Source organism: Neobacillus niacini NBRC 15566, assembly GCF_001591505.1.
In the GTDB taxonomy this organism is placed as follows: Bacteria; Bacillota; Bacilli; order Bacillales; family Cytobacillaceae; genus Neobacillus; species Neobacillus niacini.
The window spans coordinates 1-48757 of the sequence record NZ_BCVA01000045.1 but is presented as its reverse complement, the minus strand read 5'-3'; the positions used below and the strand labels follow the sequence as shown (position 1 = coordinate 48757).

Sequence of the window (48757 nt, the reverse complement as noted above, 5' to 3'; positions counted from 1 at the left end):
TTTGCCGGCTTTGTTTTCAGAGCGACATTTTTGTTCGAAAACTCCCAATCTACCGCATCATTCAATGCTTTAGATAACAATCGATGATGATGTTTGACCGTTTGAGCAGTTAAATTTACTAGTTTTTCCACATAATAATTTTGTAAATGTAAAGGTTTTAAATTAACACTGATGATTTGCTCTTACGCTCTGTAGGTATTGGGTGAAGTATTTGATTTGGCATACGAATTAAGCCAATAATCTAGATAATCACCCAAGGACAGATCCTCTTTAGACTCATCGTTGTTCAATTCCTTTTGAAGTTCTGCTGCAACGAGATCTAAAGCATCTTTAGCCTCTCTTTTCGTTTCTAAATTCTTTTGAACCTTTCGTTTTCTATTGCCTTTGGTAACAACTTCAATTGTTATAAAATAGGTACCTGTCTTTTTGTCTTTCGTTATGGGACCAGCCATAGGTTAACTTCCTCCTTAGAATGACTGGGCACCTAAACTCAAATCACCATTATCAGTATGACTTACTGTTTAATGATTTAACCTTGAAGAAGTGAGTTTAAGTGCCTATAATCTTTAATTTTCTCCCTTTAACCATTTCTGGATATACCTTTTAGGTATGAGTATCCTAGTACCGCTTTTCACTGTATGAAATTCCTCAGAATGAACCAACTCAATGCTTTTGCCCTACTCAGATATGGGGGGATTACCCAGATTGATTGCCGCTGTCTGAAGATTGCGATGATAAAAATTATAATCAATTTGATTCCAGTTCAAAATTAAGTTGTAGAGCCATTTAACAACCTCTTAAGCCTTTCCATTACGCCCCATGTTCTTTCTTTGAGACTTTGCCCTTTCACTCACTTATATAGTACTTACGTCTTTTAATCAAAGGGACAGTCCTTAACATGAGAACTGTCCCTTTGTTATGCATTTCGGGGTATGAGGTCATTCCCCTCAATGGGAAATTTTGAATCGGTGGGAGACTGACCCATTTTCCTAACGGATAGCATCACATTAATAGTCAATTTTATCTTTTATGTTTTTCATATATGTATAGATAGAGAGTAAATTCCTACTTCTGTACCTCCTTTTTATTTGCACGTTTTTAGGGTCTGAATAAAATCGATAGAGATTAAGTTTATGCTATACTTCAATAAAATTTATTGAGTACTTAAAGTTAACTATAAAAATTTATTTTTTGATAATAATTTAGCTTTTTAAAAAAGTGCTTTTAACCACATAAAATAAAAGGGTTTACATCTTATTATGAGGAAAAAGCTCACGCTGGTTGTAAATGTTAAATTTTTCTAAATAGTTTGACAATAAATATTATTCTAATTAATGTAATAAGTATCATAAAACTTATGAAAATATTGAAAATAAAGTGAGGGATCAATGCGTTGGATGAAATTAGTCCTATATTGACGGAATTTTATGATGGTGTATATGTGATTTTTCTAAATAGGCCAAAACAGAAAAATGCATTTAATAAATTAATGATAGATCAATGGGTTGAAGCGTTAGAGCACGCTAAAATGAATGAAGACATTAAAGTCATTTTAATTACCGGAAAAGAAAACGCTTTCTGCTCTGGAGGAGACATCAATGATATGCAGGCCGACTCAGTACCTGCGCAAACGAAAGATTATCTATGGAGAAACGTTCATCGAGTGGCTCTAACTATTCATGATATTGATAAGCCAATCATTTGTGCCATTAATGGGATTGCTGTTGGTGCTGGCCTTGATATGGCCCTTATGGCAGATATTAGAATTATGGCGGAGACGGCTAAAGTCTCTGAGGGCTACATAAATATCGGCTTAATACCGGGAGATGGGGGTGCCTATTATTTGCCAAGAATTGTGGGATACTCTAAAGCCCTTGAACTTTTATGGTCTGGTGATTTTATCTCTGCTAATGAAGCAAAAGAGATGGGCTTAGTGAACATGGTTTATCCATCTGAAGGATTTTTTGAAAAATCACTAGAATATGCGAAGGTTTTAGCTGCTAAACCTCAAATCGCAGTAAGGTTGATAAAAAGAACGGTGAAGCAATCCATTAAATCAGACTTATCCAGTTCCTTAGATTTAGTATCTTCCCATTTTGCTATTGTGAAGTCTACTGAAGATCATAAAGAAGCAGTAAATGCATTTCTACAAAAAAGAAAACCTGTTTTTACTGGTAAATAAAGGAGGATTCACTTGGTAAGCATTGCTGAATTTAATACGAAATCTGACATTCAAGATTTAAGAGTTGCAGTGAGGGAATTTATTAATGAAGAAAAAGAAAATGGAACGTTTACGGTTAAGTGTGATGCAAGTATTTCTGGTTTTTCTCCAGAGTTTAGCAAAAAGTTAGCAAATAAAGGTTGGATTGGGATGACGATTCCAAAAAAATATGGTGGTCAGGAGAAAAGTAATTTAGAAAGATATGTTGTTATAGAAGAATTATTATCGAAAGGCTCTCCGGTGTCGGCCCATTGGGTAGCTGATAGGCAAACAGCTCCCTTGTTGCTTAAGTTTGGAACGGAAGAACAAAAACAGAAATATTTACCCTCCATTTGCAAGGGAGAATTATATTTTGCAATCGGTTTAAGTGAACCAAACTCAGGAAGTGATTTAGCATCAATATCTACAAGAGCCGAAGACAAAGGAGATCATTGGCTTATAAATGGAAGCAAGATTTGGACAACAGGTGCACATCATGCACACTATATCCTTGTTCTCTGTAGGACTTCCCCAAAGAATGAAAAGAATAAATATGAAGGTATGAGTCAAATAATAGTTGATCTAACATCGCCAGGTATAACGATTAGACCAGTTTATCTTATGACTGGGGAGCACGAATTTAATGAAGTGTTTTTTGAAGATGTAAAAGTGCCAAAAGAAAATTTAGTAGGTGTCGAGGGAAATGGCTGGCAGCAAGGACTAACCGAATTGGCATATGAGAGAAGCGGCCCTGAGAGATTCCTCAGTACGTATCCTTTACTAGAAGAATTAATCGATACCATAAAATCTGAAGGTAACGAGCGCTCGGATTTGCGAGACTTAGGCTCTTGTATAGCCAGTTTAGTTACTTTACGGAAAATGTCCTTAGAGGTTGCGTCATTATTGGAACAAAAAAAGACACCAAACACAGAAGCCTCAATGGTAAAAGATCTCGGAACTCAATTGGAAAACCAAATAATTCATGCTGCTAGAAATACAACATCTATCTACCCCTCATTAGATTCAGATAAAAGAATCGAAGTTTACGCAGCACAATCGATTTTACATTCTCCAGGATTTACCCTAAGAGGTGGCACTACAGAAATATTAAGAACGATTATTTCGAAAGGGGTGATGAAGAATGGATGAAATGGAAGTAATACTGAAAGAATCCTTTGAAAAAATCCTAGAAAACTTTTGTGATAAAGATTTACTTGAGGAATCTGAAAGCAAAGGGGTTCCAAAACAATTGTTAGATACGTTAGAGGAATTTGGGATTTATAAGATTGGGATTGATGAAGCTGATGGGGGAAGTGGGTTTGAGAAAAAGCATGGCATGGAATTAGCTGTTATTGCTGGGAAATATGCGCTTCCCATCCCCCTTACCTCTATACTATTTAGTAATTGGGTTTCTTATCAAGAAAAACTATATTCAAAATATCATCTATCATGTGGACCTTTTGACCAAAAAATCACAATCAACTCCGATAAGGAGTATTTGGTAAAAGGCAAGATTGAAAATATATATGGATATACAAAAGGGAACGATATTTTAGTCATAGGAACGAATGAACGAGGGGAAGACTATTTCGTTTTGCTAGATGTGAGTCAATTAGAATTGCAAATAAAGCACAATTTATCTAATGAACCAGTCTATTCGGTTGAGTTAGTCAATCATTCACCTAAACTAGTTAAACCGATTGAATCATCAGTTGTTAACTACTATTTTTCCTTGCAACTTTTACTAAACTTAGCTGTAGCGACTGGTGCATTGAAGAAAATAGTTGAATTAACAATTGAACATGCAAATACTAGAATTCAATTTGGAAAGCAGATTGGCAGCTTTCAAATGATAAAAAATAATATTACAATTATGGCCGAATCCGTAAAACAAGCAGAAATCATGACACGTACTTGCATTGAATCTCTCAAGGACGAAATGGATCATCAATATTATTTAGAGTTGATGGTGGCAAAATTAAAAGTTTGCGAGGCTATAAGTACAGCTGCTGCAATCGCTCACCAGATTCATGCAGCTATGGGGTTTACACAGGAGCATATTCTCCACTATTACACAAGAAAATTATGGTCCCTACGAGAAGAATACCAATCTGAATCTTACTGGTCGCAAGAAATTGGCCGTTTTATCTTGGCTGAAGAAACAGGCCTGTGGGAGCTTGTAACTCAATAAAGGTGGTAAAAGGATGAAGAAGGCATTAGAAGGACTGGTAGTCTTAGATTTAAGCCAAGTATATCAAGGGCCGTACTGTACATTACTACTAGCTTACCATGGGGCAAAAGTAATAAAGGTTGAGAGTCCAAAGGGAGATATACTACGAGAGCGACATGAAAGCAAGGTTCCACATGAATTTTTAATGTTTAACACTAATAAATACGGTGTCACCTTAGATTTGAAGAGTATAGACGGGAAAAATGCATTTTTGAAACTAGTGGAACAAGCAGATATTTTAGTAGAAAACTTTACACCAGGTGTCATGAAGCGGTTGGGGCTTGATTATGACGAAGTATTAAAAAAGAGAAACCCAAGGCTCATTTATGCGACGGCAACGGCTTATGGTCTAACAGGACCCTATCGGGATTTTCCAGGAATGGATTTAACGGTGCAAGCCATTGGAGGAGTGATGAGCTCGACAGGTTATCCGGATATGCCTCCTGTGAAAGCAGGACCTGCCATTGCAGATTTGTTGGGAGGAACGCATTTATTATCTGGTATTGGTTTAGCTCTTTACCAAAGAGAAAGGACCGGGGAAGGACAAAAAGTAGAAGTGTCTATGCATGATGCCCTATATCCAACATTAGCTTCACCTTTAGCAGCATTGTACGATGGAGATCCGGAAAATTATTGTGAAAGAACAGGGAATAAGCATAGTGGTTTAAGGGCAGCACCTTATAATGTCTATCCAGCCAAAGATGGATTTGTTGCCATTATATGTGCAACCGAGCGCCATTGGCAGTTACTTGTGGACATTTTAGAACAACAAACTTTACTTGAAAAGGAAGAGTTTAAAAACACAATCAGCCGGGCGGCGCATATGGATAAGGTTGATCAAGTTGTCTCTGAATGGACAAAGGATATCAATAAATGGGAAATCGTTGAATTATTAACCATAAAAGGGATACCGGCAGCACCAGTTCTGACGGTAAAAGAAGTTGCCAATGATCGACACTTAAAAGAGAGAAACATGATTGTAGAAATCAATCATCCTACAAAAGGTAAGGTGAAAGTTCCAGGCTCACCGATTAGACTTTCAAAATCTATCGTTGACAGCTTTCAACCAGCTCCATTATTAGGGCAACACAACGAAGAAATCTTTGAAAATATGATGAAGAAAGAGGAGGAAAGAATATGAGTACAACCACTTCAACCATTTCAACTCGCTATGTTAATACGGAAAATTTTAAAACCTATGTGAATGAATCAGGGGCTGAACATGAGAATAAAGTAATTTTTATTCACGGTTCTGGTCCAGGAGTTACAGCTCTTGCGAATTGGAGTTATGTGTTAGACAGTTGTCAAGAACAGTTCCATTGCATTGCTCCTGATCTATTTGGCTTTGCCAACAGCAGTCATCCGGTTGAGCCTCCAAAGACTAGGCAAGAATGGCTTGATTTATGGGTGAAGCAAATAATTGAATTAATGGATGAAATGAAAATTGAAAAGGCAAACATTGTCGGGAATTCATTAGGTTGTTCGATTGCCTTGGAATTATTAATTGAGCACCCTGAGCGATTTGATCGAGTGATTTTGATGGGTCCAGGTGGAACCCCAGTAACAAAAATGAGTATTGAATTGGCAAGGGCTCGAAATTTCTATCAAGATCCAACGCCTAAAAAGTTAAGACAAATTATGGAATGGTTTGTCTATGATGTGGAAAAAATGACCCCAATTATTGACTCGTTTATTGATGAGCGATTTGAAATCGCTTTAAAAGAGGAAGTGAAAAGGTCGAATAATGCCTTCTTCAGTACAACACCATTACCTGTGCCACCAACAGCTTTAAAAAGAATCAAACATGAAATTCTCTTAATTCACGGCAAAGAGGACCATGTTTGTTCCATAGATTCTAGCTATTATCTGTTGGATCATTTACCAAATGCCCATTTATTTGTCCTAGGGAAATGCGGACATTGGGCACAGTTGGAACATAAGGAAACATTTAATAGGCTTTTGGCGGAGTATTTTAATAAAACAATTTAATGGGGGTGGAGTTTTAATGAAAAATAAACTGTTGATATTCATGATTGTGCTAGGAATGGTCACGTTGATTGGCTGTAGTTCATCCTCTTCTAATGGTTCGGCGAAAAAAGAAAATGAAACGAACAAAACCTCAGAAGGTAGTGTGGAAAAAGTATCGTTTAAATTTGCACATGGGTATCCAGTGGAACAGCATACCCATAAAGGTTTTGAGAAATTAAAAGAACTAGTAAGCGAAAAAAGCGGTGGGAAAATTGATTTGAGCATTTTCCCCTCTGGGCAGCTTTACAATGATATAGGGGTAGTTGATGCGATCTCAACAGGACAAATCGAAGCTGGTGCAACTACGTTTGAAATGTTAACATCTTTAGTTCCTAGTGCCGAGCTTATTGTATTGCCTGTATTTGATGATTACAAACACCTGCACAAATCATTGGATAACGGAGTTCGTAAAATTTTCGAAGATGAATTTGCTAAAGCCAACCTTTTCCCGATCATCTGGGGAGACTTTGGAATGGCGTATTATGCATCGAAAGAAACTCCACTGAAAACACCTGCTGATTTTAAGGGGAAAATGGTGAGAACAACAAGTCCGCTTATGTCCAAATTTGTAGAAGCAGCTGGCGGTACCCCAATCACGATGCCGGGAGCAGAGGTAGTTCAGGCATTACAAAGAGGAACGATTGATGCTGGTTTGTCAGCACCCGTTGCCTTCATTGCCCAACAATATTATGAAGTAACTGAATATTATACTGGACCACAAAATGCTGGAATTTCTATCTCACTAGTGAATTTAGATTGGTGGAATTCCCTTTCTGAAGAAACACGAAACATCATCTTAGAATCTTCCAAAGAGGTAGAAGGATGGATGTCTGAAGAAGTACAAAAACAACATGAGGCAAATGCGAAGACGCTAAGTGAAAAAGGAATGGAGTTTGTAGAAGTAGATAAAAAATCATTTAAAGAAGTACAAGAAAAGGTTCTCGAAGATTTCTATCAAACGACAGGAGACGTAGGAAAAGAAATCATGAAGATTATAAATTCTTCAAGAGAGTAAAAGGGTGATGATATGAAAATAGTAAAAACCATTACCTATATAATAGGTAAAATTATGGAAGTTGCCGGTATTATTGCCGGCCTCCTAATTTTTTTAATTGCTGCTTTGGTTTTAATTAGTGTAGCAGGTAGAAATATCATGATCCCCATTCATTGGGTTGAACCATTTTCTGTATACTTTTTTATTGCTGCTTCCTACATTGCAGCTGCCTTCGCGATGTATAATGTGGAACATATTAAAATAGATATTCTCACAAATCAGTTTTCTAAGAAAACCAATAGGATTTTAGAATTTTTCCTTATGATGGTTTCATTAGTCTTCTTTATTTTTTTAGCGAAGCACAGTTGGGTTATGATGCATAGTTCATATGTGAAACATGCAAAGGACTTATCGATCATCCAAGTTCCGATTTGGATTCCTCAGAGTTCTTTAGTAATAGGCAGTGTCCTACTATGTTTAGCTATTATCAGACATTTGCTGCTTTTATTTCTTAAAGACCGTCATGAGGCTGAAAATGAAACTTCAGTACTGAGTTAGGGGGGGGTTGTGTTTGGATTACGTAATCATCTTAGGAATATTAATGGTAATTATCCTTTTAGGAATGCCTGTTGCATTCGCATTAATCATTGTGAGTGCTGGAGTTTTAATGGTTTACTTAGACCCTCTTGTAGCAAATTTACAAGTACCGCAACTACTCTTTAACGCTCTTAATAATAGTATTTTAATTGCAATTCCATTATTTATTCTAACTGGCCAAATATTGTTAAAAAGTGGAATAGGAACGAAGGCTTTTGATGCTGCAAATAAATGGTTTGGACATTTGCCGGGAGGGTTGGCAATTGCAAGTGTACTGACATGTGCATTTTTTGCTTCTTTAACGGGATCGAGTATTGCAACGGTTTTAACCATTGGATATATCGCATCGAGTGAAATGATAAAAAATGGCTACCCTAAAAGACTGGCGTATGGGATTATTGCCGCAGCTGGTACATTGGGAATTTTAATCCCTCCAAGCGGACCGATGATCTTATATGGAGCAATGACAAATGTCTCAATAACAGATTTATTTATGGCAGGAATTATCCCTGGTATCCTCCTGGTGATAATCTTTATCGTATATGTGGTCCTTGTATACGGAAAAAAGCTGAAAAGAGGAGAGAAAGCGAGCAAAAAAGAAAGGGTGTCAGCTTTAAAAGATATCAGCTGGCTATTCCTGTTACCAGTGATCATTATTTTTGGGATTTACTCGGGAATCTTTACCGTGACAGAATCTGCAGCGGTTGCCTGTATTGTCTCATTGTTGTTAGCCTTATTTGTTTACAAAGGAATAACCGTAAAAGGATTATTTGAATCTCTTAAAGAGACTGCCTCAAATGTCGGGATGATTGCGTTAATATTAGCTGCAGCATTATTATTTGGATTTGCCATTACCGCGATTGAATTACCGCAAACGATTCAGCTGGGGCTTGAGTCACTGAATATGAATAAGTGGACATTGTTATTATTGATTTTTGTCATCTTTGTTATTTTAGGAATGTTTATGGATGTTATTTCGATTCTGTTAATCATGGTTCCAATCCTGCACCCAATTTTAGTCAACTATGGTGTTGACTTGCTGTGGTTCGGTATTTTTACGATTATCGCGTTAGAAATGTCGGCTATAACACCGCCAATAGGGCTGAACCTGTTTGTTATGATGCAAATCTCAGAGAAACAAGGAACTCCATTAAATCTAATAAAGATGTCCTATGCAGCTGCACCATATTTGTGTTTAATGATTTTACTGATTGCTATCATTACTCTTGTGCCGCAATTTGTTTCTTATCTACCTGATACAATTAAATAGCTTTGTCAGTCTAAAAAGGTGCCATCAAGATTTGGTTTGAATCCAGTCTTGATGACACTTTTTTTCAATATTGAAATACTTCATATACATTTGCTAACTTAAGATTCTATTTTGATTTTATCAATAAGTATCATACTTTCAATTAATAAGAGTAAGTAAGCCGAATTTCGAAAATCTTTTAAACTTTTACCTAATATTTCTTCGATTTTTCTTATCCGATACTGAATCCCTCCAATCGATAGAGATAAATCATGCATGGTTTTTTCTAATTTCCCACTGTTTTTTAAATAGATATATAAAGTATTTAATAATTCTTTACTTTTTTCATCATTAGAGGTAAAAAGAGTTTTCAGTTCATTTTTGGCTAATTCCATTAGCTGTTCATAGTTATACGTATTCACAATTGAACCGATAAAGCCTAAATCATCGTGAAAAATAATATTTTCATGAAATGGAGAACGAACAGAGTTTGTAGCTTGTAATAAGTACGTATCAATGTTGAGTAAATCTTCAAACTTATTGCTAACACCAATCTTGAAGGTATAGTCTGGAAGAGATCTTTGTACCTTTGTGATCATTCTTTTCATAATTTGTTTTAAATTAGAAGTTTTTATTGGTGAGCCAATTAAAATCACACAATATTCATTATACCTTGATACTACAACAATTAAATCCTCACTCTCACACTGCTTAGCTAATTCAAGAGCAATAGGATATAAATCGGTCGTATTCTCCCTTTGACCCTTATGGTCGACTTTAACAAGTGCAACATAAAATGGGCCAACAAGTGGCCGTTTAAGATATTTGAATTTTTGCCGTATATCTTCGATTGAATCATATTGTTTTGTAATTAGGTCATCTAACACAGAAATTTTCATTCTTTCTTGTGCCTCAAACTGAACTTTTTCATTAATAAAACACAAAGTAGAGATAGTAGAGATACGTTCAAGAAAAGTATGGTCATTAGGCTCTTTCTTTAATTGTTCAAAGTAAATAAAAGAACAATAGGCAAACACTTTATTTTCTAAATAAATAGGTGTTTTGAGTTCATTAAATTTATCTGATTCAAAAAACTGTGTTTGATTATACGATTCAACATAAAACATTTTTGATTTTCTAACTAATTTTAATTCCTTTAATTGGGCTTCAGTTAGGCCATATTGAACAATTGTGTTACCGTGTCGATCTTCGATGAGGATTGGTATTTTTATATTGTGGTAGGCCGTTTCAATTACAACGGGAATGCTTTGATTTTTGGAAACGCTTTCTGTTAACTGGTAATGAAAAATAGATATTTTATCTAGAAGGTTTTTTTGTTTCAAAAGTTTATCATACGTTAATTCTAACTCATCATAAATGGTTTGCTCGTTATATAGCAAAATTTCATCCGGGTATTCCTCCTGCCAATCTTCTACTAATCTTATGACAAATTCACAATTTTCATCTCCCTTTGCCTTACATTTTGTCTCCCTTACCATAACAACTGCATTAAATGCTTTAGAAAGATAACCAGTGGCAAAACCACTTAACGTGTAACAAGAGCATTCGTTTGAAACTCCGTGATGGGTCAAATGGAGTTTTGCTTCAAAGGAATCAAACCAGATTCCCTTCGTGTTTATATAGAGTAAATTTCCATGCTTATCATATTCTTGATCTCTTTTTGTAATCACGTCTGATACATGGCCCATCTTTTTATGAATCATGATGGCTTGGTTAGCTACAAATTCCGGAGAATGAGTTTCTAATAATTCAGAGGCCGTTTGTTCTCCTAATTCCTTACCTAATCTTAATAAAAACCCCTTGGTTTTATGGGAACCTATATTATGAAATAATGCTTTACGTAATATTCCAAATGATTGACTAGAAAATGAGATATCAAAACTATTAATTGATAACTCACCAGTATTGTTGGTATTTGACATTGTTTCCTCCTTTTTATTATTAAAAAGCAAGTATTTACCATAATGATAGAACTTTCAATCATAAAAAACAATATATTTTGTCAATTTATTCAGACTTTTCAGTAAAAATAGGTATTTTTTTCACAGTAAACATTTGATTGAATGGATATATAAGGATTTAAGCGTTTTTACCGTGAATAACATTTAAACTTTTCCGTAGTTATTGCTAAAAAAAGGAGGGACGCTGAACATTCTTTTTACTTTTTTATGGTTCGATAGGATTTCTTACTAAAAAATTGTTTGTAAGTTTTTATCAAAAAGGAGTGAGGAACTTGGCGGTTTTACCAGTACAAAATTACGTTTATGAATGTTTAATGGAGAGCGCGAAGAAAATTGGGATGCTGGCAGAATCTGAAAGAATAACAGCAGATGAAGAGAATACGATTTCTGAAAACGTAATTCAATTAATCAAGAAAGAAGGAATAAATAAATTAATTATCCCAAAGGATTATGGAGGTGAACAAATTGATTTTAACACCTTTACCGATCTGATAAGAACGGTTGGTTTCTATAATTTATCAGCGGCATGGCTGACATATTTTTATTCGCTTCATAATTCTTGGGTCGCCTATCTGCCAAAACACCGCAGGGATGAAATCTATCAGGATAGTGGTCTATTAGCGGATATTCTGGCCCCGATTGGAAGCGCAAAAAGGGTTGATGGCGGATTTATCTTATCTGGTACCTACAATTACGTCAGTGGGATTAAACATAGTAAGTGGTGTGCTGTTGGTGCAGTTGTAAAAGAGAAAGAAACGTCAGAACCCATTGTATTGGTGATTGATACTTGCGAAGTAAATATAGTTGAAAATTGGGATTCCCTTGGGTTAAGAGGGTCTGGAAGCCATACATTAGTGATTCGGGACTTATTTATCCCTGATGATTTAACATTCAAGATCCAGGATATACAAAAGAAAAGTCAACCATTAGAAGGTCCTTTTGATAATGATTATTTATATTATAATGTTCATTTTTTACCCGCCTTTTATATCGGTTTCCCAGCGATGGCTATAGGTGGGGCCGAAAGAGCGATTGATGAATTTAAGAAAGGAACAGAAAAAAGAATACGAATTTCTGGTGAGTCGGAAAAAGCTTCTTCAAGAAGCCAAAGAGTAATAGCGGAAATGATGATGAAACTAAAGGCAGCCAAAGGATTAATGAGAACCTATATTGAGATGTTGGAAGAGGATACCGGCGATAAATATGATCCGAGTGAATATAAAGCTATTCGTGCAAGTATCATTCAATCTTGTATCGATATCGCTCAAAAGGCGTTATTAACGTTAGGAGCTGGGGCCTTAATCAAAGGACATCCTTTGGAAATGATTGTTAGAGACTTATTAGCCATTGGTACCCATGTAACTTCTTTATATGAAGATGCGGTGGATGCTTACGGTAAAAAATTATTTGGATACAATAGCGGTGTTCGAGGGTAAGGGAGGAGAAGCAGGATGACAAACTTTATATATGCACCAGAAATTGCAAAACTTGGCCATGTTGCATTAGTTTCTGCGAATATTGAAAAATCACTGTGGTTTTTTAAAGAGATTCTTGGGTTAGAAGAAACCGCAGTGGAAGATGGGACCCACTATTTACGAGGCTGGGGAGATTTTGAACATCATAGTTTATCCATTACCTCTGGTGACACCTCTTATATCGATCATATTGGCTGGAAAGCGAAAAGAAGGGAAGATTTAGAAAAGTTTGCATTGCTTTTAGAAGAGAGTGAAACAAAAGTTGAATGGATTGAGAGTAGGGTCGAAAAAGGTCAAGGCAGAGCCATACGCTTTCAGTTGCCAACAGGACATCAATTTGAAATCTATTATGATATGGAGAAGCCTAAGGGAAATGGAAAAAACAAATCTATCTTGAAAAACCAGAGTCATAGAGCTTGGGCAAAAGGGATATCAGTCCGAAGAATCGACCATGTCAATATTGCGACCAATGTTGAGTTAGAGACAGTAACAAATTTTATCACCGACACATTAGGTTTTAACATGAGGGAATATTTGGTTGATTCAAATAACAAACAGTTAGGGGCGTGGATGAGCGTGACGAATTTAGTCCATGACCTTGCTGTTATGAAGGATCCAAACGCTCCTACGACTCATCAAATGCACCATTTGGCCTTTTGGTTAGATAATGCTCAAGATATGCTACGTGCGGCAGATATTCTATCAGAGCATGAAATAGAGTTTGTCGGTCCTGGTAAACACGGAATATCACAAGCGATTTACCTTTATGTATTAGATCCCGGCAGCGGATTAAGAATCGAGTTATTTTCTAATGGCTATTTAATTTTTGAGCCCGATTGGGAACCGGTTAAATGGACGTTAGAAGACAAAAAAGCCCTTACCTATTGGGGAGAAAATACCTCACAGGCTAATAGAACCACGATAAGAGGGTAATGGGTGGGTGACACCTTCTTGACTGAAGAAACAACAAGAAGTAAGACTAGATGATGAAAGAAAATGGAGGAACAATCTTGAAAATTAAAACAGTTGGGGTAGTTGGCGCAGGAACCATGGGCAGTGGTATTTCAAATGCAATAGCGAGTTGTGGTTATAAAGTCCTTTTGTATGATATAGGTGAAAAGCAGCTACAGCGGGGATTATTACAAATCGAGAAATTTATGGACAAAGGGATACAGAGAGGCAAGATAAGTGAAAAGCAAAAAGTAGATAGCTTAGAAAATATTTATATCACTACAAACTTCGAAGATTTAAAAGAAGCAGATTTTGTGATTGAAGCTGTTGTTGAAGATATCAAGGTGAAAAAGAATGTCTTTTCACGGCTGGACGATCTCCTTCATGAGGAGGCAATAATCGCAACAAATACATCCTCAATGTCTATCACGGAGATTGCCGAAGCTACCAAGCGACAGGACCGAGTGGTGGGGATGCATTTCTTTAACCCAGCTCAAATTATGAAACTGGTCGAAGTCGTTCGAGGGTTTAAAACCAGCGACGAAACAGTTGAGGCAGTTAGGGATTTTTCTGTTCAATTGAATAAGGAACCGATTGTTGTCAATAAAGACATACCTGGATTTATCGTCAATCGGATTTTAATACCGCAATTTATAGAAGCTATAAAGCTATTAGAAGAAGGAGTAGCATCAGCGGAAGATATAGATAAAGCGGTTATGCTTGGGTTGAATTATCCAATGGGGCCATTTGCTTTACAAGATTATGGCGGAGTAGATATTAGCTATTATGTGATGAATTATTTTAAAGAGGAGTTTAATGACAACCGATTTGCACCGCCATTACTGCTGAAACAATTAATGAGAGCGGGAAGATTGGGAACGAAGGTAGGTGCCGGTTTTTATGACTACAACAACCAAAGGGACGATATCAAAATATGAATTTAAGGTGAGGCTGGGTGACACCGATTTAGGAGGAATTGTCTATTATCCTAATTTTCATAAATGGATGGATGAAGCAACACATGAATATTTAGGAGCTATCGGGGTGCCTTCTTCAAAACTCTTTTCACAACAGAATATTGGTGTTCCACTGCTAGAATCGAAATGTAAAATAAATTCACCGCTTTTTTTTGAAGATTGTGTTGAAATCGTGAGTACTGTCCAGGAATTGTTTAACAAAGTCTTTAAAATTAGACATCAATTTTATAAAGATGAGCATGTGGTTGCAGAAGGTTATGAAATTAGAGCCTGGGCAACTTTTGAAGGGAAATTGAAGACCCACCCAATCCCTCAGGATATTCGCGAGAAGATGGTTCCGGAGAAAGAGTGAGTTAAGGTAGGTTAAAAAGAAACCAGAGATCTATCAATAAAATCAGTTCTTTGTTTTTTTATACAAAACATGACTGAATTTAAGTTTTTAACAAAAAGGATGAGAAAAATGAGAGAAGTAGTAATTGTCGATGCAGTAAGAACGCCAATCGGCCGCTATAGGGGAGCGTTAAAAGATGTCCGTCCTGACGATTTAGCTGCAACTGTTATAAAAGCACTAATTGAAAGGAATCCAAACCTCCCCCTAGAGCAAATCGAGGAAGTGGTAATGGGAAATACCAACCAAGCAGGAGAGGATCATTTAAATGTTGCAAGAATGGCTGCTTTGCTTGCTGGATTACCAGTTCAAGTTGGCGGAACGACGGTTAATCGCTTATGTGGTTCAGGTTTAGATGCGGTACTATACGCTTCAAGAGCAATTGCAGTTGGGGAAGGAGATATATTTATTGCGGGTGGAACAGAAAGCATGACGCGTGCCCCCTATGTAATGGCTAAACCTGAACAAAGTTTTCCTAGAGGGACAATGGAACTTCATGATTCAACAATGGGCTGGAGATTTATTAATAAGAAATTGGAAGAGATGTATGGAAAAGATTCCATGCCGGAAACCGCTGAGAATGTAGCCAAACAATATCATGTATCCAGAGAATCACAAGACGAATTTGCACTTGAAAGCCAAAAAAAAGCAAAAAGGGCAATCGAGGAAAATCGTTTTATTAACGAAATCATTCCAGTAGTGATTCGTGATGTTAAAGGAAACGAAACAATTGTTGAAAAAGATGAACATCCACGTTTTGATACAACAATTGAAAAACTTAGAAATTTAAAGCCAATCATTCTCAATGGAACGGTAACTGCTGGGAACGCTTCTGGGATAAATGATGGGGCATCCGCACTGCTATTAATGAGTGCTGAAAAAGCAAAGGAATTAGGGGTAAAACCAATGGCAAGGTATATTGTAGGAGCAACTGCAGGTTTAGAGCCTTCGATTATGGGAGTAGGGCCCATTTTTGCAACAAGAAAAGCACTGGATCGTTGCGGTCTAACAATAAATGATATTGGTCTAGTTGAAATTAATGAAGCATTTGCTTCTCAAGCTTTGGCATGCATTCGGGAATTAGGATTTAACGAAGCCATCGTCAATGTAAATGGTGGAGCTATTGCCTTCGGTCATCCTTTAGGAGCTAGTGGAGCGAGGATACTAACCACCTTAATTCATGAAATGGCTCGGAATAATGTTAGGTATGGGCTTGCCACCATGTGTGTGGGTATGGGGCAGGGGATTGCCATAATTGTTGAAAATAATCCATAGAGGTATTAAGCAATTGGAATTACATGGATTTTCAACCTATTAATAGATTGTTCGGAATATTCAGGTAGACGGAATATAAAAATAGGGGGTGTTTTGATGGCCATTCATACAATAAATGAAAAAAATGCTATAGCTGAACGGCTATTATTGGCGGCAGAGAAAGTTGGGAAATTGGCGGAACAAGAAGCAAAGTCTGCAGAGGAGAATGCGACCATTTCTGTGAATGTCATAAACCTGATGAAGGAAACTGAAATCACCAAAATGATGCTTCCAAAAAAATATGGCGGCCCGCAGGCGGATTTAAGGACATTTGCAAACGTCGTTCGCAAAGTAGCAAACTACAATATTTCAGCTGCATGGCTGACCTATCTTTATCCACTTCACAATATTCTTCCAGCCTTTCTTCCCGAAAAGGGAGCGGACGAAATTGTTCATCAGGGAGGGTTAATCTGCGATATCTTTGCTGCATTAGGGACAGCAGAAAGGGATGGCGATGGTTATCGTATTAGCGGTAAGTGGAGTTTTGTCAGCGGCGTCAATTTTAGTGACTGGGTCGGTGTAGGGGTCATGATCCATTTCCCTGACAGTCCAAAACCAGTATATTGCTTGCCAATGTTAAAAGTTTCAGAAGTAGAAGTGGTAAACAATTGGGATACATTTGGGCTGAGAGGGACTGGAAGTAACCAAATTATTGCCAAAGATGTATATGTCCCAATGGAACGGATTTTACGACTAGATCAGGCAGAACTTACAAGAAGACCGCCAGTAGAAGAATATGACACAGATTACCCATTTTATCATGTGCCGTTTTTTCCTTCCTTCTATCTTGGATTTGGTTACATGGCACTTGGCGGGGCAGAGCGGATACTCAAGGAATTTAAAGACCAAACTGAAAAGCGTGTGCGCTTAATGGATGGAGTAAGGGAAAGTGAATCGCCAAGAAGTCAGCGTGTATTATCGGAAATGACCACTGATTTCCACATTGCTGAAGCTTTACTCGACAAATATATTGGTCTCCTCGAAAACTATGAAAAAGACGGTTGTGTGACACCGCCATCTGAATTCTTTTCAATTCGGACGAAAGCAATCAAAATTTGTACTGATATCGCTGTTAGGTCGCTCCTTACACTAGGTGGCGGGGCTCTTTATAAAGGCGGTGCAATGGAATTATTCTTACGGGATATTATTTCTGTAGCTACACACAAAACCTCTTTATATGAAGATGCAGTTGCGGCATATGGTAAAGAATTGTTTGGTTTTAATGGAGGCGTCAGGGGATAGCCTCATTCTAAAGAGCTTGAAGAGTTGATAGAAAGAACTTAAAACAGGAGGATTATAGAATGGATGACCGTAAATTTCGTACTGCAATGGGTAAATTTGCAACTGGTGTGACTGTAATAGCAACAGAGGTTGAGGGAGACGTTCTTGGAATGACAGCCAATGCGTTCATGTCCGTTTCACTTAATCCAAAGCTTGTAGTCGTTTCAATAGGGAAAAATGCAAAAATTTTGAACAAAATTAAAGAAAGCAAGATTTTTACCGTAAATATTTTAGCTGCTGACCAGCAGGAACTTTCAATGATTTTCGCAGGACAATTGAAGGAACATAAAAAAGTTACCTTCGACCGCTTGGATGGAAAACCAGTATTAGCAGGTGCGCTCGCACAAATTGCCTGTGAAGTATCAGCTGAGCATGTAGAAGGGGATCATACCTTGTTCATTGGAAAAGTAACCGATATTCATCTTGAAGACGTGGAACCACTTCTTTTTTATAGCGGAAAGTATCGTTCATTAACGGAAGAAAAACTAGTGACACTCTAAATACAATGTGAGGAGACTGTTATGGAAACCATTCATATAAATCGTAGTAATTTGGCAGAATGGCAGAAAAGGGCGAAGCCAAATGTGATGGCACTTGGATGTTTCGACGGTCTCCATCATGGCCATTGTACCGTCATTCATACTGCTTACCAGAAAGCACAAGAGAAGAAGTCAGAATTAGCAGTAATGAGTTTTTTTCCTCATCCGAAAACCGTCATCTCAAATGGTAAAGTTCACGTTCACACATTAATGCCGCTAGCTGAAAAAGAAGAGAGACTTCGAAAAATGGGTGTCGATACGTTTTATATTATTACATTTGACATAGAGTTTGCAGCCCTTTCGCCTGAACAGTTTGTTTCTCAATACTTGAATGGACTGGGTGCTGTTCATGTAGTTGCTGGGTTTGACTTTTCCTATGGAAGCCGAGGGGCTGGAAATCTTGACCGCCTGAATCAGGACTCTGGCTGCCGAATTGATGTGACAAAGGTTGAAAAAGTTGAGCTGGGGGGTGAGAAAATCAGTTCCACTTGTATTCGTGAACGCCTGTTAAATGGCAAGGTGGCAGAGCTGCCTGATTTACTTGGACGCTTTTATGAAACAGAGTGCAAATGGAATGGAGAGGCATTTATGCTGTACCCGTATTATACTCTCCCTGGTCCTGGAAGATATGCAGTAACACTAAGAAATGGGGGCTTTTCTATTCAAACGGAAGTAACCGTTTTCAAGGAGGAAGTCCAATGTACAAAGGAAATTCCTTCTTCGTTAAAGGGGAAAATTTCGATTGTATGGCAAAAGCAAATTCAAAATGCACCTAAGAAACTACTAATTTCTTAATAATTCTAAAGGGAGTGGAACCGATGGCAAAAATTATCGCAGGAGTCGCGATGTCACATAGCCCGATGATCATGACAAATGAAGCTGGAGGTGGAGAGAAAGGACAACGCTTCCTCCAGACAGCCGTTGAAATGAAGAAATATCTCGAAGATTCTGGAGCAGATGTGATTGTACTCATTTCTGATGATCATTTTAATAGTTACTTCTATGACCATATGCCTTCCTTTACGATAGGCATTGGTGAATGTGAAGGTTGGGGAGACTGGCAGATTCCAAAATACAATATTCCAGTCCAGCAGGATTTAGCGAAACACATCCTTAACACAGGCATAGAAAACAATGTGGATTTTGCTTTCACCTTAAAAATGAAAGTCGATCACGGCCATACACAAGGAATTTACTTTTTAAATCCTGATCTTAAAATTCCTGTTGTGCCGATTGCGGTAAATACATCCGCACCGCCGCTTCCTACGATGGACCGTTGTTTCCAAATTGGTGAAATAGTCAGGAAGGCTATCGAGTCTTGGGATAAAGATCTCAAGGTGGCAATTGTTGCATCAGGCGGTCTCTCGCACTGGGTGCCAATTCCGAAGATTGATAGTGATAAGCCAGAAGATCAATCATTAATTAAAGTGTTAAAAAATGGCCGTCAGGAAATTGAGCAGCTTGATGAGTATTTGCATACGAGGGAAACACGCGTTACACGGATTAAATCAGGACCTGTGAATGAACAAGTGGACAGGGAGTTTTTACGATTGGTTACGGAAAGGGATTATGCTGCACTTAGAAATTGGAGTGCGGAGTTTATCGAGGAAAACTTAGGAAACGGAGGACAGGAGATCCATAACTGGCTTGTGTTGCTTGGTGCGCTTCAAAACTTTGAAGCAAGTGTAGCATGCTATGAGCCGATTCCGGAATGGGTGACGGGTATGGCCATCGTTCAGTTCAATCCGCCAGTCAATCAAAAGAATGATAAAAATACGATTAAAGAAGAAGTTCGAAATTAATTTGTAAGAATGGGGGAAATTGAGATGACAATATGGACAGACTTAGCTGATCTTGAATTTAAACTTTATTATTTAAACGCAAATGGAATTAAAACGAGAGTGCTAGAAGCTGGAACAGGAGAACCATTAATTTTGCTCCATGGCACTGGCGGTCATATTGAGGCATATGCGAAAAATATCAAAGGATTAAGTAAGCATTTTCGTGTCATTACAATTGATATGGTTGGTCATGGCTATACAGCGAAACCAGATCGACAGTACGGAATCGATTATTATAGTGAACATTTATTAGGGGTTATTCAGGCATTAAATTTAACTAAAGTGTTCTTGTCAGGTGAGTCTTTAGGCGGCTGGGTGGCAGCATGGTTTGCTGCTCGACATCCTGAATATGTGAAAGCAATGGTACTGAATACACCAGGAAATGTAAATAACAAGCCCGAGGTCATGAAAAAGCTGAAGGATTCAACATTAAAGGCAGTTCTTGAAGCGAATTATGAAAATGTAAAAACGCGCTTAGAGTGGTTAATGTATGATAAGAGCCAAGTAACTGAAGAGTTAATCGAAGCCCGCTATAATATTTATACACAGCCTTCCTATCAAGAAGCGGTTCATCATATTGTCTGTCTGCAGGACCTTGAAATCAGAAAGCTTTACAGCTGGGATCCATCCTGGTGCGGGAAAATTAATGTTCCTACATTGTTAGCATGGACGGACCATGATCCTACTTCAACTGTTGAGGAAGCTAAACCGATTCAAGACATGATCCCTAGTAGTGAATTAGTGGTCATTAAAGATGCAGGTCACTGGCCGCAATGGGAAAAACCAGAAGAATTTAACACTGTTTTAATCGAATTCTTATTGAAGCATGGGAATAAAACAACAAATAGAGAATCAGCACTGTTAACAAAATAATAGTTTACCTCTGAAAAGCACTATTTAGATGATTCATAGATTGTAAATCGTGAGTAAATGATTAATGCTTTATTTTAAATAGAAAGAGAATATTAGCTTAGACCCTCTTTTTCAGCCAAAGATAAAGGCGAGATTGCCTTTTTTCTTCGAAAGGACTTAGTGGACAATCTATTACAGTCGAAGAAATAATCGCTGCAACAGATTATATAGCACCTGCCTTAGAAAATTGACGAGATCTGGATTTCAGATTGGAAGATTGCACTAGCAGATACGGTACCCGATAATGCCTCAAGCGGATTATTTGTCATCGGGGAGGAACGATTCTCTTTAAAGGATATCGACTTACCTTCGATTAACATGAACCTGTTTAAAAACGGAGAACGGATTAACAAAGGGTATGGTTTAGATGTATTAAGCCATTCTGCTAAATGTGTACATGCTTGCAAATAAATTATCGAGTAAAATGTAGTGTTAAAAGGGAACAAAGTTATTCTCTCGGGGGCACTTTCAACAGCAGTAGCAGCCGATAAAAGTTCACTGCTGAATTCTCACATATTGAAAAAGTAGAAGTTAGCTTTACGTAAAGGTGCTAATGCCTTACTTTTATCAGGGGAGAGTCATTAGCAAGCTTTTAATATTGATTATAAAAATATGGATGGCGTTCCGCTTAATTGCAACGGGATTGGTAGGAAATCAAATAATAATGAAACTGAAGTGTGCCGAAGTCCATGAAAGGTATCTTTTTTAGATAATAATTCTATTCCAGCATTAACTCTTGTCGTATAGTGCCTCCAAATGAATTTTAAAGGTAGTAAAAACAAAATCTCTTTCTGTTTTATCCCAGTATTTGAACGGTTATCATCTGCTTGAAGAGTAAAGTATTCTTTACCTTATTTAAATATTTAAGTAATTTCATTACAGATGAAGGTATACTGAGTGTCCTAGTTCTGATTATTTAAGTTTATTTAACTATAACGCCTTTACCTTTTTTAAAGGTCAAGGATTGCTCAATTTCCATTTTGCTATTTCCAAAGTCGACATATTTTCCATTCTAAAGCAACCAGTGATCTCCACATAAGGGATTCATTGTTGAGTGTGTCCATTAATACCACTATATCTAGTTTTTCTAACGTTTTTTCACTTTTGCTAACTTACTTAACTTTTATACTTTTTGAAAATTGTAGGAAATTGCTGATTGCGTATTTTATCAAAAATATAAAGCCTTGAAAAATCAAGGCTTTTTGACGTACCGAAAAGGATTCGATCCTCCTACCAACAGTTTAGGAAACTGTTAGATAACAAGTTATTTTTACTAACTTTGTAGGGCTTTTAGGTGCCATGCTTGGTGCCCAAATTTTTAAAATTATAAATCACGAGAAAACACTAGGAAGCAAGAAAGCTTGATTTATCAGTACTTGAGGGTACATAAAGATATTAGAAAAACAGATGCTAGCAAACTTCAAAACTGCTTGAGACCTGCGTGCCAGGTCTGGTGGGTTCGATTCCCACACAGTCCCGTCAACCTTGATATATAAGGGTTTATGAGTTTTTTTGATGAAGGTGATTGAAAGGTAAAGTTGTTGGCCAACAACGAAAATATTAACTTTGGTCACATTTTGGTAACATGGATATTTTTAAAATTTACATAGTTTATTTGATGAGCTGCTCAAATTGATGGGCAGCTTCTTTTTGCATAATTTGGTAACACATGAGTGTATGTGTCCATCGTGATCCTGATAGTCGAGCGTCCTAATCGTTCCGAAACCACTTTTGGATGTACTCCTTGTTGAAGCAATAATGTCGCATGTATATGCCTTAAATTATGAAAAAGAATATACGGTAATCCACTTTTATCAACCATCTTTCGATAATTTCTTGCCATTTCGGTAGGTTGAAGTGGTTTACCATTTCTTTGAGCAAAAAGTCTAAGTCCTGATATTCTCTTCTTAGTACTGCAGGATATTTTCTACCACTTCTATTTTGCAATACAGACCACATTTTAAATAACAATTCACAATCTTTTAATGGCCCAGAATTTTTTTGTCATTTGGCTCAGTTTTCACGTGCCATATATTTGATTAAAAAAATCATGATATACGGCTATTTGTGATGCGTACCGGAGAGGTGCGTTTATTTTTTATAGTTCGGGCTTACGTTTTTTTATTAATAAGCAGTTTAATCGTCTTTTTTGTGAAAATAGCATTTGAATCCTCCTCATATTTTGATCTAAGAATAAACAGCCCTAACTTATCCGTTTTCAAGTTCTAATTCTTTCGATTACCTCTAACAAAATAAAAAGTAGAAAACTATACATATTTTACAGCCTGAATAAGGTAGTAAAAACAAAAAATTCCAACCGAATCGGTAATTGATTCAGAAGTATGTTTAAACTATAATTCAAAACAGGACAGAAAATAAAGAAGATTGTAAAGATTCTATTAATTGAGACAAAAAAGAAAGATCAATTCAATTTTAGGAGGATGAAAGAATATGAAATTAGTAATCTATGCCGAAATGCAAAACCCAGAATAATACAAGAAACCACCTCAGCCAATCCAATGCTCTTTTTTTTAGAAATACGCTTAGTCAATTTTCAACAGGTGTGACAGTCTTAACCACACAAAGTAAGGGAAAGCTAATTTTCCTTCTCTTATAGATAAAAAACATAAAACAATTTACATGGAGGTGTGAGAATGGATAGGGATCAATCAATTCCAGTCATAGATAATCAGGCAAGAGTGACTGTATATGATCAAACTATTAAAAAGACAAAATCAAAAACTATCAATCTATTTTTTACCATGATCGATAAGATGAATGAGGCTTTGGCATGGATTGCAGGTGCAGCAGTTGTCTTATTAATGCTATTAATTGTTTTTAATGCCATCAAACGGATGTTTTCAGATCCTTTTGCTGGAACCGTGGAGATAGCCACTTGGCTTGGAGCGATTTCAGGTATTTTTGCACTTGGGTATGCACAATTGCATAAAAGTCATGTATTTATTGATCTGCTGATTAACAAATTCCCCGTAATGGTCAGTAAGATCATTCACACCCTTGTGAATATCGTGAGTGCCCTATTTTTTCTCGTAGCTGGATGGCTTATATTCCAGCATGGGTTGAATATGATGGGGAGCGGAGTGGTATCTGAAACCTTGCGAATTCCATTTTATCCTATTGTCCAACTATGTTCATTAGGATTCATTGGGATAGTTCTTGCCATCATTAAAGAAACGTTCTTCATTTGGAAGGAGTGACAGAATGGATCCAATATTATTATCCATCATCGGAATTATCATTATGTTTGTGCTGATGTTTCTTCGCATGCCGATTAGTTTTGCGATGTTTATTGTCGGGTATGTTGGGTTAATCTTGGCAGCTTCTCCTAAGGCAGCCAACAATGTACTAAGTGCTGATTTATGGAGTCAGTTTACGAGTTATTCCTTAAGCGTTATTCCTTTGTTCATCTTAATGGGTGAAGTGGTATACCGAACAGGAATTGCAGAAAAGCTCTTTTATTCGGCCTATACATGGGTAGGTCATCACAGAGGCGGGATGGCAAGTACTACGATGTTAGCGAGTGCTGTCTTTGGTTCTATTAGTGGTTCTAACTCTGCAACAGCCGCTACGATTGGAACGATGGCGTTACCAGAATTGAACAAATATAACTATAATAAAGCCCTAAGTACTGGTAGTATCGCTACAGGAGGAACGTTAGGCGTTATTATCCCACCTAGTACGGTGTTAATCGTATTAGCGTTACAGATGGAGCAATCGGTACGAGATTTATTTTTAACGAGTATTGTTCCGGGAATTCTATTAACCGTTTTATTGATTTTGACGATTGTGTTTATTTGTTGGAAAGATCCGAATCTTGGCCCTGCTGGGGAAAAGACGAATATGGAAGAACGGATTCGTTCATTAAAAGGAGTCATTCCAATTGGCATTTTATTTGTATTTGTTATTGGCGGTCTGTTCTTAGGTTGGTTTACACCAACAGAATCAGCTGCCTTTGGTGCCTTTGGTTCCATTGTTCTTGCTCTTATTATGCGTAAATTAACGTGGAAGAACTTTAAGGAATCAATCGCAAGTACGTTACGTTCATCGATTATGGTATGGATGCTCATTGTTGGGGCGATGGTGTTTGGACGGTTCTTAGCGATTACGAGAATGCCTTTTGATGTGGCGGAATGGGTGAGTGAATTGGCCGTGCCTCCTGTCGTTATACTCCTTGCCATTCTTTTCATCTTTATCATTGGTGGAGCGCTTATGGATGCAATGGGCTTCTTAACCATTGCCTTACCGATATTCTATCCTACAGTGCTAGCTTTAGGATACGATCCGATTTGGTTTGCCATCGTCCTTTGTGTCGTAACGAGTCTCGGCGCGATCACTCCACCAGTAGGAGTAAATGTATTTGTCGTCCAAGGGTTAACACCTACTACACCGATTACGACTATTTTTAGAGGTACATCCTATTTTCTTATCCCATATTTTGTGTTTATTGCGTTGCTCATTCTTTTTCCAAGCATTGTAACGTTTGTTTTGTAGAAGGAAGTGTCTGATCTGCTAGATTGATTTAGGACTAAGAAAGCTAGTTTTTTAGATATCTATAATATAAAGCGTTTTCAAAGTGAAAACTGGTAAACTATTTACTTGAAGTGACAAAGAAAATAAATGAAAAAGGAGATGAAAGTATGAGATCCAAAAAAAAGTTTGGAATGAAATTAGCTTTAATGTTACTAAGTGTGGCAATGGTTGCCTTTTTAGGGGCATGTAGTTCGAGTAGCTCATCTGGGAGCGGGGATGAAAAAAAGATTACTCTATCTTATGCTTTTTTTGCACCAGATAATACATTTCCAGCTGTTCAAATGAAGAAATGGGCTGAGGAATTAGAGAAGAGAACAGATGGTAAAGTAGAAGTCGATATGTTTTTTGGTGGAACACTTCTTGAAGCAGATAATATGTTTGATGGAGTAGCCAATGGTACAGCTGATATCGGTTTAACGGCAACCACATATGAACCAGGACGTTTTCCATTATTAGAAATTTCAGATTTACCAAATGGTTACCCGAGCGCTGAAGTAGCTAGCCAAGTGGTAGCGGATTTATTGAGTGAGTACCCAGCAGATGCACTGAAGGACTTTAAAATTGTGACTACTTTCGCAACAGAGCCTGCTTATATCCAAAGTACAAAGAGTATTTCCAATTTAAAAGAGCTTTCTGGGACTCAATTACGTATTGCAGGTGCGTTAACGCCAGTAATGAAAGCTTTAGGAGCAGCACCAGTCGGGATGGCTCAATCAGAAGTACCAGAAGCACTGCAAACTGGAGTAGTGAAAGGGAATGTTTCTTCGCGTGAAGTTTTAAAGGATTTAAAACTTGCTGAATATGTTAAATATGTTTCGGATTATCCTTTAACGATCAATACTTTTGTGGCTGTTATGAACAAGGATAAATGGGAAAGCCTTCCTGATGATGTAAAGAAAGTGATAGATGAATTAAATAGAGAAATGACTATTTTCACAGGGAAATATTTAGATGAACACACGCAAGAAGCTATTAAATGGAGTCAAGAAACCAAAGGGTTAGAAATTGTTCCATTATCAGAAGAGGAAACAAAACTGTGGAGTGAAACCATTGCGCCAATTAATGAAAATGCAGTGAAGAATGCAGAAGAAAAAGGGTTGCCAGGAAAGGAATACCATGAACGACTTAAAGAATTAGTTGAACAATACAAGAAGTAACAAAGAATTCGCTTTTATTAATATTATTATGAATGGAGGAATACCGATGAGAATTGCGGTTCTTGGTGGAGGAAATGGATCCTACGCAGCAGCAGTTGATTTGACGGAACAAGGACATGAGGTTGCTCTATGGAGACGTAACGCTGAAGCCTTTCAAAAAGTGCTAGAAACAAAAACAATCAAAGTAAAAGACTATAAGGGAAATAGATTGGTTACGTTAGCGAATGCTACGACTAATCTGAAAGAGGCGATTCAAGGGGTACAGCTCATTATCATTCCTCTACCCGCTGTCACGCAAAGCTCACTTGCCAAACAGTTGGCACCGATTTTAGAAGATGGCCAAGTTATTTTCTTACCACCTGGAACATTCGGCAGCTACCTAATGTCCAAGGTTCTTGTAGAGGAAGGCTGTAGAGCAAATGTGATGTTTGCTGAAACAGGAACTCTGCCTTATTTAGCAAGAAAACACGATGAAGAAACCGTTTCAATTTCAGGACGTGGGACAAGGCTTCCAACAGGGGTCTTCCCTAGTAACCAAGCAGAATATGCCTTTCGGATTTTAAAAGAAGCCTTTCCTGCAATTGAAGAGAATCAAGATGCTCTTGATGGAGCTTTAATGAATGCTGGACCGATTATTCACCCGCCACTTATCTTAATGAATGCAGGACCCATTGAACATTTTGATAAATGGGATATTCATGATGAAGGCACACAGCCTGCAATTCGAAATGTTCATCGAGCACTTGATGCAGAACGGATCAGCATTCGTGAAGCATTAGGATATACGGCCCCTCACTTTCCGCTCGAGGATCACTATATTCATGACGGAGACGAGTGGATGTATGGAAACGGTGCACACGAGAAGCTCGTAGATGGAAATGATTGGCATGAACCTCTTAATCTCACTCATCACCGCTATATGAGAGAAGATGTGGCATGCGGACTTGCTTTCCTTGTTTCCTTAGGTGAATGGCTAAAGGTTCCTGTACCAGTTGCGTCCGGTCTATTGGCTATTGCATCCAGTGTGATAGGGGAAGATTTGCGCAAGACAGGCAGAACGATGGAGAACTTAGGACTTTCTATTAAAACAAAAGAACAAGTGAAAGAGATTTTGGAAAAAGGCGTGATCCAATATGAAATTAACTAATGGGTCCATTGCGGTAGCGGGAGCAGGAAGGATGGGGAGAGGAATCTCCCTTTCTTTCGCTTATCAAGGTTATCCTGTCACACTTATTGATATTAAGGAACGAACAAGAGAAGAATTTCTCCAGTTAAAAGAACAAGTTTTTAACGAATTAAGGAATCAATTAGAGATCCTAGTCGTGACAAATGTAATAGCAAGAGAGTCCGTTGAGACCATTTTAAGTCAAGTTGAAGTCTGTTCGATGAAAGACCACAATCTTTCCTGGCAAGACTCAGATGTACTATTTGAAGCAGTACCAGAAATTTTAGAGGTGAAAAAATCCGTATTTGCTTCAATCTGTGAGATTCTGTCAGAGAATACAATCATTGCCTCTACCACTTCATCTTTTTCAGCCAATGATTTAGTTGAATATATTCAAGGGAAAGAAAGATTTATGAATACCCATTGGTTGAATCCTGCTTATTTAATGCCGTTAGTAGAAGTAAGTCCATCGAAATCAACTAGTTCTGAATACTTGCAAAAAATGATCAGCTTACTTGAAGGCATAGGGAAAGTTCCTGTAATTTGTGCCCCTTCACCAGGCTTTATCGTACCAAGAATACAAGCGCTAGCCATGAATGAAGCATCTCGTCTTGTGGAAGAGGGAGTCGCTACCGTTGAAGATATTGATAAGGCATCTACGGTAGGGCTCGGTCTCCGTTTTGCTATTCTAGGACTCTTAGAATTTATCGATTGGGGCGGTGCCGAGACGCTCTACCATGCCAGTCACTATTTAAAAGATTCGATGGGTGAAGAACGATTTGCTCCTCCAGAGATTATTGAAAATAAAATGAATACAGGCGAAATAGGGATGAAAACAGGGAAAGGCTTTTATTCATTTGAAGGGAAAAATATCGATGAATATCAAGTACAAACCCTTCGAAAATTTGTGGATTTGCTGAAGCATCTAGGGTATCTGACAGGTGTTTAAAAACAATACAACTAAAGACATAGGTTCCAGTGTAAAAGCCTATGTTGACCCTGATACGTTGGACGAAAATAGTAGCTTTGTAGCCGTATGAAACATGATCTTGTGCTTCGTTCGAAAAATATATGGTAGTGGATGTTAGTCGATAACCACTACTTCTTTTTGTTTTTCTCTAGTAAAAGGTAACGGAAGATTGTATACATAAAAATCGATTGGTAAAAAGGAGGGATCAAATGAACATTGTGATTGTAGGTGCTGGAGCAATGGGAAGTCGTGTGGGTTCTGCACTTTATAAACATGATTATCATGTACAGCTAATCGATGATTGGGAGGAGCATGTTGAGGTCATCCAACAAAATGGACTAATGGTAATAAATGAAAAGGGGAAGGAACAAGTCTACATACCAGCACATCTTCCGAAAGATTGTGCGGGGGAAGTAGATTTATTAATTATCCTTACGAAATCAACAAAGACAGATTCCATGATGAAAAGTTGTTCGCATCTGTTAGGTAAACAAACCCAAGTCCTCACTCTACAAAATGGTCTAGGGAATATAGAGATATTAACAAAATATGTGTCCAAAGAACAATTATTTGTTGGTGTTACGACGTACTCAGCGAAACTGAGCGGACCTGGAATGGTGGAAGCATTTGGTTCAGGAAAAACGGAAATCATGAATGTGACTGGCCAACACATAGAAGATACTGAACGAATGATACAGATATTCAATCATTCAGGCATTCACGCAACCATTTCTGAAAATGTTATCAAAAGTATCTGGAATAAGGTGGCTTTTAATTCTGTGATGAATCCCCTTTGCACGTTAACGAAACGTTCGGCTGGAGTGATAGGGAATTATAGTCATTTTTATGAAATCATAGATCCTATATTAGATGAAATCATAAAGGTTGCGGAAGTAGAAGGGATCGAACTGAACAAAAAATATATTACCGAAACGATTATTGCTGCACTCAATCCTTCTATGTCTGGAAGTCATCTTTCATCGATGTATCAAGATATACAACGTGGTGAACCGACTGAAATAGAATTTTTGAATGGTGCTTTGTTAAAAAAAGGAGAGCATAATCAAATATCTATGCCTTATAATCAAGTTCTTTATCATTTAATAAAAATGTTGGAAAAAGGGAATGAGCAACCGTCTTTAATTTGAAACAAAAATTATTTAGTAACGAACTTTTAATAGAATTAGTTGCCTTACAATAAATAACACTATACTAATAGTATTGAACAGATCGATAAATTCAGACTGGTTATGTTGTAGTTTGAATGTTCGAAATATTCTAGAATGTGTATTATCGGCAGGATACAAAAAAGTTTATTTTTCGCGTGATTGATTAGATTGTTGTCATTATAGGAGTATGAATAAGAAAAAAGGGGATGGGTTTATGGATCAAAGAGAATTTCGAAATACATTGGGAACATTTGCGACAGGAGTTACGATCATCACAGGAAAAGGCGAAAATGGAGAAAATATTGGGCTAACAGCAAATGCCTTTTCATCATTGTCGCTGGACCCGCCTTTAGTTTTAGTTTGCATAGATAAGAATAGCTATAGTGTACCGGCGTTCCAACCCGGCCGTCCGTTTGTCGTAAATATTTTATCTGAGGAGCAGGAAAGTGATTGTTGGACATTTGCGAAAAAAGGCACCGATAAATTTGCCAATGCACAATACGAACTTTCTGAAGATGGAGTTCCGATGTTAAAAGAAAATCTATCAACACTTGTTTGTGATGTTCATGAAGTACTAGAAGGCGGCGACCATTGGATCGTAACGGGTTTAGTGAAAGCAATCTCTAGAAAAGAAGAGAAACAACCGCTTCTTTTCTATAAAGGGAAAATTTGTAGCATTTCTATTCCTGCGGTGAACAATCAATAAATTAATAAATGCTCCATTTAAAAGAAATACTAGTTTAATAAGGTGAAAAGTCTGCTATTTTTCCTTCTTAAAAGGAAGCTAGTGGAGTCAAAGGTTACATGAACAAACTGAAGGAAATAACTATTCACAAAGTGTGGGGATGATTATGACAGTAAAACATTATGATGGATACCGCTCATTTCAATATCTAACACCGGGCAAACACTATAAACCGTATCCTCTCCCCCAATCGGAAAGATACCGAAATACCTATGAGATTAAGCTTTCAGATTCGGAGGAACGTATTTTCAATACGATTCAAAAATATTATCCGATTGTTTCTCTAAGGGACCACGGATTTATCGTTCCCAAAAATCCGGATGATATCATTCCTTATTGCCGTCAGCTTCATACAGAATTTGATTATGAGGGCTTAGCCCGCTCCGGCATTGATGTTGTATTTGAGAATTTTATGGATGGAATCTCCATTATCACATCGCAAAATGGACTAAAGTGGAACGATGTCATCTTAACCTTGGGGATACGTTATTGTGACATAGCCAAACAAGATACCGTCTTTCTTGCTAAAACATTTAAGGACTTACAGGAAGCGAAGGTATCAAAACGGGTGTCCATTCTACCATCATTGGAAGCTGCAAGTATTTTAGAAAATGAAGTCGATCGGGTAGATGTTCTATATGGCCTTGGGATTCGCTGCATGGGGATCACCTATAATGACGCCAATACATTAGGGTCCGGTTTAACTGAAAAATTCGACGGCGGATTAACGAAGTTTGGCAGAAAAGTAGTAGAAAGAATGAATACTCTTGGAATGGTTATCGATATCTCACATTGCGGTGATCAAACAAGCCTAGATGTTATTGAAGCAAGTGAATCACCTGTCATGATTACCCATGCTGGAGCGAGGAAAGTATGGGATTCACCAAGAATGAAACCGGATGAAGTTCTTCTCGCATGTGCTGAAAAAGGTGGAGTTATCGGGGTTTGTGCTGCACCAAACACCACTCTTTCTTCTAAGAATCCCAATGAACATACCATTGAATCGGTTATGGAGCATTTAGAGTATCTAATAGATTTAGTCGGGATTGAACATGTTGGTTTAGGACCGGATACATTTTTTGGAGACCATGTAGCCCTGCAAGACGCTTTCGATTCGATGTTATCGCTTCATGAGTCACATGGGAATCAAGACTATGACAGTTCTCCTTTTGTCAAAGGATTAGAGAACCCAACTGAAGCCATGAGTAATATCATTAAGTGGTTGATCAAGAAAAATTATAAGGTACAAGATATTGAGAAAATTGTGGGTGGAAATGCTCTAAGAGTTTTACAATCTATATTGTAAAATATTCTTGTTAAAAGTGATAGAAAGTATAGAGGCTATGGAAGTAGCAATCTTAAAATTTTCTTATATTTTAGCTTCTTAGTCAACTAGTTACACTAGATTAACAATGGAAATTATTATGGAGATAACAGGGAGGAATATAAAAATGGCTGGAATTAAACACGATGCACCACAAGTACCATCACCACTTAGAGTAATGTTCTATTTTGAATCAACAGGGTGGTTTAACACAACGGGTGAGGAGAAGACAAATGAGATTCTACCTGTATTAAACGAAATCATTGCTTCATGGAGAGAGAATGGGTCAGAGTTACTTGGCACCATTGACCGAGATATTTTAACAGCTGGACCTGCTGGAAGTGCTGGTTGGCATGCAAGTTTCCTTTATAATGTTCCAGATTTACAAACCGTTGCAGATATGACCAATTCATTCCGTGCAACTGGATTGGATAAGTATTTCCGTTTAGAAGCTGTAATTGGCAGACCGTTTTTCTTACTTGAAAAATAAGAAGACTAATTGGCGAAGCCCCACACGGATACATGGGGCTTCTCAGTACTGTCTATTATTATAGTGATAAATAGAATTAGATTATGAAAGCGTTTTATCAGTTGAACTGATATTGTGCTAAAATTCGGACCATAATACAGGAAATTGTAATTGTATTGTAAATTTTTTGAATAGGGGAGAAATTCAATGCAAATGAATGAACAAAGAGTCGCAATCGTTACCGGAGCAAATAAAGGCCTGGGTTTAGCTGTCGCCGAAAATTTCGTAAAAGAAGGAAAAAAGGTCGTTTTTGTGATCAGAAATAAGGCGAATCTTGAACAAACAAGACAGCGGTTTCAACAGGAAGAATTACAGAAGCAAGTCATGTTCATCCAATTGGATGTATCTTACATTAACGGAATTAAAAGTGCTGTCAACGAGGTTTTAAACGAGTGGGGTAGAATCGATATTCTAGTAAATAATGCAGGAATCCGTTTTGAAACTTCAATAGAAGAGATCGATGAGGAAGAATGGGATCAAGTCTTATCTGTCAATTTAAAAAGCACATTCTTTTTTTCACAAGCTGTTATTCCTGCAATGAAAGAGAGAGGATGGGGACGAATAATCAATATGTCTTCCATTGGAGGGCAGGCAGGCCCACTAACTTCGGGTGCCCATTATTCTGCTTCTAAGGCGGGGCAAATTGCGTTAAGTAAAGTCTTTGCTAGATCGTTAGCGCCTTATGGAATTACTGTTAATACGGTTGCTCCAGCTGCCATTCGTACACCAGAGATGGATAAAATGGATCCAGCTAAATTAGCCCAAATGGTAGAGACCATTCCACTTAAACGTGTGGGAGAACCGCGAGAAGTTTCAGATTTAGTTTCCTTATTAGCCTCTGATAGTGGTGGATTTACAACCGGAGCAACTTTTGACATTAATGGCGGAAGGCTTATGAGATAAGGGTGTTCTATAGAATTAAACCAATTAATCATTAGGTGAAACGATAGATAATAATGGGGAGGAATGAATCATGACTGTTAAAATGCAAAATCAAAACCAGATTGACATTGTGTTATCCGAAATCCGCGCCCGACGAGATGAATTTGAAGCGAAGAGACATGTGCCTCGGGACATGATCGAGCAATTTAAACAATTGGGCGTCTATCGTGCTCACGCACCGCGTTGCTTTGGCGGTGATGGCTCCTCTCCTAGGGAGTTCCTCAAGCTGATCGAAACCATCTCCGAGGCTGACGGATCTGCAGGATGGGTGGCGAGCTTCGGTTCTGCTGCAATCTACCTAGCGGCCCTTCCACGTGAAACGCTCGCATGCGTTTACGCAAATGGACCGGACGTGGCCTTCGCAGGCGGATTATTTCCGGTCCAGCCTGCAGAGAAGGTCGAGGGAGGCTGGAGCGTGAACGGTCTCTGGAAGTTTGCGAGCGGCTGCAAGGGTGCTGACATTCTCGGTGTTGGTATTGGCATGGGAGAAGGCGGTAAGCCGCTTACTGCGGTGCTGAGGCCTGAGAATGTGGAAATCGTCGAGAACTGGGAAGTGATTGGGATGCGCGGAACGGGCAGCCATGACCTTCGGGTGAAAGACGCCTTCATCTCTGACGAATGGACCTTTGCCCGTGGCGGAGTGCCTTCTATTGATGAGCCGATCTACCAATATCCATCTATCGCTTATGCAGCACAGGTGCTGGCGGTTGTCAATCTTGGCATAGCCCGTGCTGCGCTTGATGAAATTTCTCAGATGGCAGGCCGTTCTAGCATCACCGGTGCACCAAAGATGGCCGATCGTGCTTACTTGCGAGTTGGCGTTGCAAAGGCAGAAGCATCTCTAAGGTCGGCACGCGCTTTCTTCTACGAGGCCACTGATGATGCTTGGGAATCAATCCTAAAGGGTGACGGTGTCTCCGTTGAGCAAACCAGCATGTTGCGTTTAGCAGCGGCACAAGCTGCTCGTGAAGGTGCAAGTGCCGTGCAGACAGCCTACATGCTCGCTGGCACCTCAGCAATCTACGACGGGCATCCACTGCAACGCTATCTACGCGATGCAATGGTCGTAACCCAGCACGCATTCCTTAACGAAAGTATGTATGACGGCGCTGGATCAGTATTCCTGGGCGTACAGCCGTTTCGCGGCTACATTTAATTCTGGGGATCATTACCTGGGTTCCTACATTTCTAAATAAGACTCTGTTAACTTCATTCAGCATTCATCCCCACTTTTATTGGTGGGGGATGAGTGCAAAGAAAATACTCTAACATACGTGGAGATTCTAACCTTTCTGAATATAGAAAAGAAAGGAAGTAATCGAAATGTCCCTAACCATTGGGTGTAATAAATAATAGAATATTCCTGAAATTAAAACCACTAAATTTTACTCTTCTAACACTATTAATATAGTGTTTATTTTCATTTTATTCTACACATTAATAGGAGAAAGAGGAAGATTGATTTGACAACTTCTAATAAAGACAAGTTAACAAACATCTTTTCCTTTTTCAATCATGGGGGAGATCATTATTTAAAAGAATGATTACTTTTCATTACTTTCTATCCATAACTTCTATTTTATCTTTAAAAAATAGAAGTTTTTTTGTTACGTCTCTTTTTTTAAAATGAACTTGCTATAAGGAGTGATGTCATTGGTTGTTAACGTAAACATTCGAATTCGCTTTGCCTTCTATATGATTGGCATTCTGCTGCTTTCCTTCGGGATCAGCTGCTCAGTAAATTCCCAGCTTGGAGCTGCTCCAATGCCTTCATTACAGGTCGGTCTTCAGCAAACAATTGGTCTAACTGTAGGCAGCTGGGAGTTTATTATTGGTGCCATATTGGTCACGATTATGGCCATTGTGCGCCGAAACAGACCCGATATCCTGGCCTTTTTAACATCCTTTTTGACCGGCTTAAGTATTGATATGTGGCTTTATGTCACGGAACTAGTTTATATTCCCGAACAATTACCCGGTAAAATTTTGTTCCTTTGTTTTGGGTTACTATTCATTGGCTTAGGCGTATCGCTTTATTTACAAGCAAAATTTTCGCCTGCACCGCCGGACGGAATGATACTTCTTCTTGAGGAAATTTGGAAGATGAGCCGTTCTACCTCAAGGACATTATTTTCACTGGCAGTCGTCACGCTCGGCTTCCTTTTCAGCGGGCCCGTCGGCATTGGAACGTTCATTATGGTTGTTTCTCTGGGACCTATTGTTGCCTTTTTTTATCCTAAAGTAGAAAAACTATTTATCAAGTTAAAATATGACAAAAAATTGATTCAAACGTTTCATAAAGAAGGATGAATAAGATGGTTATCGCGAAAAAACACAGGATGGGATCCTGTGTTTTCATATCGCTCTATTTTTTAATTTTAAGTACTTTAGTACTCACAGCGTATTTTTCCACATCCTGCTCTGTAAACAAGACAGGTTTATATTCCCAATTTGCAAACAGCTCGATTTGATCTTCATAATGTGTATGCATTGTACCGTCCTTTTTGATAAAACCAATCTGACCTGGAGGATTTACATTGACTCCATTAGGGCCATTTTTGGTTAGTTCGATATAATGGTTCTCACTGCCGCGGTTTGCTTCGAGTAATTTTGTTTCGGATCCGTATTGCGGAAGGCCGATTAATGAAGTATTAGTAAATACCATCATCCGGGCCGGTTTCAACCAGGTACTTACATCTGTTCCATGCTCTTCCTCGAGCTTTTCAAGCGCTTGATCTAATGCTGTAAGCAAAAATCGGTCAGTGTCTTCATTCAGCCATTGATAATTTGTTTTGAGCGGACCGTTACTTCCTCCCAAAGCTCTTAACGTAAGACTTGACCCATAACGATGATCGATGATCCCTTTTAACGAAGGATAAGCATCCCCAAGCTGAGCTTTGTAAAGATTATCCACGACAATCGGCCACCATGCTTCAAAAATCGTTAATCCTGAGCTGTCATACATACCATCTTTATTGTTATCTTCGTTTAGATTGTTCCAATCCTGAAGGGCTTCATACATTTCCTGATATCTTGGATCATTTGTTTTTTCCAAAGCTTCCATCAGCATCGGTTTAAACCATTTTGTTCTTAAGTTAACATAGCTTGCATGATAGTTTATATCATCAATATCGTCTACTGTTAACTTGTCCTTAGCGTTGACTAAATCGATAAACTGCTGTACGCGGTGATCTTCACCCCACATAAAGCTTAACTCTCCATTCGTCCAATTTGAAGCAGGTCTGTTATTCCAGTTAACGATATAGCCGGTTTTCGGATTAATGGCATAGGGGTGATCTTTTGGATTGATGAATCCTTTCCACTCATATTCGCCTGTACCTGGAGTTGGAAGTCTTACATCTACTCGTTCATCACGAATTGGATATTTTCCTGTATAAAAATGACCGATATTTCCTTCCTTGTCTGCATAGTACCAGTTGATGCTCATCGTCATTTCTTGTGCTTGTTTATGAAACTCTTTAATAGTATCAGCCCAGTTCGACTCTAAATAGGCGGACCAGCTTTGTGCTTCTGTTCCACGGAATGACCATGACTTACTATAGGCAGTGTTATTTTCTTTATCAAATAACGTTATAGGACCATGAACCGTGCTGTAAAATTCTTTAGTCACTTCTTTACGTTCACCATTGTTGTCCTTATACGTAAAGGTTTCGACTTTCTTTTCCATATCCAGCCATTTACCCTTATATAAGTATTGATATGAATTTTCTGGGTTTAATGTTTCTACGAATATATCAACTAAGTTCCCAACTCCATAGGTGGAGGTAAAAGCATAGTTTTCTTTCGTACCAAACATGATAATCGGTAGTCCGATCAGCCCGGAACCTTCAATATCAATTCCTGGAGCATGTAAGCCTACTTCATACACTGAACCTGGGGCCGAGAAATTATACTGTGGTCCACCCATCAGCAAAGCATTGCCAGTAGCTGACTTTTCAGGACCAATCACAACCGCGTTGCTGCCAATTTTCAACGGAAGTCCTAACTCCTCTGAGGCTCCAACGAAATCATTGTGCTTCTCTGTTACTGTTTCAGATGCTCTTTCAATCCCCGGAAACTGCTGATTGGCAGTCTTTTTTGTATCCTTTTTAACAGGATTGACAGCTCCATCATCCGGCAGTGTACTAGGTGAGGCAGGGTCATTTTCCCAAAAAATATCGTCAAACATTTTTTTCGCTGCTTCAGGGCCATATTGTTTTTCCAATTGAGCTAAAATCTTAGCATTTTGGATTTCCTGTTCTGAATCCATAAATACCCCCATAGAGGACATGAACAACCTTAATACATCCACTTCTGTCCAAGCCTTAGGTGTTACCTTGTAATCATGGAATTCTTTTGACAGCTTCTCATCTGGATCTTTCAATGCTTCTTCTACATACAAAGAGATACCTGCTGCGAAGTTACGGATGACCTTTTTTGAGAATCCATCCATTTTTGTAATCATCTTTTGGACCTCTTGATCTGTGTAGCCATCTCTTCTCATTTGTTGATCTCTTGGTAAAAACTTTTCCCCAAATACTTCTGCTACTGTTCCGTTATTCCCCCGACGAAACGTTTCCAGCTGAAACAACCGATCCTCAGCCATTACATACCCATAGGTAAAATACAAGTCCTCGTTATTATTGGCATAAATATGCGGGACACCATAATTGTCGCGGACAATTTTGACTGTTCCTTTTTTCTGTGAATCCGCCATTACCGGAGTAATGGAGGTTAACAACAGAACAAAGGTTAAAAATAACGTTAATCCTTTTTTGTGCATTTTCATCTTTTCTCCTTTCAAAATGGATTAAAAAATGGGCTAAGATCATCTCTTAGCCTTCTCGAACCGTTAATTCTAAATTTTCTGAAGTTTTGGTTCACCTTATGGATTATACGTTAGGTCATTTTAGTAAACAATGTATGGACTGGTCTATTATTTTTCATTTTTCTATACGATTCGTACAACTAGTCAAATTATTTTATGAAAAACATATGAATGAAAAAGCAAGGATTCATTCCAACCTATGAATTGGCTCGATTGGATATGGGCTCCTATCCTGCTTGTTTTAATGAGATTAATACAAGGTGTTGGTGTCGGAGGTGGGCGGTTTCTATCCTATTATCAATGGATTGGGGTTGTAATGAGATCAGGATGTATCTAAGTTATGGTGAAAAATGAAAGGGACTGTCCAATTTAAATTAGGACAGTCTCTTTATTTATCGTAAATCTTGATATTCTATACCAGCTACCTCTTGGTTGAAAAGGAGGGTAGACAGTTTGCCAAATGCTGTATATATGTCTAAGGCCATTTGAACCTCACGACGCGTTGTTGAATTCATCATATCAATGTTAAATCGTTCCTTTAAATTTGCAAGTCGGTAACGCATCCCTCCAATTGATAAATTCAGGAAGCGGGCTGTTTTATGCAAATTGCATTCATTATTTAAATAGAAATAAAGAGTTTTTAATAGTTCTGCAGATTTCTGAATATCATATTGATAGATGGCACCTAAAATATGATCGGCATAGGCCTCCAATTCCTGTGGATTTCTTGCATCTAATAAAATGGAGATAGGTCCAATGGCTGAGAATTGGAACACGTGTTGGTTCTCATTGTTGATTTGGCCAATTTCTAACGCTTTTTTCGCTTGTTTGTAACCTTCGTGAACACCATTTATATTCAAACATATGTTGCTGATTCCAATGATTAGTTGTGATGAAGGAAATTCCTTTTTCACTTCTTTTAATATAGATGTCCCTAATTCCTTTTCGCTCCAATTGTTAGTCTTCAATAAATCTTCGGAAATAAGGGTTTGAACCTGTCCAAAAGAGTTCGAGATTAGTATATTTTCTCCTGCATTAGCTGAATATTTTCTAAGGACATTCATAATCACTTCCTTTTCATCATGTACTAATTCATCCTTTTGAAAATCAAAGGACGGATTTTGTAAACGAAAAATAAACACATAATGAGGTTTGTTGAGGTTATAGCCTAGAAAAGAAATTTTTTTCGTAATGTTAGAATCTAACTTTGGCTGCAGCAGAACCTCGTCTAATAATTCTCCTTTCATTTTTAGTTCCGTATCAATGGCTGTTTTTTCATTTAGAATATGAAGTGCACAAATATTGGCTGCCCGCTCGATAAAAGATGACTCGAGTTCGTCCATTTCTTTCGAGTTTTTTATAATCGAAATATAACCATATACATGGTTTCGCACGATGATTGGAGTGATTAAAGGATAATGGAAAAATCCTTGTTTATCTAAAGTATTGAGTTGAATGGTAGTTCGATGATGGATCATTTCGATTATTTTCTTTTGATCTGATGGGTCAAGGTTTTCCTTTTTTTCAATAATCCTTTTTAAGGAATATTCAAATACATCCCCATATTGTGAAAGGGGTTCAAAATCTTTGTTGGAGATAACGATTCCACATTTTAAACTTCGTCCAAGTGTCTGGGCAATTGAGTCTAGTCCTTTTTCCTGTAGGACAATTTGTGTCAATTGATTACTTAATAAATTCCCACGTTTTAAAATTTCACTTTGTTTTTCAATTCGTTTATGTGCTTGATCTAGTTCGTCCCCAATGTCTTCTCGTGCATAATCAACTAACTCAGGTGAAATTTCATCTCCCCATAGATCAAGTGTTTTTCCAATAAAATGACAATGTGGATCACCTTTACCGATACATTCGACTTCTTTAAAAACCACTTTTTTGCCCAGGGAGGTACTACAGTAACCGCTTGCATATCCTTCAAGAAAGTAGCAAACAGGTTCTGAGTGTGTTGGGAAGTGCTGCAAATATTGTTGGGCCTCATAAGAATTATTCCAATATCCTTCCGCCTCAAATTCCTGGTTTTCAACGTCAATATGAACGTTAACCGGAACGGATGTTGTTCGTCCAGAAAGGCCATGCATGGTAACCCCGCCCATAATCCATTCTCTAATATTCTCCCAATTAAACATTTCCTTCAGCATTAAAGCTTCATGCCTTCCGCATTGATAGCCATACCGTAATAGAAAGCGTTTGGCTCTTTCAATTCCTAGAGCTAAAATTAAATCTTTAATTAAAGCTCCCCAGGCATCCGCGCTTGATATAAACATTCGGTGAGCTTGTAGAAAGTTGTCATTTTCAGGGTTCATTCCAAATAAATCACCTAAGGTGATGGTGTTTGCTTTAATCGCCATATTGCCTCCTATAGAAAAAGAAAATCAAAAGCATTTATTATTTATTACTAATCTATCATAATTCACACTATTTTTGAAAGAATCAGAATAGTTATCTCTAACTGTATGTTTCGGTTATAAAATGAAAATTTTCCGACCTAAAGATAAATTGTTTGAATGATGCTATTTTAATAATATATAAACATAAAGTCAAAATTTTCTAAAAACAAATAAAGTACAAATGGGAGGAATCGACATGTTATCAAAACAAGATAATCATTTATTAACAAGAGTAGGGCCTGGTACTCCGATGGGTGAGTTGTTTCGCCGCTATTGGATACCGGCATTAAAGTCAGATGAATTACTAAGCGACGGCAAGCCGCAGCGCGTGAAATTGCTCGGGGAGGAATTAATTGCGTTTCGTGATACGGAAGGGAAAGTCGGTTTAATGGAGGAAGCCTGCCCGCACCGTGGAACATCTCTATATTACGGCATCAATGATGGATGCGGCTTACGCTGTATGTATCATGGCTGGAAATTTGATACGAATGGTGATTGTACGGAAATTCCGTCAGAGGAAGGCGATCCGAAGTTTAGACATAAAATCAAGATCAAAAATTATCCGGTGAAGGAGGTAAAAGGTATCGTTTGGACGTACATGGGACCGGAAGAGAGCCAGCCTGAATTTCCTGAATTCTACTGGATGGGGCTTCCTGATGAATATATGATGTCGGAACGGGTTTGGCAGGAATGCAACTATGCACAGGTAATGGAAAATGATCTTGATTATGTACATGCGGCGTTTCTTCACAAAGCACATGGGAAACAGGAGACAGGAGAAGGAATTTTAAGTACAGATTTAGGAATTGATCCGAACCATCCGCTTGTGAAGAATCCACCGGTCAAACAAGATGTAGAGGATACCAATTACGGAAAACGCTGTGTAGCCGTAGGAATTGGCAACGAAACAGAAAATGCCTTTATGGAAATTCATTATATCTTCCCGTTTTATACTTATCCACCAAGGTTTGAGGGTGAGGATGGAATGTGGCATGCGTTCATTCCAAGAGATGACTACAGCACTTGGTCCTGGGATGTACAATTTTCACATAACCGTACAATTGATGCTCAGGCGAATCATGAACGCCGCGGCTTAAAGTTAGATGAGCACTTCAAAAAACAAATCAGCCTTGAGAATGATTATGCACAGGACCGTGAGCTACAAAAGACAGGAAATTTCACCGGAATCCGAGGAATCGCTAATCAGGATCACGCAGCAACCGAAACAATGGGGCCGATTGTCGACCGCTCTAAAGAGCATCTAGGAACAAGTGATTTACCGATTATTCATATGCGCCGCTTATTGCTTCAACAGGTGAAAGCGTTCCAAGAAGGAGCAGAGAACTTTAAGTTAGACAATGAATCACTGAGGAACCTATACAGTGCGGGACTCTACGACAAGAACGAAAAGTCCTGGCAGGAGGCTTTTCCTTTGGAGGAACAATATAAAAAGGATGGGCAGAAAGTAAAGTCTTAAAATATTTGAATAAATAGGAATATCAAAGTGAGAGTAGGGATTTGATGACTTTAGAAGAGTATCTACGCACCATTTTATGTGATGAGGAACTAGAATTAGCAACATTAGAGCCGTCCTTTACTTTTAATTTAGAAGTTTATGAGGAGACAAGCCATGAATCAACTCCTTTTCGAAACAATTGAAACTGCAGGGGCCGCGATTAGAAATAAACGGATTTCACCGGTTGAGTTGACGCAAATGACATTAAACCAAATTCACGAGTATGAGCCAAGAGTTAATGCGTTTATTACTGTCATGGAAGAAGAAGCCCTGGTTCAGGCGAGGCAATTGGAAGAGGAATTACTGAATAATATTGTGCGGGGGCCGTTGCACGGAATTCCCATTGCTGTCAAAGACATTTTACAAACGAAGGGTGTAAAAACGACTGGCGGCTCGAAAATTTTTGAAGACTGGATTCCTTCTGAGGATGCGGCGGCTGTTCAAAAGCTAAGAGAGGCTGGAGCTGTTATCATCGGCAAGGCCAATCTTCATGAGTTTGCCATGGGGGCAACGACGGAAAATCCACATTATGGAAGCACCAAGAACCCTTGGAATGTCACTAGAATTCCAGGCGGCTCAAGCGGCGGCTCAGCAGTGGCAACCGCAACAGGAATGGCCTTTGGTGCGGTAGGCACAGATACAGCTGGATCCATCCGACTACCGGCAGCAATGTGTGGCACAGTCGGGTTCAAGCCAACCTATGGAGTCGTTAGCAGACGCGGGTGTCTACCGTTCAGCTGGTCATTGGATCATGTAGGGCCGATGGCAAGAACGGTTCAGGATGCGGCCATCATGCTTGAGGTCATAAGAGGGCATGATGTGAAAGATCCGGCAACTGTTAAAAGGAATGTTCCTGTTCGATTTGACTCCTTAGGCGACTTAAAGGGTGTAAGGCTAGGATTCTATGAGCCATACATGTTTTCCAGGATTGATGCTGATGTGAAATGGGTGATTGAACAAGCCTTCCGTCAGCTAGAATCACTTGGCGCTGAAATCATTCCGATTGATTTACCAGGAATAGATGAAGCGCTAAATGCCTTAAAGGCAATCGCTCAATCAGAGGTAGTCTCCGTGCACGAACCATTATTGAAAAAATACGGTCATCTATACGGAGATGATTTGAAATACCGCTTTGAATTTGGCAGTGATATTTCCGCAACAATCTACCTTCGTGCCCAGCGCAGGAGAGAGCAATTTGTCAGAGAAACAATCAAACAAATGAATGGGATTGATGCCTTAGTCGGCCCAACAAATGTCCAACCACCGTTTGAAATCGGTACGATGGTTCCAGAAATGGCGATTAGCAATATGTTTACTCTTGGGAAAACACCATTAGCAAATATCCTAGGCTTCCCAGCTCTATCCGTAGCCTGCGGCTTTACAACAGAGAACCTGCCAGTCGGATTGCAGCTAATCGGAAAACCATTCACAGATCATCGAGTGCTTCAAATTGGCGACTGCTACGAAAACTCAATGCCATGGGTCAAAGCACTAATGATGATGCCAGGGGAAGGTTCTGCTGCTTCCTCAAACAAATAAAGAATAAAAGGAGAACTATATGATACGGAAAATGGAGCACGTATCCATAATGGTTCGTGATATGGATCAATCGATCCGGTTTTATTCGGAGATTTTTGGATTTAACGTCCGTCTCCGGGGAAGTAAATCCGACCGCGAAATGGCTTTTTTGTATCTTGAATCACAGCCGGATATGGAGATTGAGCTTATTCAAGAGAAAAAAGCAACGCTTAAGTACAGTGAAACGGGTATTGTGAACCATCTTGCTTTTACAGTCGAAAACATTGATGAAACGATGCAGTTCTTAAAAGAAAAAGAGATCATCGTTACTTCGGATATGGTGAAGCCAACGCTTGATGGCGGGCGCATGATCTTCTTTCACGGGCCAAGCCGGGAGCTGCTGCAGTTAGTAGAAAAAGTAAAATGAGCGCATGTCAGCATTTTCAATAGTGCTAAGGTGGCATTAAGGTGTCATCTCTCAAAAAACTACCTGTATTAGGAGGATAAAAAATGACAAGAGTTATGCGTTTAGGCCGCGTGGAATTAAATGTATTAAACTTAGATAAATCAGTAGAATACTATACAAAGGTTATAGGGTTAGAAGAAACGGGACGTATGGGAAATAGTGTTTACTTAAAAGCATGGGATGAATTTGATCATCATAGTTTAATTTTAACAAAATCGAACAAGGCGGGTTTAGTCCATTTAGCCTTTAAAGTAGAGACAATTGATGATCTTGCCTATTATGAAAGAAAAATAGAGGAATTTGGCTGTACGACTACTCGTATTTCCAGCAATACTAGATTAGGTGAAGGGGAAGCCGTCCATTTTATTTTGCCAACTGGTCATCATTGTGAACTTTATCATGAAATCGGTTTCTTAGGCACAGCCGTAGGAACGAGAAATCCTCATCCATGGCCATTAGGTATGAAAGGGATCGCTCCACATCGCCTTGATCACCTATTACTTACTGGTGACGATTTAAAAACAGTTACAAGATTCTTTGTTGAAGTGCTTAATTTTGGACAAAGTGAAAGAGTTGTTACAGAAGGGGAAGAAGAATTAGTCGGCAGTTTCTTATTTACGACAAATACGTCTCATGATATTGCTTTTGTAAAAGGGCCAGATGCAAAACTTCACCATGCAGCATTCGGTGTAGAATCTCTGCATGATGTATTTAAAGCAGCTGATTTATTATCGATGTATGAAGTACCATTCGATGTGACTCCTACTCGACACGGAATTTCAAGAGGACAAACCATTTATTTCTTTGACCCATCAGGAAACCGTAATGAAGCATTTGCAGGTGGATATATGGCATTTCGGGATATGCCAACGATTACATGGGATGCATCAAAAATTGGAACGGGTATTTTTTATCACCGCAGAGAATTATCTGAATCCTTTATGAAGGCATTGACTTGATTTAATTTTCAGAGTAAATGAAATTGACCTACTGGGAAAAAAGCCCCTACAAAGTAAGTTGGAAAACAAATGGGTGGGGCAAGGGATTCCTCCTCCCATCTGCCTCGGCGAATGCCGAGAGTCTATCTGAAATTAAGGAGAAACGATATGTATAAAGTAACTTTAAAGGTAAGAAATCAACAATTTGAGTATAATTGTGCTCCAGATCAAACTCCTTTAAGAGCAGCTCGAAACGAGTTTATACCATTTCCGACAGGATGCCAGCGCGGCGGCTGCGGGATGTGCAAGATGAAAGTTTTAGAAGGGAAATATGAGCAAGAATTAGAGCGCTCACATGAAGCACTTTCTAATGAGGAACTAGCCAACGGCTTTGCCCTAGCTTGTTGTATGACAGTTAAAAGTGATCTTGATATTATTTCGGCAGCTGATTACGAAAACCAACTAATAAAGGATAGTCTGGAAAAGGCGAAATAAAATGCTATATCAAAAATACGCTTTAACCCAGTCGCTAGCATTGAAAATTCTTGAGGCAGTTACAAATAAAGCAAAAGAGTTTGGAATTAAAATTAATGCTGCCATTGTAGATGAAGGAGCCAATTTAAAAGCCTTCATTCGTATGGATGAAGCCGCATTACTAAGCTCAGACATTGCCCAGAATAAAGCTTATACGGCAGCTGCATTTGGAAAACCGACACATGAATGGTATCCAATGATAAAAGATGAACCCGCCTTGTTAACAGGGATTGTTCATACAAATAAGCTTGTTGTTTATGGTGGAGGTATTCCGTTACTATACAATGGAATTATTGTTGGAGGCATTGGTGTTTCCGGTGGTAGTGCCATAGAAGATGTACAATGTGCCGAAGCAGGTGCTAAAGTATTTGAACAGTATGCTCAGCTTAATCTATATAGCTAGTAGCCCTATTTTGAGCTTTCTCAATTTAAAGACTTTTTGTCCTAAGTGCAGATAATAGGAAACATATTAGAATAGTAGATACACTTTTTAAAAAAGTATATTGGATGTAATCTTTTGGGGATAAAAAGTATGTAGGCGTTAACAAGAAATTAGCAATGTTCAAGGAGGAGTTATACAATGCAAGTCCAAACTAAAACAGTAGTTGAACCTATTGTTAAAGCGTTTGATTGTTTACATTATATTGACGGTAAATTTGTTGAATCTGTAGATGGAAACACATTTAATAACGTGAACCCTGTAACGGAAGATGTTTATGGTACAGTTGCAGAAGGAAGCGCGGCAGATATTGATTTAGCTGTTAAAGCTGCTAAACGTGCTTTCGAAGAAGGACCATGGGGAAAAATGAGTGTACAAGAACGTTCGAAAGTTCTCCGCAAAGTTGGTGATATTCTTGAAGCAAGACAAGAAGAAATCGCACAATTAGAATCCTTGGATACCGGTAAGCATCTTAAATTTTCACGTCACGTTGATGCACCTCGTGCAGCGGCAAACTTCCATTTCTTTGCTGACTACATGATTTCTATAGGAACAGAAGCATACCAGGATGAAGTTCATAATGCGCTTAACTACGGATATCGCCGCCCAATCGGAGTAGTCGGATTAATCCAGCCATGGAACCTCCCATTATTCTTATTAACTTGGAAATTAGCTCCAGCTTTAGCTGCAGGCTGCACAGTAGTTATTAAGCCATCTGAATTAACTCCAATGACAGCAACAAAATTAATGGAAATTCTTAAAGAAGCTGGTGTTCCGGATGGAGTTGTAAACTTGGTTCACGGCTTTGGACCTGGTGCTGGAAGTGCTATCAACAAACATCCTGACATTTCAGGTATTGGCTTTATCGGTCAAGTATCAACAGGTACTAAGATCATGGAAGAAGCTGCCCCTACTTTGAAAAAGCTTTCTTTCGAATTAGGCGGTAAAAACCCTAACATTATCTTTGCGGATGTGGATATTGATGAAGTAGTTGCCACCACTATTCGATCAAGTTTTACAAATCAAGGGGAAGTTTGTGTATGCGGTTCAAGAATTTACGTTGAGCGTCCAATTTATGAAGAATTCTTAGAAAAATTTGCAGCAAAAACAAGAGAATTAAAAGTTGGCGACCCATTTGATATGGCCTACGATCAAGGCGCATTAGTTGCTAAAATACACTATGATAAAGTAATGAGCTACCTAAAAATTGCTAAAGAAGAAGGCGGAACTTTTGTTACAGGAGGAAAACGTCCTGAAGGATTGGATAAAGGATATTTCATAGAACCTACTATTATTACTGGTTTAGATGACAGCTCTCGTTGTGTTCGTGAAGAAATCTTTGGGCCAGTTGTTACAGTTATTCCATTCGACACAGAAGAAGAAGTAATTGCGGCAGCAAACGATACTCGCGTGGGCTTAAGTAACACAATCTGGACTAACGATATCCGACGTGCACATCGTGTAGCTCAAAAAATTGTATCAGGTTTATCTTACATCAACTGCTGGTTCGTACGTGATTTAAGAACTCCATTTGGGGGTACGAAAGATAGCGGACTAGGTCGTGTTGGCGGTGCTCATAGCTGGGAATTCTACACAGAATTAACGAATATTTGTGTTAAACTATAATTCTCTTTTCTAAAAACTACTATGTTGCATGGTTTAGATAGGTAAGGCCGTGCAACAGGTTTTTAAATGTTTTCTGTTAATACGAACAATGACCAAAATACATATTTAATAGAATGGATGTATTTAATTGATAAGTAAAATTGAAAAGTTTGCAGCTCAATTAATTGAAGCTGAACAAACCCGCGTTGGAATGGATCCGTTAACTACGTCAGATCCAGAAATTTCGATCGATGAGGCATATTATATTCAACTCCAAAATATTAAAAAGAAGCTAGTCGAAGGACAAAAAATAGTCGGTAAAAAAATCGGCTTAACTTCTGTAGCAGTACAAAAAATGTTAGGTGTGGATGAACCAGATTACGGACATCTTTTAGACAGCATGGTAGTAGAAAATGGCGGAACTATTTACATTAAAACAATGCTTCAACCAAAAATTGAAGGCGAAATTGCTTTTATTTTGAAAAAAGATCTAAAAGGCCCTAACGTGACTGTCCTTGATGTTTTACAAGCAACAGATTATGTTGTCCCCTCATTAGAAATTGTTGACAGCCGGGTTCAAGATTGGAAAATCAAATTACAAGACACAGTTGCAGATAATGCTTCTTCAGGATTAGTCGTATTAGGCGGCAAGCCGACAAAAATTGAAGATATTGATCTTGAATTAATTGGCATGGTATTAATGCAAAATGGTGAGGTTGCCAATACCGGGGTGGGGGCTGCTGCTCTTGGAAATCCGGCTTCTTGTGTTGCATGGTTGGCAAACCGTTTGGCTGATTATGATATCACCCTAAAAGCGGGGGAAGTAATTCTCTCTGGTGCACTTTCCAGCATGGTGGTTTCAAGATCTGGGGACAACTTTACTGCAAGATTTGCTCATCTTGGACAAGTAAGCGTTAACTTTAAATAATTTTGCTTGAATAGATCGTGGAACTATATCTGAGGAGGAAAAGAAATGGCTAGTAAAATCTTTAAGCAAATTG

At 38.4% G+C, this 48757-nt stretch carries 45 protein-coding genes; 39 read left to right on the top strand and 6 right to left on the bottom strand.

Features of this window, described 5'->3' with window-relative positions; genetic code table 11:
- Positions 1 to 182: 182 nt before the first annotated feature.
- Positions 183 to 452 (bottom strand): hypothetical protein, encoded by a 270-nt coding sequence (locus BANA01_RS23640; RefSeq protein WP_063254946.1) that lies wholly within the window; start codon positions 450 to 452, stop codon positions 183 to 185.
- Positions 453 to 1414: 962 nt separating this feature from the next.
- On the opposite strand from BANA01_RS23640, the gene BANA01_RS23635 reads away from it, so the two are divergent.
- From BANA01_RS23635 to BANA01_RS23600, 8 genes are read left to right on the top strand one after another with little or no spacing between them, the layout of a single operon-like run.
- Positions 1415 to 2182 (top strand): enoyl-CoA hydratase/isomerase family protein, encoded by a 768-nt coding sequence (locus BANA01_RS23635; protein ID WP_235847215.1) that lies wholly within the window; start codon positions 1415 to 1417, stop codon positions 2180 to 2182.
- A gap of 12 nt (positions 2183 to 2194) precedes the next feature.
- Entirely contained in the window at positions 2195 to 3349 is a 1155-nt protein-coding gene (locus BANA01_RS23630) for an acyl-CoA dehydrogenase family protein (protein ID WP_235847214.1), read from the top strand.
- Positions 3342 to 4391, top strand: coding sequence for an acyl-CoA dehydrogenase family protein (locus tag BANA01_RS23625; protein WP_063254945.1), 1050 nt, complete (start codon positions 3342 to 3344; stop codon positions 4389 to 4391). The genes BANA01_RS23630 and BANA01_RS23625 overlap by 8 nt, the downstream gene beginning before the upstream one ends.
- Positions 4392 to 4404: 13 nt before the next feature.
- Positions 4405 to 5571 (top strand): CaiB/BaiF CoA transferase family protein, encoded by a 1167-nt coding sequence (locus tag BANA01_RS23620; protein ID WP_063254944.1) that lies wholly within the window; start codon positions 4405 to 4407, stop codon positions 5569 to 5571.
- A complete protein-coding gene (locus BANA01_RS23615; protein ID WP_063254943.1) occupies positions 5568 to 6419 on the top strand; it encodes an alpha/beta fold hydrolase in 852 nt (283 codons plus the stop codon). The genes BANA01_RS23620 and BANA01_RS23615 overlap by 4 nt, the downstream gene beginning before the upstream one ends.
- 16 nt (positions 6420 to 6435) lie before the next feature.
- Positions 6436 to 7473: a TRAP transporter substrate-binding protein gene (locus BANA01_RS23610; RefSeq protein ID WP_063254942.1), complete on the top strand. Its 1038-nt coding sequence runs from the start codon at positions 6436 to 6438 to the stop codon at positions 7471 to 7473.
- A gap of 12 nt (positions 7474 to 7485) precedes the next feature.
- Positions 7486 to 8010: a TRAP transporter small permease gene (locus BANA01_RS23605; RefSeq protein WP_063254941.1), complete on the top strand. Its 525-nt coding sequence runs from the start codon at positions 7486 to 7488 to the stop codon at positions 8008 to 8010.
- 13 nt (positions 8011 to 8023) lie between these two features.
- Entirely contained in the window at positions 8024 to 9319 is a 1296-nt protein-coding gene (locus BANA01_RS23600; RefSeq protein WP_063254940.1) for a TRAP transporter large permease, read from the top strand.
- A 98-nt stretch (positions 9320 to 9417) separates the two neighbouring features.
- Here the strand turns inward: BANA01_RS23600 and BANA01_RS23595 are convergent, their stop codons facing one another.
- Positions 9418 to 11241 (bottom strand): V4R domain-containing protein, encoded by a 1824-nt coding sequence (locus tag BANA01_RS23595; RefSeq protein ID WP_063254939.1) that lies wholly within the window; start codon positions 11239 to 11241, stop codon positions 9418 to 9420.
- A gap of 311 nt (positions 11242 to 11552) precedes the next feature.
- Between BANA01_RS23595 and BANA01_RS23590 the strand changes: the two genes are divergently transcribed.
- From BANA01_RS23590 to BANA01_RS23545, 10 genes are all read left to right on the top strand, one after another.
- The gene (locus tag BANA01_RS23590) at positions 11553 to 12716 is read left to right on the top strand and encodes an acyl-CoA dehydrogenase family protein (RefSeq protein ID WP_235847213.1); all 1164 of its coding nucleotides are present in this window, start codon (positions 11553 to 11555) and stop codon (positions 12714 to 12716) included.
- Between the two features lie 15 nt (positions 12717 to 12731).
- Positions 12732 to 13688, top strand: coding sequence for a VOC family protein (locus BANA01_RS23585; protein WP_063254938.1), 957 nt, complete (start codon positions 12732 to 12734; stop codon positions 13686 to 13688).
- A 77-nt stretch (positions 13689 to 13765) separates the two neighbouring features.
- Positions 13766 to 14644 (top strand): 3-hydroxyacyl-CoA dehydrogenase family protein, encoded by an 879-nt coding sequence (locus tag BANA01_RS23580; RefSeq protein WP_063254947.1) that lies wholly within the window; start codon positions 13766 to 13768, stop codon positions 14642 to 14644.
- Positions 14631 to 15035 (top strand): acyl-CoA thioesterase, encoded by a 405-nt coding sequence (locus tag BANA01_RS23575; protein WP_082799653.1) that lies wholly within the window; start codon positions 14631 to 14633, stop codon positions 15033 to 15035. The genes BANA01_RS23580 and BANA01_RS23575 overlap by 14 nt, the downstream gene beginning before the upstream one ends.
- Before the next feature lie 108 nt (positions 15036 to 15143).
- Positions 15144 to 16346, top strand: a complete 1203-nt coding sequence (locus tag BANA01_RS23570) for a thiolase family protein (RefSeq protein ID WP_063254936.1) — start codon at positions 15144 to 15146, stop codon at positions 16344 to 16346.
- Between the two features lie 96 nt (positions 16347 to 16442).
- A complete protein-coding gene (locus BANA01_RS23565) occupies positions 16443 to 17627 on the top strand; it encodes an acyl-CoA dehydrogenase family protein (protein WP_063254935.1) in 1185 nt (394 codons plus the stop codon).
- Between the two features lie 59 nt (positions 17628 to 17686).
- Positions 17687 to 18166: a flavin reductase family protein gene (locus tag BANA01_RS23560; RefSeq protein ID WP_063254934.1), complete on the top strand. Its 480-nt coding sequence runs from the start codon at positions 17687 to 17689 to the stop codon at positions 18164 to 18166.
- Positions 18167 to 18187: 21 nt separating this feature from the next.
- A complete protein-coding gene (locus tag BANA01_RS23555) occupies positions 18188 to 19000 on the top strand; it encodes an FAD synthetase family protein (RefSeq protein WP_063254933.1) in 813 nt (270 codons plus the stop codon).
- 23 nt (positions 19001 to 19023) lie between these two features.
- Positions 19024 to 20007 (top strand): DODA-type extradiol aromatic ring-opening family dioxygenase, encoded by a 984-nt coding sequence (locus BANA01_RS23550; protein ID WP_063254932.1) that lies wholly within the window; start codon positions 19024 to 19026, stop codon positions 20005 to 20007.
- A 24-nt stretch (positions 20008 to 20031) separates the two neighbouring features.
- Positions 20032 to 20919, top strand: coding sequence for an alpha/beta fold hydrolase (locus tag BANA01_RS23545; RefSeq protein ID WP_063254931.1), 888 nt, complete (start codon positions 20032 to 20034; stop codon positions 20917 to 20919).
- A 218-nt stretch (positions 20920 to 21137) separates the two neighbouring features.
- Here BANA01_RS23545 and BANA01_RS30220 read toward each other — a convergent pair whose 3' ends face one another.
- Complete coding sequence (locus BANA01_RS30220; protein ID WP_218008417.1) at positions 21138 to 21278, bottom strand: hypothetical protein; 141 nt, start codon at positions 21276 to 21278, stop codon at positions 21138 to 21140.
- A 1307-nt stretch (positions 21279 to 22585) separates the two neighbouring features.
- Positions 22586 to 22858 (bottom strand): tyrosine-type recombinase/integrase, encoded by a 273-nt coding sequence (locus BANA01_RS29270; protein ID WP_268875111.1) that lies wholly within the window; start codon positions 22856 to 22858, stop codon positions 22586 to 22588.
- 754 nt (positions 22859 to 23612) lie between these two features.
- Between BANA01_RS29270 and BANA01_RS23540 the strand changes: the two genes are divergently transcribed.
- From BANA01_RS23540 to BANA01_RS23485, 12 genes are all read left to right on the top strand, one after another.
- A complete protein-coding gene (locus tag BANA01_RS23540) occupies positions 23613 to 24176 on the top strand; it encodes a TRAP transporter small permease (protein WP_063254930.1) in 564 nt (187 codons plus the stop codon).
- 4 nt (positions 24177 to 24180) lie between these two features.
- Positions 24181 to 25470, top strand: a complete 1290-nt coding sequence (locus tag BANA01_RS23535; protein ID WP_063254929.1) for a TRAP transporter large permease — start codon at positions 24181 to 24183, stop codon at positions 25468 to 25470.
- 146 nt (positions 25471 to 25616) lie between these two features.
- Complete coding sequence (locus BANA01_RS23530) at positions 25617 to 26666, top strand: TRAP transporter substrate-binding protein (protein ID WP_063254928.1); 1050 nt, start codon at positions 25617 to 25619, stop codon at positions 26664 to 26666.
- The gene (locus tag BANA01_RS23525) at positions 26647 to 27813 is read left to right on the top strand and encodes an NAD/NADP-dependent octopine/nopaline dehydrogenase family protein (RefSeq protein WP_235847212.1); all 1167 of its coding nucleotides are present in this window, start codon (positions 26647 to 26649) and stop codon (positions 27811 to 27813) included. Before BANA01_RS23530 ends, BANA01_RS23525 begins: the two co-directional genes overlap by 20 nt.
- A complete protein-coding gene (locus BANA01_RS23520) occupies positions 27800 to 28780 on the top strand; it encodes a 3-hydroxybutyryl-CoA dehydrogenase (protein WP_063254926.1) in 981 nt (326 codons plus the stop codon). Before BANA01_RS23525 ends, BANA01_RS23520 begins: the two co-directional genes overlap by 14 nt.
- 230 nt (positions 28781 to 29010) lie before the next feature.
- The gene (locus BANA01_RS23515) at positions 29011 to 29949 is read left to right on the top strand and encodes a ketopantoate reductase family protein (RefSeq protein WP_063254925.1); all 939 of its coding nucleotides are present in this window, start codon (positions 29011 to 29013) and stop codon (positions 29947 to 29949) included.
- Positions 29950 to 30184: 235 nt separating this feature from the next.
- On the top strand, positions 30185 to 30676 hold the full coding sequence (locus BANA01_RS23510; RefSeq protein ID WP_063254924.1) for a flavin reductase family protein: 492 nt from the start codon (positions 30185 to 30187) through the stop codon (positions 30674 to 30676).
- Positions 30677 to 30821: 145 nt separating this feature from the next.
- The gene (locus tag BANA01_RS23505; RefSeq protein ID WP_063254923.1) at positions 30822 to 32021 is read left to right on the top strand and encodes a dipeptidase; all 1200 of its coding nucleotides are present in this window, start codon (positions 30822 to 30824) and stop codon (positions 32019 to 32021) included.
- A gap of 145 nt (positions 32022 to 32166) precedes the next feature.
- Positions 32167 to 32529 (top strand): hypothetical protein, encoded by a 363-nt coding sequence (locus BANA01_RS23500; RefSeq protein ID WP_063254922.1) that lies wholly within the window; start codon positions 32167 to 32169, stop codon positions 32527 to 32529.
- A 186-nt stretch (positions 32530 to 32715) separates the two neighbouring features.
- Positions 32716 to 33471, top strand: coding sequence for an SDR family NAD(P)-dependent oxidoreductase (locus BANA01_RS23495; RefSeq protein WP_063254921.1), 756 nt, complete (start codon positions 32716 to 32718; stop codon positions 33469 to 33471).
- A gap of 70 nt (positions 33472 to 33541) precedes the next feature.
- Positions 33542 to 34666, top strand: a complete 1125-nt coding sequence (locus tag BANA01_RS23490) for an acyl-CoA dehydrogenase family protein (RefSeq protein ID WP_063254920.1) — start codon at positions 33542 to 33544, stop codon at positions 34664 to 34666.
- Between the two features lie 497 nt (positions 34667 to 35163).
- The gene (locus tag BANA01_RS23485) at positions 35164 to 35820 is read left to right on the top strand and encodes a YczE/YyaS/YitT family protein (RefSeq protein WP_063254919.1); all 657 of its coding nucleotides are present in this window, start codon (positions 35164 to 35166) and stop codon (positions 35818 to 35820) included.
- A gap of 55 nt (positions 35821 to 35875) precedes the next feature.
- Here BANA01_RS23485 and BANA01_RS23480 read toward each other — a convergent pair whose 3' ends face one another.
- On the bottom strand, positions 35876 to 38293 hold the full coding sequence (locus BANA01_RS23480) for a penicillin acylase family protein (RefSeq protein WP_063254918.1): 2418 nt from the start codon (positions 38291 to 38293) through the stop codon (positions 35876 to 35878).
- A 244-nt stretch (positions 38294 to 38537) separates the two neighbouring features.
- On the opposite strand from BANA01_RS23480, the gene BANA01_RS30050 reads away from it, so the two are divergent.
- Complete coding sequence (locus BANA01_RS30050) at positions 38538 to 38675, top strand: hypothetical protein (RefSeq protein WP_169803740.1); 138 nt, start codon at positions 38538 to 38540, stop codon at positions 38673 to 38675.
- Between the two features lie 55 nt (positions 38676 to 38730).
- Here the strand turns inward: BANA01_RS30050 and BANA01_RS23475 are convergent, their stop codons facing one another.
- Complete coding sequence (locus BANA01_RS23475; protein ID WP_063254917.1) at positions 38731 to 40701, bottom strand: XylR N-terminal domain-containing protein; 1971 nt, start codon at positions 40699 to 40701, stop codon at positions 38731 to 38733.
- A 235-nt stretch (positions 40702 to 40936) separates the two neighbouring features.
- On the opposite strand from BANA01_RS23475, the gene BANA01_RS23470 reads away from it, so the two are divergent.
- From BANA01_RS23470 to BANA01_RS23435, 8 genes are all read left to right on the top strand, one after another.
- Positions 40937 to 42217, top strand: coding sequence for a Rieske 2Fe-2S domain-containing protein (locus tag BANA01_RS23470; protein ID WP_063254916.1), 1281 nt, complete (start codon positions 40937 to 40939; stop codon positions 42215 to 42217).
- Positions 42218 to 42370: 153 nt separating this feature from the next.
- Positions 42371 to 43795, top strand: a complete 1425-nt coding sequence (locus tag BANA01_RS23465) for an Asp-tRNA(Asn)/Glu-tRNA(Gln) amidotransferase GatCAB subunit A (protein WP_063254915.1) — start codon at positions 42371 to 42373, stop codon at positions 43793 to 43795.
- 19 nt (positions 43796 to 43814) lie between these two features.
- Complete coding sequence (locus tag BANA01_RS23460; RefSeq protein ID WP_063254914.1) at positions 43815 to 44201, top strand: VOC family protein; 387 nt, start codon at positions 43815 to 43817, stop codon at positions 44199 to 44201.
- A gap of 83 nt (positions 44202 to 44284) precedes the next feature.
- Positions 44285 to 45199 carry a catechol 2,3-dioxygenase gene (locus BANA01_RS23455; RefSeq protein ID WP_063254913.1) on the top strand — a complete coding sequence of 305 codons (915 nt, stop codon included), beginning with the start codon at positions 44285 to 44287 and terminating at the stop codon, positions 45197 to 45199.
- A 147-nt stretch (positions 45200 to 45346) separates the two neighbouring features.
- On the top strand, positions 45347 to 45673 hold the full coding sequence (locus BANA01_RS23450; RefSeq protein WP_063254912.1) for a 2Fe-2S iron-sulfur cluster-binding protein: 327 nt from the start codon (positions 45347 to 45349) through the stop codon (positions 45671 to 45673).
- Position 45674: 1 nt separating this feature from the next.
- Entirely contained in the window at positions 45675 to 46115 is a 441-nt protein-coding gene (locus BANA01_RS23445; protein ID WP_063254911.1) for a GlcG/HbpS family heme-binding protein, read from the top strand.
- A 177-nt stretch (positions 46116 to 46292) separates the two neighbouring features.
- Entirely contained in the window at positions 46293 to 47777 is a 1485-nt protein-coding gene (locus tag BANA01_RS23440; protein ID WP_063254910.1) for an aldehyde dehydrogenase, read from the top strand.
- A gap of 127 nt (positions 47778 to 47904) precedes the next feature.
- The gene (locus BANA01_RS23435) at positions 47905 to 48684 is read left to right on the top strand and encodes a 2-keto-4-pentenoate hydratase (RefSeq protein ID WP_063254909.1); all 780 of its coding nucleotides are present in this window, start codon (positions 47905 to 47907) and stop codon (positions 48682 to 48684) included.
- Positions 48685 to 48757: the final 73 nt, after the last annotated feature.

Coding starts and splice junctions, on each gene's coding strand:
- BANA01_RS23475 (WP_063254917.1), bottom strand. CDS start 40,701: ATGGCGATTAAAGCAAACACCATCACCTTAGGTGATTTATTTGGAATG.
- BANA01_RS23520 (WP_063254926.1), top strand. CDS start 27,800: ATGAAATTAACTAATGGGTCCATTGCGGTAGCGGGAGCAGGAAGGATG.
- BANA01_RS23465 (WP_063254915.1), top strand. CDS start 42,371: ATGAATCAACTCCTTTTCGAAACAATTGAAACTGCAGGGGCCGCGATT.
- BANA01_RS23490 (WP_063254920.1), top strand. CDS start 33,542: ATGACTGTTAAAATGCAAAATCAAAACCAGATTGACATTGTGTTATCC.
- BANA01_RS23560 (WP_063254934.1), top strand. CDS start 17,687: ATGGATGACCGTAAATTTCGTACTGCAATGGGTAAATTTGCAACTGGT.
- BANA01_RS23545 (WP_063254931.1), top strand. CDS start 20,032: ATGACAATATGGACAGACTTAGCTGATCTTGAATTTAAACTTTATTAT.
- BANA01_RS23640 (WP_063254946.1), bottom strand. CDS start 452: ATGGCTGGTCCCATAACGAAAGACAAAAAGACAGGTACCTATTTTATA.
- BANA01_RS23510 (WP_063254924.1), top strand. CDS start 30,185: ATGGATCAAAGAGAATTTCGAAATACATTGGGAACATTTGCGACAGGA.
- BANA01_RS23625 (WP_063254945.1), top strand. CDS start 3,342: ATGGATGAAATGGAAGTAATACTGAAAGAATCCTTTGAAAAAATCCTA.
- BANA01_RS23595 (WP_063254939.1), bottom strand. CDS start 11,241: ATGTCAAATACCAACAATACTGGTGAGTTATCAATTAATAGTTTTGAT.
- BANA01_RS23500 (WP_063254922.1), top strand. CDS start 32,167: ATGGCTGGAATTAAACACGATGCACCACAAGTACCATCACCACTTAGA.
- BANA01_RS23570 (WP_063254936.1), top strand. CDS start 15,144: ATGAGAGAAGTAGTAATTGTCGATGCAGTAAGAACGCCAATCGGCCGC.
- BANA01_RS23505 (WP_063254923.1), top strand. CDS start 30,822: ATGACAGTAAAACATTATGATGGATACCGCTCATTTCAATATCTAACA.
- BANA01_RS23605 (WP_063254941.1), top strand. CDS start 7,486: ATGAAAATAGTAAAAACCATTACCTATATAATAGGTAAAATTATGGAA.
- BANA01_RS30050 (WP_169803740.1), top strand. CDS start 38,538: ATGAATTGGCTCGATTGGATATGGGCTCCTATCCTGCTTGTTTTAATG.
- BANA01_RS23610 (WP_063254942.1), top strand. CDS start 6,436: ATGAAAAATAAACTGTTGATATTCATGATTGTGCTAGGAATGGTCACG.
- BANA01_RS23495 (WP_063254921.1), top strand. CDS start 32,716: ATGCAAATGAATGAACAAAGAGTCGCAATCGTTACCGGAGCAAATAAA.
- BANA01_RS23455 (WP_063254913.1), top strand. CDS start 44,285: ATGACAAGAGTTATGCGTTTAGGCCGCGTGGAATTAAATGTATTAAAC.
- BANA01_RS23565 (WP_063254935.1), top strand. CDS start 16,443: ATGGCCATTCATACAATAAATGAAAAAAATGCTATAGCTGAACGGCTA.
- BANA01_RS23550 (WP_063254932.1), top strand. CDS start 19,024: ATGGCAAAAATTATCGCAGGAGTCGCGATGTCACATAGCCCGATGATC.
- BANA01_RS23460 (WP_063254914.1), top strand. CDS start 43,815: ATGATACGGAAAATGGAGCACGTATCCATAATGGTTCGTGATATGGAT.
- BANA01_RS23585 (WP_063254938.1), top strand. CDS start 12,732: ATGACAAACTTTATATATGCACCAGAAATTGCAAAACTTGGCCATGTT.
- BANA01_RS23615 (WP_063254943.1), top strand. CDS start 5,568: ATGAGTACAACCACTTCAACCATTTCAACTCGCTATGTTAATACGGAA.
- BANA01_RS23440 (WP_063254910.1), top strand. CDS start 46,293: ATGCAAGTCCAAACTAAAACAGTAGTTGAACCTATTGTTAAAGCGTTT.
- BANA01_RS23620 (WP_063254944.1), top strand. CDS start 4,405: ATGAAGAAGGCATTAGAAGGACTGGTAGTCTTAGATTTAAGCCAAGTA.
- BANA01_RS23480 (WP_063254918.1), bottom strand. CDS start 38,293: ATGCACAAAAAAGGATTAACGTTATTTTTAACCTTTGTTCTGTTGTTA.
- BANA01_RS23535 (WP_063254929.1), top strand. CDS start 24,181: ATGGATCCAATATTATTATCCATCATCGGAATTATCATTATGTTTGTG.
- BANA01_RS30220 (WP_218008417.1), bottom strand. CDS start 21,278: ATGTTAATCGAAGGTAAGTCGATATCCTTTAAAGAGAATCGTTCCTCC.
- BANA01_RS23450 (WP_063254912.1), top strand. CDS start 45,347: ATGTATAAAGTAACTTTAAAGGTAAGAAATCAACAATTTGAGTATAAT.
- BANA01_RS23555 (WP_063254933.1), top strand. CDS start 18,188: ATGGAAACCATTCATATAAATCGTAGTAATTTGGCAGAATGGCAGAAA.
- BANA01_RS23445 (WP_063254911.1), top strand. CDS start 45,675: ATGCTATATCAAAAATACGCTTTAACCCAGTCGCTAGCATTGAAAATT.
- BANA01_RS23540 (WP_063254930.1), top strand. CDS start 23,613: ATGGATAGGGATCAATCAATTCCAGTCATAGATAATCAGGCAAGAGTG.
- BANA01_RS23530 (WP_063254928.1), top strand. CDS start 25,617: ATGAGATCCAAAAAAAAGTTTGGAATGAAATTAGCTTTAATGTTACTA.
- BANA01_RS23470 (WP_063254916.1), top strand. CDS start 40,937: ATGTTATCAAAACAAGATAATCATTTATTAACAAGAGTAGGGCCTGGT.
- BANA01_RS23515 (WP_063254925.1), top strand. CDS start 29,011: ATGAACATTGTGATTGTAGGTGCTGGAGCAATGGGAAGTCGTGTGGGT.